At 62.7% G+C, this 55311-nt stretch carries 57 protein-coding genes and 2 pseudogenes (1 of these 59 only partly in view); 33 read left to right on the top strand and 26 right to left on the bottom strand.

Features of this window, described 5'->3' with window-relative positions; genetic code table 11:
- The 4 genes and pseudogenes from WA904_RS07725 to WA904_RS07710 all read left to right on the top strand — a co-directional run.
- On the top strand, window positions 1–25 hold the 3' portion of the coding sequence (locus WA904_RS07725; RefSeq protein WP_425196544.1) for a hypothetical protein. Its footprint begins 677 nt before the window's first position; only the last 25 of its 702 coding nucleotides appear in the window; its start codon lies off the left edge, out of view; the stop codon is at window positions 23–25.
- A 130-nt stretch (window positions 26–155) separates the two neighbouring features.
- Window positions 156–356, top strand: a pseudogene (locus WA904_RS07720) (SDR family oxidoreductase); the annotation flags it as partial.
- Window positions 357–531: 175 nt separating this feature from the next.
- On the top strand, window positions 532–2235 hold the full coding sequence (ybaL, locus tag WA904_RS07715; protein ID WP_425196543.1) for a YbaL family putative K(+) efflux transporter: 1704 nt from the start codon (window positions 532–534) through the stop codon (window positions 2233–2235).
- A 57-nt stretch (window positions 2236–2292) separates the two neighbouring features.
- A complete protein-coding gene (locus WA904_RS07710; protein ID WP_425196542.1) occupies window positions 2293–2754 on the top strand; it encodes a ribonuclease HI family protein in 462 nt (153 codons plus the stop codon).
- Here WA904_RS07710 and WA904_RS07705 read toward each other — a convergent pair.
- From WA904_RS07705 to WA904_RS07690, 4 genes are all read right to left on the bottom strand, one after another.
- A complete protein-coding gene (locus WA904_RS07705; RefSeq protein WP_425196541.1) occupies window positions 2751–3251 on the bottom strand; it encodes a nucleoside deaminase in 501 nt (166 codons plus the stop codon). The two genes, WA904_RS07710 and WA904_RS07705, sit on opposite strands and share 4 nt — an antisense overlap.
- A 31-nt stretch (window positions 3252–3282) precedes the next feature.
- Window positions 3283–4977 carry a PhoH family protein gene (locus tag WA904_RS07700; RefSeq protein WP_425196540.1) on the bottom strand — a complete coding sequence of 565 codons (1695 nt, stop codon included), beginning with the start codon at window positions 4975–4977 and terminating at the stop codon, window positions 3283–3285.
- A gap of 310 nt (window positions 4978–5287) precedes the next feature.
- A complete protein-coding gene (locus WA904_RS07695; protein WP_348066995.1) occupies window positions 5288–5764 on the bottom strand; it encodes a peroxiredoxin in 477 nt (158 codons plus the stop codon).
- Between the two features lie 245 nt (window positions 5765–6009).
- The gene (locus tag WA904_RS07690) at window positions 6010–6411 is read right to left on the bottom strand and encodes an Mth938-like domain-containing protein (protein WP_425196539.1); all 402 of its coding nucleotides are present in this window, start codon (window positions 6409–6411) and stop codon (window positions 6010–6012) included.
- 151 nt (window positions 6412–6562) lie between these two features.
- On the opposite strand from WA904_RS07690, the gene WA904_RS07685 reads away from it, so the two are divergent.
- The 6 genes from WA904_RS07685 (at window position 6563) to moaD (ending at window position 12727) form a co-directional block, all read left to right on the top strand.
- Window positions 6563–7834, top strand: coding sequence for a pyridoxal phosphate-dependent aminotransferase (locus tag WA904_RS07685; RefSeq protein WP_425196538.1), 1272 nt, complete (start codon window positions 6563–6565; stop codon window positions 7832–7834).
- 26 nt (window positions 7835–7860) lie between these two features.
- Window positions 7861–9183, top strand: a complete 1323-nt coding sequence (locus tag WA904_RS07680; protein ID WP_425196568.1) for a homoserine dehydrogenase — start codon at window positions 7861–7863, stop codon at window positions 9181–9183.
- Window positions 9183–10613: a threonine synthase gene (gene thrC / locus WA904_RS07675; RefSeq protein ID WP_425196537.1), complete on the top strand. Its 1431-nt coding sequence runs from the start codon at window positions 9183–9185 to the stop codon at window positions 10611–10613. The genes WA904_RS07680 and thrC overlap by 1 nt, the downstream gene beginning before the upstream one ends.
- A gap of 76 nt (window positions 10614–10689) precedes the next feature.
- The gene (gene mobB / locus WA904_RS07670; RefSeq protein WP_425196536.1) at window positions 10690–11223 is read left to right on the top strand and encodes a molybdopterin-guanine dinucleotide biosynthesis protein B; all 534 of its coding nucleotides are present in this window, start codon (window positions 10690–10692) and stop codon (window positions 11221–11223) included.
- A complete protein-coding gene (glp, locus tag WA904_RS07665) occupies window positions 11220–12479 on the top strand; it encodes a gephyrin-like molybdotransferase Glp (protein ID WP_425196535.1) in 1260 nt (419 codons plus the stop codon). The genes mobB and glp overlap by 4 nt, the downstream gene beginning before the upstream one ends.
- Window positions 12476–12727: a molybdopterin converting factor subunit 1 gene (gene moaD, locus WA904_RS07660; protein ID WP_425196534.1), complete on the top strand. Its 252-nt coding sequence runs from the start codon at window positions 12476–12478 to the stop codon at window positions 12725–12727. The genes glp and moaD overlap by 4 nt, the downstream gene beginning before the upstream one ends.
- A 161-nt stretch (window positions 12728–12888) precedes the next feature.
- Here moaD and dapA read toward each other — a convergent pair whose 3' ends face one another.
- Window positions 12889–13776, bottom strand: coding sequence for a 4-hydroxy-tetrahydrodipicolinate synthase (gene dapA, locus WA904_RS07655; RefSeq protein ID WP_425196533.1), 888 nt, complete (start codon window positions 13774–13776; stop codon window positions 12889–12891).
- 286 nt (window positions 13777–14062) lie between these two features.
- On the opposite strand from dapA, the gene moaE reads away from it, so the two are divergent.
- Window positions 14063–14551: a molybdopterin synthase catalytic subunit MoaE gene (gene moaE / locus WA904_RS07650; protein WP_425196532.1), complete on the top strand. Its 489-nt coding sequence runs from the start codon at window positions 14063–14065 to the stop codon at window positions 14549–14551.
- A gap of 117 nt (window positions 14552–14668) precedes the next feature.
- On the opposite strand, the gene WA904_RS07645 is transcribed toward moaE, so the two are convergent.
- The gene (locus WA904_RS07645) at window positions 14669–15163 is read right to left on the bottom strand and encodes a MarR family winged helix-turn-helix transcriptional regulator (RefSeq protein WP_425196531.1); all 495 of its coding nucleotides are present in this window, start codon (window positions 15161–15163) and stop codon (window positions 14669–14671) included.
- Between the two features lie 107 nt (window positions 15164–15270).
- On the opposite strand from WA904_RS07645, the gene WA904_RS07640 reads away from it, so the two are divergent.
- Together WA904_RS07640 and WA904_RS07635 are read left to right on the top strand one after the other, a co-directional pair.
- The gene (locus WA904_RS07640; protein WP_425196530.1) at window positions 15271–16275 is read left to right on the top strand and encodes a tripartite tricarboxylate transporter substrate binding protein; all 1005 of its coding nucleotides are present in this window, start codon (window positions 15271–15273) and stop codon (window positions 16273–16275) included.
- Between the two features lie 91 nt (window positions 16276–16366).
- Entirely contained in the window at window positions 16367–17680 is a 1314-nt protein-coding gene (locus WA904_RS07635) for a flavin-dependent oxidoreductase (protein WP_425196529.1), read from the top strand.
- Between the two features lie 83 nt (window positions 17681–17763).
- Here the strand turns inward: WA904_RS07635 and WA904_RS07630 are convergent, their stop codons facing one another.
- Window positions 17764–18384, bottom strand: a complete 621-nt coding sequence (locus tag WA904_RS07630) for a hypothetical protein (RefSeq protein WP_425196528.1) — start codon at window positions 18382–18384, stop codon at window positions 17764–17766.
- Window positions 18385–18575: 191 nt separating this feature from the next.
- On the opposite strand from WA904_RS07630, the gene clpB reads away from it, so the two are divergent.
- Window positions 18576–21176 (top strand): ATP-dependent chaperone ClpB, encoded by a 2601-nt coding sequence (gene clpB / locus WA904_RS07625; RefSeq protein WP_425196527.1) that lies wholly within the window; start codon window positions 18576–18578, stop codon window positions 21174–21176.
- A gap of 220 nt (window positions 21177–21396) precedes the next feature.
- On the top strand, window positions 21397–21882 hold the full coding sequence (locus WA904_RS07620) for an N-acetyltransferase family protein (protein WP_425196526.1): 486 nt from the start codon (window positions 21397–21399) through the stop codon (window positions 21880–21882).
- A gap of 194 nt (window positions 21883–22076) precedes the next feature.
- Here the strand turns inward: WA904_RS07620 and WA904_RS07615 are convergent, their stop codons facing one another.
- The 5 genes and pseudogenes from WA904_RS07615 to WA904_RS07595 form a co-directional block, all read right to left on the bottom strand.
- Window positions 22077–23054, bottom strand: a complete 978-nt coding sequence (locus tag WA904_RS07615; RefSeq protein WP_425196525.1) for an MBL fold metallo-hydrolase — start codon at window positions 23052–23054, stop codon at window positions 22077–22079.
- A gap of 62 nt (window positions 23055–23116) precedes the next feature.
- On the bottom strand, window positions 23117–23326 hold the full coding sequence (locus WA904_RS07610; RefSeq protein WP_425196524.1) for an FAD-linked oxidase C-terminal domain-containing protein: 210 nt from the start codon (window positions 23324–23326) through the stop codon (window positions 23117–23119).
- Window positions 23327–23404: 78 nt separating this feature from the next.
- Window positions 23405–23920 (bottom strand): MarR family winged helix-turn-helix transcriptional regulator, encoded by a 516-nt coding sequence (locus WA904_RS07605; protein ID WP_425196523.1) that lies wholly within the window; start codon window positions 23918–23920, stop codon window positions 23405–23407.
- A gap of 330 nt (window positions 23921–24250) precedes the next feature.
- Window positions 24251–24528, bottom strand: a pseudogene (locus WA904_RS07600) (twin-arginine translocation pathway signal protein); the annotation flags it as partial.
- A gap of 78 nt (window positions 24529–24606) precedes the next feature.
- Window positions 24607–24804, bottom strand: coding sequence for a helix-turn-helix domain-containing protein (locus WA904_RS07595; RefSeq protein ID WP_425196522.1), 198 nt, complete (start codon window positions 24802–24804; stop codon window positions 24607–24609).
- A gap of 60 nt (window positions 24805–24864) precedes the next feature.
- Between WA904_RS07595 and WA904_RS07590 the strand changes: the two genes are divergently transcribed.
- The 6 genes from WA904_RS07590 (at window position 24865) to WA904_RS07565 (ending at window position 30095) form a co-directional block, all read left to right on the top strand.
- Window positions 24865–25470: a class I SAM-dependent methyltransferase gene (locus tag WA904_RS07590; protein WP_425196521.1), complete on the top strand. Its 606-nt coding sequence runs from the start codon at window positions 24865–24867 to the stop codon at window positions 25468–25470.
- 417 nt (window positions 25471–25887) lie between these two features.
- Entirely contained in the window at window positions 25888–27639 is a 1752-nt protein-coding gene (locus WA904_RS07585) for a DUF4403 family protein (protein WP_425196520.1), read from the top strand.
- A gap of 144 nt (window positions 27640–27783) precedes the next feature.
- Window positions 27784–28239: a VOC family protein gene (locus WA904_RS07580; protein ID WP_425196519.1), complete on the top strand. Its 456-nt coding sequence runs from the start codon at window positions 27784–27786 to the stop codon at window positions 28237–28239.
- Window positions 28239–29156 carry a hypothetical protein gene (locus WA904_RS07575; protein WP_425196518.1) on the top strand — a complete coding sequence of 306 codons (918 nt, stop codon included), beginning with the start codon at window positions 28239–28241 and terminating at the stop codon, window positions 29154–29156. The genes WA904_RS07580 and WA904_RS07575 overlap by 1 nt, the downstream gene beginning before the upstream one ends.
- A 62-nt stretch (window positions 29157–29218) precedes the next feature.
- Complete coding sequence (locus tag WA904_RS07570; protein WP_425196517.1) at window positions 29219–29524, top strand: hypothetical protein; 306 nt, start codon at window positions 29219–29221, stop codon at window positions 29522–29524.
- Between the two features lie 70 nt (window positions 29525–29594).
- A complete protein-coding gene (locus tag WA904_RS07565; protein ID WP_425196516.1) occupies window positions 29595–30095 on the top strand; it encodes a DUF1772 domain-containing protein in 501 nt (166 codons plus the stop codon).
- Between the two features lie 44 nt (window positions 30096–30139).
- Here the strand turns inward: WA904_RS07565 and WA904_RS07560 are convergent, their stop codons facing one another.
- On the bottom strand, window positions 30140–31234 hold the full coding sequence (locus WA904_RS07560) for a helix-turn-helix transcriptional regulator (RefSeq protein WP_425196515.1): 1095 nt from the start codon (window positions 31232–31234) through the stop codon (window positions 30140–30142).
- 158 nt (window positions 31235–31392) lie between these two features.
- Here WA904_RS07560 and WA904_RS07555 point away from each other — a divergent pair, with 158 nt between their 5' ends.
- From WA904_RS07555 to WA904_RS07540, 4 genes are all read left to right on the top strand, one after another.
- Window positions 31393–32301: a sterol desaturase family protein gene (locus WA904_RS07555; protein ID WP_425196514.1), complete on the top strand. Its 909-nt coding sequence runs from the start codon at window positions 31393–31395 to the stop codon at window positions 32299–32301.
- On the top strand, window positions 32298–32759 hold the full coding sequence (locus WA904_RS07550; RefSeq protein ID WP_425196513.1) for a methyltransferase family protein: 462 nt from the start codon (window positions 32298–32300) through the stop codon (window positions 32757–32759). Before WA904_RS07555 ends, WA904_RS07550 begins: the two co-directional genes overlap by 4 nt.
- A gap of 176 nt (window positions 32760–32935) precedes the next feature.
- The gene (locus tag WA904_RS07545; protein WP_425196512.1) at window positions 32936–33595 is read left to right on the top strand and encodes an ArsR/SmtB family transcription factor; all 660 of its coding nucleotides are present in this window, start codon (window positions 32936–32938) and stop codon (window positions 33593–33595) included.
- Between the two features lie 183 nt (window positions 33596–33778).
- On the top strand, window positions 33779–34744 hold the full coding sequence (locus tag WA904_RS07540) for an MFS transporter (RefSeq protein ID WP_425196511.1): 966 nt from the start codon (window positions 33779–33781) through the stop codon (window positions 34742–34744).
- Window positions 34745–34881: 137 nt separating this feature from the next.
- Here the strand turns inward: WA904_RS07540 and WA904_RS07535 are convergent, their stop codons facing one another.
- The 3 genes from WA904_RS07535 to WA904_RS07525 all read right to left on the bottom strand — a co-directional run bounded on the left by WA904_RS07535 (window position 34882) and on the right by WA904_RS07525 (window position 36408).
- A complete protein-coding gene (locus WA904_RS07535; RefSeq protein ID WP_425196510.1) occupies window positions 34882–35586 on the bottom strand; it encodes a glutathione S-transferase N-terminal domain-containing protein in 705 nt (234 codons plus the stop codon).
- A gap of 112 nt (window positions 35587–35698) precedes the next feature.
- Window positions 35699–36076 (bottom strand): DnaJ domain-containing protein, encoded by a 378-nt coding sequence (locus WA904_RS07530; RefSeq protein ID WP_425196509.1) that lies wholly within the window; start codon window positions 36074–36076, stop codon window positions 35699–35701.
- Window positions 36077–36198: 122 nt separating this feature from the next.
- Complete coding sequence (locus WA904_RS07525) at window positions 36199–36408, bottom strand: hypothetical protein (protein ID WP_425196508.1); 210 nt, start codon at window positions 36406–36408, stop codon at window positions 36199–36201.
- A gap of 218 nt (window positions 36409–36626) precedes the next feature.
- Between WA904_RS07525 and WA904_RS07520 the strand changes: the two genes are divergently transcribed.
- Window positions 36627–37256, top strand: a complete 630-nt coding sequence (locus WA904_RS07520; protein WP_425196507.1) for a pyridoxamine 5'-phosphate oxidase family protein — start codon at window positions 36627–36629, stop codon at window positions 37254–37256.
- Between the two features lie 114 nt (window positions 37257–37370).
- Here the strand turns inward: WA904_RS07520 and WA904_RS07515 are convergent, their stop codons facing one another.
- From WA904_RS07515 to hutU, 5 genes are all read right to left on the bottom strand, one after another.
- Window positions 37371–38162, bottom strand: a complete 792-nt coding sequence (locus WA904_RS07515) for an ABC transporter ATP-binding protein (RefSeq protein WP_425196506.1) — start codon at window positions 38160–38162, stop codon at window positions 37371–37373.
- Window positions 38163–38168: 6 nt separating this feature from the next.
- Window positions 38169–38942: an ABC transporter permease gene (locus WA904_RS07510; protein ID WP_425196505.1), complete on the bottom strand. Its 774-nt coding sequence runs from the start codon at window positions 38940–38942 to the stop codon at window positions 38169–38171.
- Window positions 38943–39096: 154 nt separating this feature from the next.
- Window positions 39097–40041: an ABC transporter substrate-binding protein gene (locus tag WA904_RS07505; protein WP_425196504.1), complete on the bottom strand. Its 945-nt coding sequence runs from the start codon at window positions 40039–40041 to the stop codon at window positions 39097–39099.
- Between the two features lie 169 nt (window positions 40042–40210).
- The gene (hutH, locus tag WA904_RS07500; protein ID WP_425196503.1) at window positions 40211–41764 is read right to left on the bottom strand and encodes a histidine ammonia-lyase; all 1554 of its coding nucleotides are present in this window, start codon (window positions 41762–41764) and stop codon (window positions 40211–40213) included.
- A gap of 97 nt (window positions 41765–41861) precedes the next feature.
- Entirely contained in the window at window positions 41862–43565 is a 1704-nt protein-coding gene (gene hutU, locus WA904_RS07495; protein WP_425196502.1) for a urocanate hydratase, read from the bottom strand.
- A gap of 96 nt (window positions 43566–43661) precedes the next feature.
- On the opposite strand from hutU, the gene hutC reads away from it, so the two are divergent.
- From hutC to WA904_RS07470, 5 genes are read left to right on the top strand one after another with little or no spacing between them, the layout of a single operon-like run.
- Complete coding sequence (gene hutC, locus WA904_RS07490; protein ID WP_425196501.1) at window positions 43662–44372, top strand: histidine utilization repressor; 711 nt, start codon at window positions 43662–43664, stop codon at window positions 44370–44372.
- A gap of 46 nt (window positions 44373–44418) precedes the next feature.
- Complete coding sequence (locus WA904_RS07485) at window positions 44419–44979, top strand: HutD family protein (protein WP_425196500.1); 561 nt, start codon at window positions 44419–44421, stop codon at window positions 44977–44979.
- Complete coding sequence (gene hutI, locus WA904_RS07480; RefSeq protein WP_425196499.1) at window positions 44976–46190, top strand: imidazolonepropionase; 1215 nt, start codon at window positions 44976–44978, stop codon at window positions 46188–46190. The genes WA904_RS07485 and hutI overlap by 4 nt, the downstream gene beginning before the upstream one ends.
- Window positions 46187–46987 carry an N-formylglutamate deformylase gene (hutG, locus tag WA904_RS07475; protein ID WP_425196498.1) on the top strand — a complete coding sequence of 267 codons (801 nt, stop codon included), beginning with the start codon at window positions 46187–46189 and terminating at the stop codon, window positions 46985–46987. The genes hutI and hutG overlap by 4 nt, the downstream gene beginning before the upstream one ends.
- A complete protein-coding gene (locus WA904_RS07470; protein WP_425196497.1) occupies window positions 46977–48362 on the top strand; it encodes a formimidoylglutamate deiminase in 1386 nt (461 codons plus the stop codon). Before hutG ends, WA904_RS07470 begins: the two co-directional genes overlap by 11 nt.
- A gap of 16 nt (window positions 48363–48378) precedes the next feature.
- On the opposite strand, the gene WA904_RS07465 is transcribed toward WA904_RS07470, so the two are convergent.
- The 3 genes from WA904_RS07465 to WA904_RS07455 all read right to left on the bottom strand — a co-directional run bounded on the left by WA904_RS07465 (window position 48379) and on the right by WA904_RS07455 (window position 51072).
- Window positions 48379–49335 (bottom strand): NAD(P)-dependent oxidoreductase, encoded by a 957-nt coding sequence (locus WA904_RS07465; RefSeq protein ID WP_425196496.1) that lies wholly within the window; start codon window positions 49333–49335, stop codon window positions 48379–48381.
- Window positions 49332–50015 (bottom strand): RraA family protein, encoded by a 684-nt coding sequence (locus tag WA904_RS07460; RefSeq protein ID WP_425196495.1) that lies wholly within the window; start codon window positions 50013–50015, stop codon window positions 49332–49334. The genes WA904_RS07465 and WA904_RS07460 overlap by 4 nt, the downstream gene beginning before the upstream one ends.
- 91 nt (window positions 50016–50106) lie before the next feature.
- Complete coding sequence (locus WA904_RS07455; protein WP_425196494.1) at window positions 50107–51072, bottom strand: Bug family tripartite tricarboxylate transporter substrate binding protein; 966 nt, start codon at window positions 51070–51072, stop codon at window positions 50107–50109.
- 97 nt (window positions 51073–51169) lie between these two features.
- On the opposite strand from WA904_RS07455, the gene WA904_RS07450 reads away from it, so the two are divergent.
- Entirely contained in the window at window positions 51170–52048 is an 879-nt protein-coding gene (locus tag WA904_RS07450; protein ID WP_425196493.1) for a LysR family transcriptional regulator, read from the top strand.
- 181 nt (window positions 52049–52229) lie between these two features.
- Here the strand turns inward: WA904_RS07450 and bla are convergent, their stop codons facing one another.
- Window positions 52230–53117, bottom strand: a complete 888-nt coding sequence (gene bla / locus WA904_RS07445) for a class A beta-lactamase (RefSeq protein WP_425196567.1) — start codon at window positions 53115–53117, stop codon at window positions 52230–52232.
- Between the two features lie 104 nt (window positions 53118–53221).
- Here bla and WA904_RS07440 point away from each other — a divergent pair, with 104 nt between their 5' ends.
- Window positions 53222–54109 (top strand): LysR substrate-binding domain-containing protein, encoded by an 888-nt coding sequence (locus WA904_RS07440; protein ID WP_425196566.1) that lies wholly within the window; start codon window positions 53222–53224, stop codon window positions 54107–54109.
- A gap of 39 nt (window positions 54110–54148) precedes the next feature.
- Here the strand turns inward: WA904_RS07440 and WA904_RS07435 are convergent.
- The coding region (locus WA904_RS07435) for an amidase (protein WP_425196492.1) at window positions 54149–55311 on the bottom strand (1163 nt) is incomplete at its 5' end.

Here is a 55311-nt window from a genome sequence, read left to right as displayed (position 1 = left end):
AGTAAAACCACCGGTCGGCTATTGAGCATTTTAATTTCCCAATGTGGGTGTCAGGTCTTGCATTGCAACATTGCGTGCGGTGAAACACGTACTCGGAAGTCGCTACGGCAAAGGTTATGTTTGAACAACCTTCGGGTGAGCGAGGTGGCCAGTAAATCAACACTGTGAGCCCCTGCTCCACCTTCACCAACATGGTTAGCCCCGACATGCTCGAGAGAATTGTTGCTGGCATTTCCGCCGAACGCCTTGGCACCCCGGAAGAAATCGCCTCCATCATTTCGTGGATTGCCTCCGACGAAGGCGGTTATGCGACGGGAGCCGACTTCTCGCTCAATGGTGGGTTGCACATGGGGTGAGGCGCGGGCTTCAACTTCCCAAAGACCCGCTTCGGCGGGTTGTTGCTTTCTCTTTTTATAATGAATTCGGGCTGGAAAGCCTTCGCCCCCAATTGGTTCTGCGGCAGTTGCCTGTCATTGGCAAGTGCTCACGCAAGGTCCCTCCACCGTCTCTCCTTGAAGGAACCCCTAACGCATGCCGCACAGCGTCTCCCTCATCAGCACCATCGCCGCCGGTCTTGGGCTGGCCCTGATCTTCGGCTTTCTGGCCGCACGCCTGAAATTGCCGTCGCTGGTGGGCTACCTGTTTGCCGGTGTGTTGATCGGCCCGTTCACCCCTGGCTTCGTGGCCGATGCCGCGATTGCGAGCCAGCTTGCCGAGATCGGTGTGATGCTGCTGATGTTTGGTGTAGGCCTACACTTCTCCCTCGACGACCTGCTGGCGGTGCGCAAGATTGCCGTGCCGGGCGCCGTGGTGCAAATGACGGTGGCTATCGCACTAGGCATGGGTCTGGCGCACTGGTGGGGCTGGAACCTGGGCGGCGCGCTGGTGTTTGGGCTGTCGCTGTCGGTGGCCAGTACCGTCGTGCTGCTGCGCGCGCTGGAAAGCCGTGGTGTGCTTGATTCGGCCAATGGCCGCATCGCCGTCGGCTGGCTGGTGGTGGAGGACCTGGCCATGGTGCTGGTGCTGGTTTTGCTGCCGCCGCTGGGCAGCTGGTTGTCGGGCAAGGCTGGGGTCGATGTCAACATGCTCTGGAAAACGCTGGGCATCACGCTGCTGCAGGTCGGCGGTTTTGTTGCGTTGATGCTGGTGGTCGGGCGCCGCTTTTTCCCGTGGGTGCTCTGGCAGGTGCAGCGCACCGGTTCGCGCGAGCTTTTCACCCTGTGCGTGGTGGCCGCTGCAGTGGGCATTGCCTATGGTGCCACCGCACTCTTTGGCGTGTCGTTTGCACTTGGTGCATTCTTTGCAGGCATGGTCATGCGCGAGTCGGAGTTCAGCCACCGTGCCGCCGAAGAGTCATTGCCGCTGCGCGACGCCTTCGCCGTGCTTTTCTTCGTTTCGGTAGGCATGCTGTTCGACCCCTGGGTCATCGTCGAGCGGCCTCTCCAGGTGCTGGCGGTGGTGGCCATCATCGTGGTCGGAAAATCATTGGCCGCTGCGGCGCTGGTCCTTGCGTTTCGCTACCCGCTGAACACCGCACTCACGGTGTCGGCCAGCCTGGCGCAGATTGGCGAGTTCTCTTTCATCCTTGTGGCGATGGGTGCGTCGCTCGGTTTGCTTCCTCCCGAGGGCCAGAGTCTGGTGCTGGCCGGCGCGCTGATCTCGATTGCGTTGAACCAGCTGGTGTTCAAGTCGGTCGAGCCGCTGCAGCGCTGGATACTCGCCAGGTCGCCGCTGGCCCGCAAGCTCGAGGCGCGTGATGATCCGACAGCCGAGTTGCCCGCCAGCACTGAGGAAAGATACCTGTCGCGCCAGGTGGTACTGGTGGGTTATGGCCGGGTGGGGCGGCGCATCGCCGATGCATTGGCGGCCCAGCACCTGCCGTTTGTGGTGGTCGAGCAGAACCGCGAAGTTGTCGAAAGACTGCGCACCCAGGGCCTGATGGCCGTCTCGGGCGACGCGGCAGAACCGGTGGTGCTGGCGCAGGCCCATATCGCCAATGCGCGCATGCTGGTGGTTGCCACGCCCGATACCCTGAACGTGCGGCAGATGATCAACACGGCGCGCACGCTGAATCCCGAGATTGAAATCGTGGTCCGCACCCACAACGAGGCTGAAGCGAAACTGCTGGAAAGCGAAAACGCAGGAAAGATATTCCTGGGCGAGGAAGAACTTGCGCAATCGATGACGCGGCATGTCCTGGAGCGGTCGGCAGTGGCGCCGCATATTGTCCCGTAAGGTGGCCGGGCGGATATCGTCGTCAGAGATGAATCGACAATTGGGTTAGCCTCTGGTATGGCCGAAGCTGCCCCGTTGCCCCCTGAAACCTGGACCATTCATTGCGATGGCAGCGCGGTGCCCAACCCTGGCCGGATGGGTCTGGGGGCGGTATTGGTCGAGCCCAACGGCACGCGTCACCTGCTTTCCGCTGCGACGGATACGCGTGGCTGCAACAACGAGGCAGAGGCGAGGGCGCTGATGGCTGCGCTTCGCGAGTTGCAGGTTCGGGGTGCGACTACGCTGCAGATCTATTGCGACAGCAGTCTTCTCGTGGAGCAACTGGGTTCTGCGCTTGTGCCACCCGTGGCCCGGCTGGCTCCCCTTTATGCAGAGGCCAGGGCCCTGCTCGAGACATTCGCCCGTGCATCCGTGCATTGGATACCGCGCCATCACAATGGCGAAGCTGATACGCTGGCCCGCGCTGCTTTGAGCCTGCCGCCCAAGAGGCTGGTGAAGTTGACCAGGCGGCGCCGCTAGCCTTGATCGCCGGTGTTCCAGAAGCCCTGGTGCGGCTGGGCGGCTTCGTCTTCGAGCAACGGGCCCAGCACCTCGACGGTCCGCTGTCCGCTTGCAAAGACCTGCCGGCAGGGCAGGGACAGGGTCGGGTTCTCCGGGTGTGCGCCTGTCAACTCCAGCAGCCTCTGCTCCGACAGGCCATAAACGACGCGGCCGATGTTGCACCAGTAGATCGCGCCGGCACACATGCAGCAAGGCTCGGCGCTGCTGTACAGGGTGCACCGGGCCAGGCGCTCCGGCGGCAGCGCGCGGGCAGCCAGCGCGGCGGCTGCCAGTTCGGCATGCTGGGTCGGGTCGCCTTGCGGCGGCATGGAGTTGTTTCCTGCAACGGCAATGACTTCGCCATTTTCATCGGCCACCAGCGCGGCGAAGGGGTGGCGCCCTTTGTGGCGGGACTCGGCTGACAGCGCAATCGCCTGGCGCAACAGGGCCAGGTCGAGCGGGGAGGGCAACTGCATGGCCGGACCCTGCGCCTGTGCTCTCAACGCGTCACAGCACCTCGCTGGCGAAGTCGGCCAGGCGGGAGCGCTCGCCGCGTGCCAGCGTGATGTGGCCGCCGTGCGGCCAGCCCTTGAAGCGGTCCACGGCATAGGTCATGCCGGACGAACCTTCGGTGAGGTAGGGCGTGTCGATCTGCGCGAGGTTGCCCATGCAGATGATCTTGGTGCCCGGGCCGGCGCGGGTGATCAGGGTCTTCATCTGCTTGGGCGTCAGGTTTTGCGCCTCGTCGATGATCACGTACTTGTTCAGGAAGGTGCGGCCGCGCATGAAGTTCATGCTCTTGACCTTGATACGCGAGCGGATCAGCTCGTTGGTGGCCGCGCGGCCCCATTCGCCTGAGCCGCTGTCGTTCTTGCCCAGCACTTCGAGGTTGTCGTCGAGTGCGCCCATCCAGGGGCCCATTTTTTCCTCTTCGGTGCCGGGCAGAAAGCCGATGTCTTCCCCAACGCTGACGGTGGCGCGGGTCATGATGATCTCGGTGTAGCGGCGGTCGTCCAGCACCTGGGTCAGGCCGCTGGCCAGGGCCATCAGCGTCTTGCCGGTGCCGGCCGTTCCGGCCAGCGTGACGAAGTCCACCTCGGGGTCCATCAGCAGGTTCATCGCGAAGTTCTGTTCGCGGTTGCGGGTGGTGATGCCCCACACGGCATTTTTCAGGTGCGTATAGTCCTTCAGCGTTTTCAGCACGGCAGTCTTGGCGCGGATTTCGGTGACCCGGGCGTACAGCGGCGGTTCGCCCGGCGCTTCAAAAAACACGAACTGGTTGATCAGCAGGCTGCCGACAATCGGGCCGGTGATGCGGTAGAAGGTGTGGCTTCCCTGCTGCCAGCTTTCAATGGTCTTGCTCTGGCGTGTCCAGAAGTCGGTCGGCAGGGGCAGCGAACCGGCGTACAGCATGTCGCCGTCTTCGAGCGTCTTGTCGTTCTGGTAGTCGTCGGTGGCCAGGCCCAGCGCGCGCGCCTTGACCCGCATGTTGATGTCTTTGGACACCAGCACCACGTCGCGCGGTGCATATTCCTTGCGCAGCGCTTCAACCACGCCGAGGATCTGGTTGTCGGCCTTGCCCTGCGGCAGGCTCATCGGCAGCGAGTAGTCCAGCGGTTTGGTCTGGAAAAAGAGGCAGCCGCCGGCTTCCCGGTGACCGGTGGTGTCGAGCTTGAGGCCTTTGGCAATGTCGGCGCCGCTGGTGCCGGCCAGGGCGTCGAGCGTGCGGCTGGTTTGCCGGGCATTGCGCGCCACTTCCGTCATGCCTTTCTTGTGGCCGTCGAGCTCTTCCAGCACGATCATGGGCAGGAAGATGTCATGTTCCTCGAAGCGGAACAGGCACATCGGGTCGTGCATCAGGACATTGGTGTCGAGCACAAACAGCTTGGCTGGTCCGGTGTGTTTCGGCTTTTTGACCTTGGCCGCGGGCTCGGGCCGGGCCGGTGCGGGCGCCCCCTGTTTCAGGTGACTTTTCGCGCCGGTTGTACCGGCATGCCCCTGCTCTCTGGGCAGGTAGGCTGCGGGGTGCTCCGCCTCGCCGCCGGCCGAACGGTTGTCAAACAGCTCCAGTGCCGCCGGTTGGTGGGCTGGTCCGGCCTGATCCGTTTTTCGCGTCGCTTTGGCGTGTGAGCGGGCCGGCGCGTCGAGAGCGTCGGCAGAAAGCAAAGCGGCACGTTTGGTCGGGGCGGGTGGCAAGGGCATAGTGCTTAAAGCTCACTGGATAAAGGAAACCTCTATAAATCCGATTCTCGGACGCATGGCAGCGTTGCGCGGTGCTCGGAATCCTCATGCACCCAAGTGCATTCCGGTTCCTGCGCTCCGTGCGCCTCGCCCTGCATCCCGACAATCGAATTTTAAGTGGCTCCCTAAGGTTCAAGAAGCGAAAAAGCCGCCTGGAGGCCAGGGCGGCTTTTTCGGTGGGCGCAGTCGCTAAGGTCAACAGCATGAAGTCATTATGCACGACTCTTGTGACATGTCTGAGGGCCTTTGACGATGGTGTGCCAAGGGTTTTTCAGGCCGCTTTTTTGAGTGCCTTGACAGCCTTGAGAACGTCGTCCACATGGCCTGGCACTTTCAGGCCGCGCCACTCTTCCTTGAGCGTGCCGTCGGCACCCACGAGGAAGGTGCTGCGCTCAATGCCCTTGACCTTTTTGCCGTACATGATCTTGTTCTTGACCACACCGAACATGTGGCACATCTTTTCTTCGGTGTCGGCAATCAGCTCGAAGGGCAACTCGAGCTTGGCCTTGAACTCGTCGTGCGACTTCATGTTGTCGCGCGAGACGCCGAACACGGTGGCGCCGGCCTTGACGAAATCCTTGTAGCGGTCACGGAATTGCATGGCTTCGGTGGTGCAGCCGGGGGTGTTGTCCTTGGGGTAGAAATACAGGACCATCACGTGGCCGAGGTGGGTTTGGTTGGAAACCTTGACGCCGCTGGTGGCGTTGGCTTCAAATTCGGGGAGTGGTTTATTGACGACGACTGCCATACTGCTTGGACCCTGACAAAAGTAGTTGTAATTAGCCGTTGGCTTTGACAGCAACATTTGGGCCAAAACCCCTACGCTGCGCCAGATGCAACCCTAGATTTTACCCTGAAAGCTCCAGAGGCGTTCCAAGGCGCGGGAAGTGGCGGCCGCAAGGCATTGGCAGCGCGCCTCTGGCCCATTTTTCAGGATTGCTTCTGTTCGATACGCCGGGCTTGCAGAATGCGGGCGCGGGTGCCAAAAACTGCTTAAACGCCTTGAGGGTCTGGCGGCTCGATCAGCAGCGCGGTGACCACGTTGCGGCCCTCGCCGGCCAGGATGTTGTAGGTGCGGCAGGCTGCCAGCGTGTCCATGGTTTCCACGCCGATGCGGGCTGCCATCAGGCTGCGCAAAAAGGCCGGCGGTGGAAAACGCAGGCGGCTCCCGCTGCCGAAAATCACCAGCTCCGGCCGGGTTTCGGCCAGGCGGTCGAAGTGCGCGGCGGTGAGGTCTTCAAAGCAGGTGCAATCCCAGGCGAATTTTTCACCGCGCGAGCCGATCACGATGCTGTGCCCGATCTTTTCCGCCACCCCCTGGTTGCCCAGGCCGATCCAGCCCGGCCCGTAGCCCAGGATAGATGGAGCGTCGAGGTGGTCAGGCTGTAATTTCATGCGGTGTTCTGTCGGGGGTGATGGGGTGTGCCTGCCAGTGAAATCGCGGTTTTATGTGGTCAAATTATAGATTCCGCCCCAATTTCCGCTTGCCAGCGTGCCTATTTGCGTCCCTGCAGACCCTGCGTGAGCTGAAGAACGAGAACCGACCATGAAATTGATCACCAAATCGGCCAAGCTGGCCAATGTGCTTTATGACATCCGCGGCCCGATCATGGATGCCGCCAAGCAGATGGAGGAAGAGGGGCAAAAGCTCATCAAGCTCAACCTCGGCAACCTTGCGGTGTTCGGTTTCGATGCGCCGGAAGAAGTCCAGCAGGACATGATCCGCAACCTGCCGTCCTCGGCCGGTTATTCGGACAGCAAGGGTATTTTTGCGGCGCGCAAGGCGGTCATGCACGAAACCCAGCGGCAGGGCATCAAGGGAGTGACGCTGGACGACATCTACCTCGGCAATGGCGCGAGTGAGCTGATCTCCATGGCCACCAATGCCTTGCTGGACAATGGCGACGAGTTGCTGCTGCCTTCACCCGACTACCCTCTGTGGACAGCTTCCACCAGCCTGTCGGGCGGCACGCCGGTGCATTACCTGTGCGACGAGGGCAATGGCTGGATGCCTGACCTGGCCGATATCCGCGCAAAAATCACGCCCAAAACCAAGGGCATCGTGGTCATCAACCCGAACAACCCGACGGGCGCGCTGTATTCCGACGACCTGCTCAAGGGCATCGTCGCGATTGCGCGCGAGCACGGCCTGGTGATCCTGGCCGACGAGGTGTATGACAAGGTGCTGTACGACGGCGTCAAGCACACGGCGATTGCCAGCCTGTCCACCGATGTGCTGACGCTGACCTTCAACTCGCTGTCCAAGAGCTACCGCTCCTGTGGCTACCGCGCCGGCTGGATGGTGGTGTCGGGCCCGAAGAAGGAGGCGCAGGACTACATCGAGGGCCTGAACATGCTGGCCAACATGAAGCTGTGCTCCAACGTGCCTGGCCAGTGGGCCATCCAGACGGCGCTGGGCGGCTACCAGAGCATCAACGACCTGACCTGCGAAGGCGGGCGCCTGCGGCGCCAGCGTGACCTGGCGTATGAACTGATCACCGCCATTCCTGGCGTGAGCTGTGTCAAGCCGAGTGCGGCGCTCTACATGTTCCCACGGCTCGACCCCAAGGTCTATCCGATCACCGACGACCGCCAGTTCTTCCTGGAACTGCTCAAGGAAACCAAGGTGATGCTGGTGCAGGGCACCGGTTTCAACTGGGCGGCGCCGGACCACTTCCGCATTGTTTTCCTGCCGCATGAGGAAGACCTGCGGGAAGCGATTGGGCGCATCGCCAAATTCCTCGAAAGCCGCAGACAAAGCGGGCAGCCGGCCCGCGCCAAACCAGCCGACAAATCGGCCGAACTGCTTCTCAAATAATCCGAACAAAAATGACATCGACTCCTCTGAAACCGATCAAGATAGGCCTTCTGGGCATGGGCACCGTGGGCAGCGGTGTGTTCACCGTCCTGAAGCGCAACCAGGAAGAAATTTTTCGTCGCGCCGGCCGCAGCATCGAGATTGCCATGGTTGCCGACCTCGACACCGCCCGTGCGCAGGCCGCCGCCGGTGCGGGTGTGGAAGTGGTGGCCGATGCGCGCAGGGTCATTGCCAACCCCGAGATCGACATCGTGATCGAGCTGATCGGTGGCTACGGCATCGCCCGGGCACTCGTGATGGAAGCGATTGAAGCGGGCAAACACGTGGTCACGGCCAACAAGGCCCTGCTCGCGGTGCATGGCACCGAAATTTTTGCCGCGGCCCACCGAAAGGGCGTGATGGTTGCTTTCGAAGCGGCGGTTGCCGGCGGCATTCCCATCATCAAGGCGTTGCGCGAAGGCCTCACGGCCAATCGCATCGAGTGGATCGCCGGCATCATCAACGGCACGACCAACTTCATCCTGAGCGAAATGCGCGACAAGGGCCTGGACTTCGACGTGGTGCTCAAGGAAGCGCAGCGCCTGGGTTACGCCGAAGCCGACCCGACCTTCGACATCGAAGGCGTGGACGCCGCGCACAAGGCCACGCTGATGTCGGCGATTGCCTTTGGCATCCCGGTGCAGTTCGACAAGGCCTATGTCGAGGGCATCACCAAGCTGGGCGCGCAGGACATCAAATACGCCGAGCAGCTGGGCTACCGCATCAAGCTGCTGGGCATCACCAAGCGCACGGCCAAAGGCATCGAGCTGCGCGTGCACCCCAGCCTGGTGCCGGCCAAGCGGCTGATCGCCAATGTCGAGGGCGCGATGAACGCGGTGGTGGTGCAGGGCGATGCCGTGGGCACCACGCTGTATTACGGCAAGGGCGCAGGCAGCGAGCCGACCGCCAGCGCGGTGATTGCCGATCTGGTCGACATCGCGCGCCTGCACGGCGCCGACGCTGCGCAGCGCGTGCCGCACCTGGCTTTCCAGCCGCAGTCCATGAGCGACATGCCCGTGCTGCCCATGGGTGAAGTGGTCACCAGTTATTACCTGCGCCTGAATGTGGCCGACAAAGCCGGCGTGCTGGCCAGCGTGACAGGCATCCTCGCCGAAGCCGGCATCAGCATCGACGCCGTGTTGCAGCGCGAAGCCGATGAGGTGGGTGGTGAGGGCTCCACCCACACCGACCTCATCATCCTGACGCACGACTGCGTGGAAGCGAAGATGAATGGCGCCCTGGCCCAGATGCAGGCGCTGCCCACTGTGCTCTCGCCCATCACACGTATCCGCAAGGAAGAGCTGGCCTGATGAAATACCTGTCGACCCGCGGCCACGCGGACCGCAAGCGCTTCTGCGAAATCCTGCTCGAAGGCCTGGCACCCGATGGCGGGCTTTATCTGCCCGAGACTTATCCGCAGGTCAATGCGGCCCTGCTCGACAGCTGGCGCGCGATTTACCGCGAATCGGGTTATGCCGCGCTGGCATTCGAGGTGCTGTCGCTCTACATCGACGACATTCCGGCTGCTGACCTGAAAGCCATTTGTAGCAAGACCTACACCGAAGAAGTTTTCGGCACGCCGGAGATTGTTCCGCTGCGCAAGCTGGAGGACGGCCTCTACCTCGAAGCCCTGTCCAACGGCCCGACGCTGGCCTTCAAGGACATGGCGATGCAACTGCTGGGCAACCTGTTCGAATATGAACTGGCGCGCCGTGGCGAAGAGCTCAACATCCTGGGCGCCACCAGCGGCGACACAGGCAGTGCCGCCGAATACGCGATGCGCGGCAAGAAGGGCGTGCGTGTATTCATGACCTCGCCGCAAGGCCGCATGAGCCCCTTCCAGCAGGCGCAGATGTTCAGCCTGCAGGACGCGAACATCCACAACATCGCCATCGAAGGCGTGTTCGACGACTGCCAGGACATTGTCAAGGCTGTGTCCAATGATCTGGCCTTCAAGCGCAAGTACAAGATCGGCACGGTCAATTCGATCAACTGGGCGCGGTTGCTGGCGCAGGTCGTGTATTACTTTGCCGGTTACTTCCAGACGACTGCCACAACAGACGGTGGCAAGGTCAGCTTCACCGTGCCCTCGGGCAATTTCGGCAACGTCTGTGCCGGCCACGTGGCTCGCATGATGGGCCTGCCCATTGCGCAACTGGTGGTGGCCACCAACGAAAACGACGTGCTCGACGAGTTCTTCCGCACAGGCGTGTACCGTGTACGCGCCAGCGCCGACACGCACGAAACCTCCAGCCCGTCCATGGACATTTCCAAGGCCTCGAACTTCGAGCGTTTTGTGTTCGACCTGCTGGGCCGCGACGCAGCGCGTGTAGCCGACCTGTTCGGCGCGCAGTTGTCAAAGCAAGGGCGCTTTGACCTGAGCGGCGACACCACCTTCCAGTCGGCCGCGCAGCACTACGGCTTCATCAGCGGCAAAAGCACGCATGCCGACCGGCTGCAAACCATTCGCGACACCTTTGCGCGTTTCGGCACCATGATCGACACGCACACGGCTGACGGCCTGAAAGTGGCGCGCCAGAACCTGCAGCCCGGCGTGCCCATGATCGTGCTGGAGACCGCCTTGCCGATCAAATTTGCCGAGACCATTGAAGAAGCGCTCGGCCAGTTGCCGCCGCGGCCGGCCAAATTTGAAGGCATCGAAGCACTGCCCAAACGCGTGCAGCGCATGCCGGCCGACGTGGCACAGGTGAAAGCCTACATCGCTGCACATACAAGCTAAATCGGCCTCCAGCCCTTTAAGCGCGGGTGCCACCAGCTATTGAATCAGTAGCAAAACCAGGATCGGTGAACTTGATATGAACGTTGTTGCATTTGCCGGTTATTCCGGCTCAGGGAAAACAACGCTGGTGGAGAGCCTGATTCCCGCGCTCAAGCAGCGCGGGCTTCGGGTCTCGGTGGTCAAACACGCGCACCACAAATTCGACATCGACCACCCCGGCAAGGACACCTGGCGGCACCGCCAGGCCGGCGCCCTCGAGGTGGTGGTGGCATCGGACAACAGGCTGGCGCTGATCCGTGAGTTCGAAAAACCCACGGTGCTGTCGGTGCACCACCTGATTGCCGAACTGTACGAAGGCGTGGACTGGGTGCTGGTGGAAGGCTTCAAGAGCAGCGACCTGCTCAAGGTGGAAGTCTGGCGCGCCGACTCCGGCCAGCCCGTGCGTTACCCGGATGACGATTTTGTAGTCGCCATTGCCACCGACTCGCCCGCCCAGCTGCCGCAAGCTACCCTCAGGCCAGTGCTGGATTTGAACGATGTCAACGCCGTTGCAGACTGGCTGGTCGACAATCAGGAACGATTTGTCTACCGTTCCGAGTCGTATGCATGAACACCTCTGCCGCTTCACCTGCTTCCGTAGCCCGTCCGCCGCTCAAGGCGCTTGACGACGCGCTGGCCGAACTGCTGGCCTGTGCCAAGCCGCTGGCGGGCCAGGAGACTGTTTCCACTTTTGATGCCGACGGCCGCGTGCTGGCCCAGGACGTGGTCTCGGCGCTGCAGGTGCCACCCGAAGACAACAGCGCCATGGACGGTTATGCCGTGCGCAGCACCGAGCTGGCCGACGAAGGTGTGGTGCTGAAGGTCTCGCAGCGCATTCCAGCCGGCAGCACCGGCAGCACGCTCGAGCCCGGTACCGTCGCCCGCATCTTCACCGGGGCGCCGATACCCGAAGGCGCCGATGCCGTGGTGATGCAGGAAGACTGCCAGCCGCTACCCGACCGCGAAGGTTTTGTCCGCATCCAGCAGCTTCCCCGCCCCGGCCAGTGGATACGCCGCGCCGGTGAAGATGTCAGGCGCGGCGCCACGGTGCTCTCAAAAGGTGAGCGGCTCACGCCCGCCGCACTTGGGCTGGCGGCCAGTATCGGCATGGATGTGCTGCAGGTGGCCGCGCGGCCGCGGGTGGCGCTGTTTTCCACCGGCGACGAGCTGGTCATGCCCGGCGAAGTGGCGCCCGTACAGATGCGGCCCGGCGCCATCTACAACTCCAACCGCTTCTTCCTGCGTGCCTTGCTGCTGCGCCTGGGCTGCGAGGTGAGCGACCTGGGCATCGTGCCCGACCAGCGCGAGGCCACGCTCGCCGCGCTGCGCAATGCCAGCCAGAACCACGACCTGATCCTGACCAGCGGCGGCGTGTCTGTCGGCGAAGAAGACCACATCAAGCCGGCCGTGCAGCAGCTTGGCTCGCTCGACCTCTGGCAGATCGCCATGAAGCCCGGCAAACCTTTTGCCTATGGCCGGGTCGGCAGCGCCCACTTCATGGGTCTACCGGGCAACCCGGTGTCCAGCTTCCTGACCTTTCTGCTGCTGGTGCAGCCTTTCCTGCTCAGGCTGCAGGGCGTGGTCGATGTTGCACCCAGGTCCATCGCTGTTCCAGCCCATTTCACCTTGGCAAAAGGTGACAGGCGCCGCGAGTTCCTGCGCGTGCGGCGCAACGCCGCGGGTGGCCTGGAGCTGTTTGCCAACCAGAGCTCCGGCGTGCTCACCTCGGCCGTGTGGGGTGACGGCGTGGTGGACAACCCGGCCGGGCAGACCATTGCACACGGCGACATTGTGCGTTTTATTGCATTTTCGGAATGGCTGGCATGAAAATCACCGTCAAATACTTTGCGTCCGTGCGCGAAGCCATCGGGCAGGGCAGTGAGCAGGTCGACACCGGCGCAACCAGCCTGTCCGACCTGCGTGATGAGCTGATCACGCGCGGCCCCGCCTATGCGCAGGCCCTGGCGCGCGGCAAGTCGGTGCGCATGGCGCTCAATCAGGTCATGAGTGACGAATCTGCGGCCTTGAGCGAAGGCTGCGAGGTCGCCTTTTTCCCGCCGGTGACGGGCGGTTAGGAGTCTGCACGGCAGAAGGCGTTGAAGCGAAAAGTGGCCCCGGCGAACACAGTTTTTGCCGGGTTTGCAGCGCCATAGCCGTAGCTATGGGGCAAAAAGCCGGTGAAAAATGGGCCGTCGCGGCCGCTTTGCAGCCGACGCACCTTTTGCCATGCAGACTCCTAAGCTCCGACTTCCTCGTCCAGGCGCTGCAGCCGTTCGGCCAGCGCAGCAGAAGCCCGGGTCATCGGGCTGCGAAGCCCGTCGCGAAGCAAACCCTGCTGAGCCATCAGCGCCTTGAGCGGGCCCGGGTTGGGTTCCGAAAACAGGCCATCGATCAGCGGCAGCAGTGGCGCCCACAAAGCACTGGCTTGCGCAACTTCGCCCGCTTTCAATAGCGCCAGGACCTGGACAAACCGCTGCGTATGCACATGCGCGGCAGCGGCAATGGCCCCATGGCCGCCCTGCGACACGGTGGAGAAAATATTCATGTCCTCGCCGGCCAGCACCTGCAGTCGCCCGTCGGCAATCAGGGCCCGCGTCTTGCCCGGGTCGCCGCCGCAGTCCTTGATGGCGCAAATGCGCGGATGGCCGGCCAGCGTGAGTAGGGTGGCCAGGTCCAGCGTGCTGCCGGTGCGGTAGGGAATGTCATAAAGAATCAACGGAACGGCGCTGGCGTCCGCCAGCGCGGTAAACCATTCAATCAGGCCGGCCTGGGACGGACGGATATAGCTGGGCGCCGGCAACAGGATGCCGCTGATGCCCAGCGCTCCCAGCGTCTTGATGCGTTCAGCCGTTTTACCCAGGTGGTAGCCCGACAGGCCCATCACCACCGGCAGGCCCGGTGCTCCGGCCATCACCGCTTGCAGCACGTCGATTTGTTCTTCATCGCTCAGCGCTGCGGCTTCGCCGGTGGAGCCGCACACCACCAGCCCGGCGATGCCGCTCGCCCGGTAATGCGCCACCAGGCCCTTCAGGGCAGCGTGGTCAATGTTGTCACCGTTGAACGGGGTAACGAGTGGAATCCAGAGGCCCGAAAAATCCGGGGCTGGTGAGTCTGTGGTTTGCATGAATACCTCCTGAAAAACGACCGGCTTGAAGGCCGCCATCAAAACAAGAGGTGGTACGCGCAGAAAGACCTGGGGAAGGGGACTGTTGCAGGTTCCATCGCTCATTCGACGACGGAACCGCAGCCCCGGTCAAATGAGCAACGGTTTTTTCGATTTGCCGGCGCACGCGTCCTGGCCCGGGGCGCCGGAGGGCGTCCAGGTGGTCAGGCGGTTTGTGCGTTCGGTCATGCGTTAAATCTTACCTGCATGTATCACCTTCAGGTAGGTGAGTGGCAAAATTGCAACCATGGAACCTCACCACGTATCTCCCCGCGTACTGATCACGACCGAAGACTTCAACCTTGCCGACGAGGTGGCAGCATTGCGCGTGGGCGACAAACGGGTCGGTGCCGTCTGCACTTTTACAGGCACTGTTCGCGACCGAAATGATGGCCTGAACGTCAGCAGCATGGAGCTTGAGCACTACCCCGGCATGACCGAAAAAGCCATCGAGGCCATGATCGACGAGGCGATGGCGCGTTTCGATATTTTCGGCGTCCGGGTGATCCACCGTGTCGGCCTGCTGCAGCCGCTGGACCAGGTGGTTTTGGTGGCGGTGACCTCGGCGCACCGTGGCGAGAGTTTCCAGGCCTGCGAGTTTTTGATGGACTACCTCAAGACGCAGGCGCCGTTCTGGAAGAAAGAGCAGACGGCGGAGGGTGCGCGCTGGGTCGATGCGCGGGTCAGCGACGACGCGGCGCTGGCCAAGTGGGGCATCCAGGCCAGCAACGCCTGATTCCATTTCTAATCATCCGTGCACTTTGTCGGCTTCGCTAGCCGTACGTTTGTACTGTCGTCGCTTCGCCTTCGCGTTCACGAATGATTTAGAAACGGAATGATGCCCTGGCGCGGCTCAGTCCGCGCTGCCGCTTTCCTGCTCAGGCGGCACAAAAGCCGCTCGCGCTTCGTTTTCCAGCCCCGTGGTCAGCACCTGCAGTAGTTCCACCAGCTGGGTGCGCTGCGTCTTGGTCAGCGGGGCCATCAGCCGGTCATAGGCCCGGTCGGCCGGTTCCTGCGCCTGCTTGAGCAGGGCCAGGCCTTCGGCAGACAGCGAAATCGCCAGGTTGCGCCGGCTGGCCGGCGCGGGTGCCCGTGCGATCAGGCCCCGTGTTTCCAGGCCGCGCAGCACGCGCAGCACCGTCACCTTGTCAAAACCCAGGGCACGTGCCAGGCTGGACTGGTCCAGCCCCGGGCTGGCACGCAGCACGCTGAGCACACCGAACTGCGCCGGCGTCAGCCCGACGCTGCGGCATTCGTTTTCGAAGACGGCGGCGGAGATCTGGTGGGCACGGCGCAGCAAAAAGCCGGGACGGGCATAAAGTTGGGTAAGGTTGAGAAAGGCGGGCACGGTAATAAAAAGTCTCTCGTCAAACTCTGACACTAAGGGAATTCATGGATTGTGCCTTGTAGAATTTCTTGAAAAATAGTTAGCATGCAAACCAAAAGAGCGTATTGATGCAGATCACTCATTGTCAACATCGCTGGCTGGCTCTCAAGCTGGGCCTTCTGCTGGCTGTGGCCGGCGCCGGAGGCAGTGTGCTGGCCCAGACGGTCCAGGCGCCGGCCCTGCCGCAGGCCCCGATCCGGCTGATCGTACCCTTCACCCCCGGCACCGGCATCGACCTGATCGCCCGCACCGTTGGCCCGAAATTGTCCGAGCGCCTGGGCCGCCCCGTGGTGGTGGACAACCGTGCCGGCGCCTCGGGCAACATTGGCACCGAAGCCGTGGTGCGCGCCGCGCCCAACGGCAGCACGCTGCTGGTGACGGTCAATACGCTGGTGATGAATGCGGGCCTGTATCCGCAGCTGCCTTTCGACCCGGTAAAAGACCTGACACCAGTGACCCTGACCAGCTGGGGCCAGCTGATCCTGGTCGCCTACCCCAAAACCGGCTTCAAAACCGCGACAGACCTGGTGGCGGCCGCACGCAGGTCGCCCGGCCGCCTCAACTACGGCTCGCCCGGCGTCGGCACGCCGCACCACCTGTCCATGGAGCTGTTCAAGGCGACGGCCGGGGTGTTTGTCACGCACATTCCCTACCGCGGCACCGGCCCGGCCCTGACCGACCTGCTCGGCGGCCAGATCGACACCATGTTTTTGCCCATCCATGTGGCCTTGCCGCATGTGAAGGCGGGCCGGTTGCTGGCACTGGGCATCGGCAGCGAGAAACGCCACCCGCTGCTGCCGGAGCTGCCGACGCTGGCCGAGGCCAAAGCCGGCAAGGTGAACGTGGACATGTGGTACGGCATCTTTGCGCCGCCCGGCACGTCGCCCGAGCTGGTGGCTTTGTACAACCGCGAAATCAGGGAGATCCTGCAGACCGAGGAAGTCAAAAAAGCTTTCCAGACCCAGGGCATGGACCCGAGCGGCAGCAGCGCTGCCGAATTCCAGCGCCTGGTCGAATCCGACGCCAGGCGATGGGCCCAGCTGATCAAAACCCAGGGCATCACCGCCAACTGATCTGCTACGTAATTGATAGCTGGTGGCGCACACCCGCAAAGGGCTTGCGGCCAGTTTGAGCACATACAACGGGGCAACCCACGAGAACACCATGAAGATAACAATCGTCGGCGGCGGCATAGGCGGCCTGAGCCTGGCGCTTGCGCTGAACCAGCGCGGCCTGGCCTGCGAGGTTTTTGAAACCGTTCCTGAAGTGCGTGAGCTGGGCGTCGGCATCACGCTGCTGCCGCACGCCATGCGCGAGCTGGCCGCGCTGGGCCTGCAGGCCCAGCTGGAAGCGGTCGGCATCGAGAACGAGGAAAGCGTGTTTTTCAACCGCTTCGGCCAGTTCATCTACCGCGAGCCGCGCGGCCGCCATGCCGGCTACGCGCTGCCCGAACTGGGCATTCCGCGCGGCAAGCTGCACCGCCTGCTGTACGAGGCGGCCCTGGCCCGCCTGGGCGCAGGGGCCATCCACACCGACCACCGCTGCACCGGCGTGGAGCAGGACGAGCGCGGCGCCACCGTGCACTTCACGCGCACCTCCAGCGGCGCGGCCCTGCCTTCGGTGCAGGCCGACGTGGTGATTGCCTGCGACGGCGTCAATTCAACGGTGCGCCGCCAGTTCTACCCCGACGAAAAAGTTGCCTTTGCCGGCATCAACACCTGGCGCGGCGTCACGCGGCACAAGCCCATCCTCACCGGCAAAAGTTATATGCGCGTGGGCTCCATCGACACCGGCAAGATGGTGATCTATCCCATCGTCGACAAGCTGGACGACGCGGGCAACCAGCTGGTCAACTGGGTTGCCGAGATCCAGCGTGACAACGCAGCCATGAACGACTGGAACCGCGAAGGCGACCGCAAGGATTTTCTCGGCATCTTCAAGGACTGGCGTTTCCCCTGGCTCGACGTGCCGGCACTGATCGCCAATGCCGAGCAGATCCTCGAATACCCCATGGTCGACAAGGACCCGGTGGCGCAGTGGACCTTTGGCCGCGTGACCTTGCTGGGCGACGCTGCGCACCCGATGTACCCGCGCGGCTCCAACGGCTCGGCGCAGGCCCTGATCGACGGCCGCGTGCTGGCCGAGCAACTGGCCAGCCATGGCGGCGACGGGCGCGCCGCCTTGCTGGCGTATGAAAAACTGCGCCTGGCTCCGACGGCCAACATCGTGCTCACCAACCGCTCGGTGCCGCCCGACTTCATCAACATCAAGGTCGATGAACTCAGCGGCGGCAAGCCGTTTGCGAACATTGACGAGCTGATCAGCCAGCAGGAGCTGCGCGAGATTTCGGAGAACTACAAGAAGGTGGCCGGCTTCTCTCTGGAAGCGGCGGGACGCCAGGGAAGCGCTGAACAAGTCCTTGCGGAGGTGCGGCAGTCGGATCGGGATGGGATGCAAGACGGATTTCGCAGCCAATAGCCAGCTATTGGCAAGAAATTCAACGCAGCAGACCGCCCGAGGCCGGCTGATCGCGCGCCGCAGGGGGCTTGTTCGGCGCTTCCTTAGTTCAGGTATTTGGGCTTGGCCAGGTCTGCGGCCAGCTCGGCAGGCTCTGTGTCTGCGGCTTCAGCCGGTGGCAGCGCCACGTTTTCGGGCGGCGTCAGCATCGCTGCCGGCACGTCCAGCCACTGCGACATCTTGATGCTCTGGTGCAAGAGGTGCAACAGGCCGTTGCTGAGCGGCGCGTCCATCATCACCTGGAAATGGCGCACGGCTTCCTGGCCCGGCAGCTTTTCAAACAGCTGCATGCGCAGCTGGCCGTTGCCCATGGGCGTGACCTTCACTTCGGTCAGCAGCAGCGGCTCGGGGCCCAGCGGCAGGTCGGCCGGCAGGCCGGGCTGGTCGCGGTAAGGTGTCTTGAAATCGCCGCTGCGCAGCGACGCTTCTTTTTCGAAAGCCGTCAGCAACTGCCCGCGCTGCTCGTCCAGGCTGGTGGGCGCCTCCGCGGGGGTGGCGATTTTCTTGATCTGCTCGGCCGCGGTCCGGTTGAGCACAGGCATCAGCGCCAGTGCCAGGCGCCGCGTCAGCCAGGCGCGCAGCTCGCCACCGTCCTTGCCGTTGATGCGGAGCATCATGCGGTCCTGCTCCTGAACGTAGCTGATCGAAACCTGGTGGATATTCATGGATTGATTTTAGACCTCTGCCTTTTCAAGGGCAGGCAGGCGGCCGTTTCCCGGGGGCTTGATTTCCGTCAACCCCGGCTCCGGGGAAGCTGTGCATAAACAGACAGGTAAACCCGGTTATGGGCAAGGGCTATTGAAAAGGCAAGTCTTCAGCCCCAGATCTTCAGCAATCCATTTTTTCAAGGGACGCCATGCGCCAGGACAAACTCACCACCAAATTTCAGGAAGCGCTCAGCGACGCGCAGTCGCTGGCGCTGGGCAACGACAATGCCTACATCGAGCCGGTTCACCTGCTGGCAGCCATGCTGGCCCAGGAAGACGGCCCGAAAGCGCTGCTGCAGCGCGCCGGCGTCAACGTCGCCGCCCTGCAGTCGGCCACCGATGCCGCCATCAAGAAGCTGCCCTCCGTGTCGGGCCAGGAGCAGATCCAGGTCGGCCCCGAGCTCGGCCGGCTGCTTCAGGCCACTGAAAAGGAATCCATCAAGCGCGGCGACCAGTTCATTGCTGGCGAGCTGTTTTTGCTGGCGGTGGCCGACAGCAAGGCCGAGGTCGGCAAGCTGGCCAAGGAAGCCGGCTTGACGCGCAAGGCGCTGGAAGCCGCCATCGATGCCGTGCGCGGCGGGCAGGGCGTGGACAGCCCCGAAGCCGAAGGCCAGCGCGAAGCGCTGAAGAAATACACCATGGACCTGACCGAGCGCGCCCGCCTGGGCAAGCTCGACCCGGTGATTGGCCGCGACGACGAGATCCGCCGCGCCATCCAGGTGCTGCAGCGCCGCACCAAGAACAACCCGGTGCTGATCGGCGAGCCCGGCGTCGGCAAGACCGCCATCGTCGAAGGCCTGGCCCAGCGTATCGTCGCCGGCGAGGTGCCGGATTCGCTGAAAGGCAAACGTGTGCTGAGCCTGGACATGGCCGCGCTGCTGGCCGGTGCCAAGTTCCGCGGCGAATTTGAAGAGCGCCTGAAAACCGTGCTGAAAGAGCTCGCCAAGGACGAAGGCCAGACCATCGTCTTCATCGACGAGCTGCACACCATGGTGGGTGCCGGCAAGGCCGAAGGCGCGATGGACGCCGGCAACATGCTGAAACCCGCGCTGGCACGCGGCGAGCTGCATTGCGTGGGCGCCACCACACTCGACGAATACCGCAAGTTCATCGAAAAAGACGCTGCGCTCGAGCGCCGCTTCCAGAAAATCCTGGTGGGCGAGCCGACCGTGGAAGCCACCATTGCCATCCTGCGCGGCCTGCAGGAAAAATACGAGGTGCACCATGGCGTGCAGATCACCGACCCGGCCATCGTCGCCGCGGCCGAGCTCAGCCACCGCTACATCACCGACCGCTTCCTGCCCGACAAGGCGATTGACCTGATCGACGAGGCTGCGGCCAAGATCAAGATCGAGATGGACTCCAAGCCCGAGGTCATGGACCGGCTGGACCGCCGCCTGATCCAGCTGCAGATCGAGCGCGAAGCTGTGCGCCGCGAAAAAGACGAGTCTTCGCAAAAACGCTTTGGCCTGATCGAAGAGGAAATTGCCAAGCTGCAAAAGGAAATCTCCGACCTCGACGAAATCTGGCAGGCTGAAAAAGCCCAGGCGCTCGGCTCCAAGGACGTCATGGAAGAGATCGACCGCATCCGCTTCCAGATCGAAGAGTTCACACGCAAGGGTGACTTCAACAAGGTCGCCGAGCTGCAATACGGCCAGCTGCCGGCGCTTGAGAAGCGCCTGAAGGAAGCGCAGGACAGCGAAGCCAGCAAGGGCAAGTCGAACGCGCCCACGCTGCTGCGCACCCAGGTCGGCGCGGAAGAAATCGCTGAGGTTGTGGCGCGCGCCACCGGCATTCCGGTCAGCAAACTGATGCAGGGCGAGCGCGACAAGCTGTTGCTCATGGAAGGCAAGCTGCACGAACGGGTGGTGGGCCAGGACGAAGCCATTGGCGCGGTGGCCAACGCCATCCGCCGCTCACGCTCCGGCCTGAGCGATCCGAACCGCCCGACAGGCTCCTTCCTGTTCCTCGGCCCCACCGGTGTCGGCAAGACCGAGCTTTGCAAGGCCCTGGCCGGCTTCCTGTTCGACAGCGAAGACCACCTGATTCGCGTTGACATGAGCGAGTTCATGGAAAAGCACTCGGTCGCCCGCCTGATCGGTGCGCCTCCGGGTTATGTGGGTTACGAGGAGGGCGGCTACCTGACCGAAGCCGTGCGCCGCAAGCCCTACAGCGTGCTGTTGCTCGACGAGGTGGAAAAAGCCCACCCCGATGTGTTCAACGTGCTGCTGCAGGTGCTCGACGACGGCCGACTGACCGACGGCCAGGGCCGCACCGTGGACTTCAAGAACACCGTGATCGTGATGACCAGCAACATCGGCTCGCCCATCATCCAGTCCATGGTGGGCCAGCCTTACGAGGACATCAAGGAAGCGGTGGAGGGCGAGCTGAAGAACTACTTCCGCCCCGAGTTCTTGAACCGCATCGACGAGACCGTGGTCTTCCATTCGCTCGACGCGAAAAACATCGAGTCCATCGCGCGCATCCAGCTCAAGGTGCTGATGGAGCGCCTGCAGAAGATGGACCTCACGATGGAAGTCTCGGAAGCGGCGATTGCCGAACTCGCCAAGGTCGGCTTCGACCCGGTGTTCGGCGCGCGGCCGCTCAAGCGTGCGATCCAGCAGCGGATTGAAAACCCGCTGTCCAAGCTGCTGCTCGAAGGGCGCTTCCTGCCCAAGAGCACGATCCCGGTCGATGTGGATCCGGTGCGCGAACCCGGCGTGTTCAAGTTCGACCGCACCACGCACTGAGCCCTCGCTGCGTCCCGGAGGCGGCGCAGCTTGCTATTGAATCAGTAGCTGCTTGCGCCCGTTGTATAAGGGATAGAGGCCTGTTTGATGCATGAAAACCCGCTCTTGCGAACGCAAAAGCGGGTTTTCTTTTGGTGGCGATGCTCACAGAATGAGCGCCCGGTTCGATTCTACAGATCGGCGTTAAGCTCTTGGCTTTTCCCACGGGAAGGTGAGTGCGATGTTGTCGATACGGAAAGCGGTCTCAGCAGATGAAGACGGTCTCTGGCAAATCCTTGAGCCCATCATCCGCGCGGGCGAAACCTACGACTTTCCGCGGGAGACAAGCCGGCAGGATGCCCTTCTGGCCTGGCTGGCGCCAGACAACCAGTGCTTCGTCGCCTGCGAGGGCGACAGGCTTCTGGGCACGTATGTGCTGCACCCCAACCGCAAGGGCGGTGGGGCGCATGTGGCGAACTGCGGCTACATGACTGCGAGCGATGCCAACGGCAAAGGAGTGGCACGCACCATGTGTGCGCACTCGCTCGAGGTTGCCCGAGCAGGAGGATTCCGCGCCATGCAGTTCAACTTCGTGATCGCAAGCAACCACCGGGCCGTCAAGCTCTGGACGGGAATGGGTTTCGAAACCGTAGGCCGGGTGCCGGAAGCATTTCTTCACCCAGTACACGGGTACACCGACGCGCTGGTGATGTATCAGCGCCTGTAAAGCCACGACGTGCGAGAACCCTTCCCCGAAGTGGCGCGGGAGCTGGGGGTCATCGTCGCCAGCCTGTCGATTCACTATTTTTCCTGAGCCGAGACGCAACCCCTGGTGGCGCGCATCCGTTCAACCTTGCGACCCGGCGGCATCTTGCTTTGTCGCCTCAACTCGGACCAGGGTGTTACTCGTCTGCCTGGAAATTAGCGGCCGGCCTTGCGCTCAATCGCGAGCCGCTCCTCGGCGCGTGATCGCAATTGCTCAAGCTGCCTGCGAAGCCCTTCTGGATCGACCAGCGGATGAGGATCGCCGACCTTGCGCGTTTTCAGGAGTTCCTTGGCCTCGGTCAGCCCGTTGCTGAATGGGTGTGTCGTCAGATGAACCTCGATCGGATCGGTTGACGATGCCATCAATTGTTCAATGCGGCGAACGCTCGCAATATAGGATTCGACCTGTCTCGATCCTTCGACCGCATTCAGACCCAACCCTCCCACGGTGATGGCGCGATGCTTCTTGGACCCATCCTTTACGCCGAAGGAGAACGAAGCCGTGCCATACGTGTGACCGGGAGTTTCGTAGATACGGATGACTTGATCGCCGAGCGAAATCACGTCGCCGTCCTTGACCACGCGATCCGCGGCAATCATGCGCCATGCACGCGGAGTGCTTTCGGACTCCTTGGAAGACCTGATGCCCTCGTCCCAACCAGTCTGCGTCATGACGAATTGCGCGTTCGTGAGGGATTTCAACTTGTAGGCGCCGCCGACATGGTCAAAGTGACCGTGTGTCATGAGCACGTACTTGATGTCCTTTGGTTCCACTCCAACACGCTTGATGTTCTCGATCAATTGATCCACGAAAGGCTCATGCAGCGTGTCGATGAGGATGGCCCCATCGCTCGTCTTGATGATCCACGAGGACACCCAACAGACACCCACGTAGTAGACGTTGTCGAAAGCCTTGTACGGCTCCATGATCTGGGCCTTCGGATCGACAAGCCATCGACCCAGGTCCGGCAGCATCCTTCCGGTCCTTCCGAACTCCTCGAATCTTGCCAGGATCTCCTTCGACGGACAACCGTCCAGCAATTGTGCGTTCGCGAAGGTGCCGCACAGAACGCCGAACGCAAAGAGCGCGGCAGTTGCGATGCTCTTCCGGGAATGGGTGAGATCGAATTTCATTGGCTGGTCCTTGATTGTTGGCTCGTCATCCGGTTCGCAAATCGCGTTCGCGCGCGAAGCGCTCAAAATACACGCCCCGCGTTCAGGATGTGCGCAGGGTCGAGCAAGTTTTTCAGGCTGCGCATCAGTTCAATTTCCGCGTAAATTGGATAGTGCAAATCTAGCGAAGAAGCTTTCGATTGTTTGAAACAACCATTGGTATGAAAAACCCTTGGAGATTGCGAGGCGCGGGAATCCTGGCAGCGGCTGATATCCGCCGGTGTGCGGCCCATCTGTCCGGTCCATGAGCCTGCCGCGTTGCCTACCGGCCATGCCTTTGTAAGGCTGGCTCATGCAGTTGCGCGCGACACTCAGCTTTGGTCGTCTGCGGAGTCCGTGCTTTCTGCACGCCAGCCGGCGCGCGCGCGCATTCCCCGCCAACGATCGGCATGAACATCGGCGGCCCCCTCGCGCTTGACGACATCCGCGTTGGTCTTGAGCAACCTCAGCAGCGCGTCCAACTGAGCCAATTGAGCGTCGTCAAGGCCTTTCACGAGGCGCGCGTTGATGGACGAAATCTCCTCGAACGCACGCCTTTGCAGCTTTCGTCCGAAGGATGTCAACTCGACGGTTGCCCTGCGCTGATCGGACGGCATCGACGATTTCTTGACCAGACCCTTGCCGGAAAGCGTAGCGATGGCCCGGGAGACGCGGGGCCGATCCAGATGGCAGCTCTCTGCCAGGGCAGAAGGTGACTGCGGGCCAAGCGCGTCCAGCAGGCCGAGGAGGTGCCACTCCCGCCTTGAGACGCCGTACCGGCCTTCGCACAAACGTATGACTGCCGCACCACTGGTGGCTACGAGCGCGGCCAGCCTGTAGTTCAGCAACTCCGTGAGGTCCCTTGGATTGCACAGGGAGCACGGATTGGCGGGCGATTCGTCAGAGGGTTTATTCCTGCTTGGCGCGCGCGCGACCCGGCCTTCCGACTTTCCCTCAGTGCTTGTCGGAACATCACTCTGATGCTTAGTTAGGCCTGCCTTCGCAATTCTCGCCATAGTCCTTCCGTGGTTGCGCGCGTCGCAGTATTGCATCGTGCTCACAAGCTGCGCACAGAGGTGCATGCAGCGCTAGTCTAGACCAGGCGGCAGGTGACGCGGTTCCGCAAGGAAGGGATTTCACCCCGGCGAAGTTGTTTGGGACCAACATCGGCGGCCGTCGAGCTCGGCGGGCACCGAGGCGTCGTTCCGCGTTTCCCAAGGCCAGTGAGGGGCTGTGTAGTGCCCCGCTCAGGGAAAACGGGGGAGCCCTCCCGGCCCCTTCGCTTCACGTACTCAACCGCGCGCCGGGACAATAGATCGGTCAGATTGCCTTCCGCGCGCGTTTCTTCATCTCCGAGAAAGAGGTCGTGCACACCGCTATTGCTGCAATGGGTGAAGTAGTCGACACCGCTCGACATCGGGCCGAAGAACTCCTCGTAGCCGGATTTCAGCGGCCCGTCATCAGCGCGAAGCGCGTCGGTGAGCACACGCGGAGCGGCAGCGCGGTCAGTTCCTGGGGAACAAGCGATGCCCAGCTAATAGGTAGGGTCGAAGAGGTTCGCGAGGTCGATGATGCGAATGCTGCCGCGCTCGAGCTTGACCCGGCCTTTCAGCTCCAGGCGTTTCAACTCTTGGGACAGCTTGGGCCTACTCACCCCGCTGCATGCGGATAGCTCTTCGTGGGTGGTCGTGATATACAAGGCCCCGTCAGGTGCCGACGCCTGTAAAGTCACGTCATGTTTCGCGGTGTCAGTCCGCACTTTTCATCGGATATATCGAAGGCGTCTGAAAAAATGTTCACCGATCCCTGGCTCAACCGATGGCTTCCCCTTGTGCTTGAGCGGGCAGGCTCGGGCCCCGTGCTTGAGATCGGATGTGGCCACGGAGACGATACGGCTGTCCTCGCCGGCGCCGGGTTGAAGGTCCTCGCCTTCGACCTTTCCAGCGTTTCAGCCGGCATCACGAAGCTTCGTGTGCCCGCGGCGGTGGTGGAGTGCCGGGACGTGCGGGAACCTTTTCCCGAAGTGGCACATGAACTGGGGGTCATCGTCGCCAGCCTGTCGATTCACTATTTCCCCTGGTCCGAAACGCAAGCCCTGGTAGCGCGCATCCGCTCAGCCTTGCGCCCCGGCGGCGTCTTTCTTTGTCGCCTCAACTCCGACCAGGATCACCACTTCGGCGCCAGCGGGCATCCTGAAATCGAGCCTAACTTCTTCATGGTCAAGGGTGAACCCAAACGCTTCTTCGATGAAGCCGCGATCAATTCACTTTTTGCAGAAGGCTGGAACAGGCTTTCGCTGGAGCACTTTGTCACCAAAAAGTACGTCAGGTCCAAAGCCCTTTGGGAAGTGGTTCTTGAGCGCGCGGATGTTCGCTTGTGGCCGGCAGCGTCAGCCTAGCAGCCCCACGGGGCCAAAGCGGTCATCAAGCGTTCTTACGTTGTGCTCGACTATCCCGAATGGCGCGAATGTCTTTGCGTATCGATCTGTGGGTCGCTGCAACAGCTATGACATAGGGCACCCTGGAGTTCGGCCAGCGCTTGATTCTCAGAAACACGCTCATCATCGCCTCCCATGAATGACGCCGGCTCGATTGTGGCTTGACGGTCGCCGTCGATCAAGTGGCCTCAGATGCTTTCTGAGGACAACAGGCGTTCGAGCATCCGGAGGGAATTCCGGAGACTGATCTCCCATGTTTATGGGAACGCGACCAACTTTCAGTCTTCGCGGTAACCCAGTACCTGTACACCGCCGTGCAAGGATGCTACAAAACTCCTCCACATATCAAAGCTGTAAGGGGGATGTATGAAAAAGAAAATGACATGTTCGTCTGGATGGGCCATTGCATTTGCAGTCGTCTTTTTTCTGACGGGGTGCAAATTTGATCTGCCGGCACCACCACGCCAGCAGCCTGGCGCCCCTCCGGTTGCACCGGTACGATCCACGCTGGCCATTCCCGTTACGGTCAATGTTGAAGCGCTGAAAGCTCAGCTCGAAGAAACGCTCAAGGCCAAGCCGCTTTTCGAAGGACGCTCTCCGGAGTTAAGCGTCAAGCTTCTGGCGGAAGAGAAGTCGATTTTTCAAGAACCCAGGAAGATCATTGACGTGCCATTCAAGGCCGCTGTCTGCCAGGTCGAGAAGATTCCCGAAACTGTCACGACAACCATCAAGACAGGGACAAGAGTCTTTAAATGCCTCCTCAGGCCCTGGAAATGGGGAGATTGCGCCGAGGATGTTTTCGAAACTGTCACCAAGACCATCTGGAAAGAGGTCACCAAGTGCGTTCCGGCACAGGTGGAAGTTGCCCGCACGGTCTACACCGCCGTCGAACGTGTGACGCCCAAAATTTTTGAAACCTCGGCGTGGCTGAACTACAGTGCCAGGCTCGATTCCATGGCCTTGTCAGTGAACGGCAATGTGATTGCCACGAGCGTCAAATTGTCCATACCAATATCTGCCGACGTGAAGGCAGGTACCCTGGTGGGCAGTGTCACCGTGAAAGGCGCGTTGGCCTGTACGTCGAATGTCGAGGCAGAGGCCAATGCGACCATCCAGCTTGTGCAGGAAGCTGGAGGCGTGGCAGCCAAAGCCGAGGTGACCGACTTCAACCTGGACGTGAAGAAGTTGTGTGTACCAGGGGCTGTTGAGCTGTTGCAGGCGTGGAGTTTCTCCGACGTGGAGGCTGCTGTGGTTTCGCGTGTGGTTGCCGCAGCTCTGGAGAAGCAGATCCAGAAGGCCGTGAACGACGCCGTCGTCAAGGCGGGTTCCGATCTTCCCATCAACAAGGAAGTGGGCACCGCCGTGGCAAAGCTGCAGGGTGCCTACGGCTTGGGCAAGGATGTCTGGCTCAAGGTGGAGCCCAAGCAGGTGTATCTATCACAGCTGAGCGGTGCAACAACGGGTGGCCTGCAGACGCTTTCGATGACTGCCGGCCTCGACACCGACTTGACGGTCATCTACGGGTTGAAGCCGGAGGTGGCACCGCTCGCGGCAGTTCCGGTGTCGCTGGGGGCCAGCACCAACCGTTTTCGCCTGGCACCGCGCGGCACGATCGCCGTGTCAAAGATGAGCGAAGTGCTTTTCGCCGAATTGAACAAGCTTGCTGGCCAGCAACTGAAGGAGGCCGGGTTTGCTTTGCAAAAGGTGGATGTCTACCAGAGCGGAAACCTCCTGGTATTCGGGCTCGACATCAAGGGAAAAAAATTCCTGCGCCCGTCCGGCACCTTGTACCTTAGCGGCAAGCCGGTCTATGACGCGTCCAGGCGAGTCATCCGGTTTGATGACTTCAATTTCACACTGGAGAGCCAGAACTGGCTGGTCGAACACGCTGCAGCCGTGGTTCAGTCGAAGGTGGCAGAGCTTGCCGGAAAGCAGATGGTGTTCAAGGTGGGGGATGAGCTCGACAAGCTGCTGACCAGGTTTACCAACTTCAACATTCCCCTCAGTGGCGGAGAGATCAGCGGCGTGGTTACTTCCGTCCAGCTGGGTTCCGTCTGGATGCAGGGCGATGCCCTGAACTTCGACTTGCTCCTGGAAGGTACGTCCCGGCTGGACATGGTCCTGAAATAGATTTAACTGATTCGGCCAGTTCGGCTGAATGCCAACTGCCTTGGCTAGGGCCGAGTTCAACGCATCGCGAGGATGCGTAACACTTGCAGCACGGAATGAGCTGGAGGATACTCGCGGGCAGTAAAAACGCACCAGGAGTCAGGCATGACCTCCGCGCCGACACGCAATTTCACCGTCCAGCACATCGACCACATCGTGCTTCGCGTCGCGAGCCTTGAACGCGCCATCGCTTTTTACTGCAATGTCCTTGGCTGCAAAGTCGCCAGAAGGCGCGATGACCTTGGCCTCATCCATCTGTCAGCCGGCAGCTCCATGATTGACCTGGTCGCGCTCGACGGCAAGCTCGGGCTGCGAGGCGGTGCTGGCCCGGCGAAGGAGGGCCGCAATGTTGACCATCTGTGTCTTCGGGTCGAGCCTTTTGATGAAGCGGCGCTGACGGCACACCTGGACGTGCACAACATACCCCTCCACGGCGCGGCTGCCGTGAACTTCGGCGCCGAGGGGGAAGGCTTGTCGCTCTACATCTCTGACCCGGACGGCAATACGGTTGAGTTGAAAGGTCCCGCAACCACGAGCTTGAAAGAAAAGGAGGCAAAGTGATGAATCCCATGATTGGCAAGGCAAGACGGTTCTGGCTGTTGTTCGTGCTTCTTCTGGCCGGCTGCGTGGCGCAGCCAGTCATCGACTCTAAGGGTTTTGCGCCGCCGAAGAGCGCCGTTGTCGTTGACGTTCCGCCGATGAACGTGGCGGCTGTGGTAGGTGTCATTGTTCCCTGGGCGCCGGGGTTTCCGTGGTTCCATTTTTCGGAGAAGGCGGACTACTACTACGCCGCCGGTTCGCCCCAGGGGCCGACGCTTCCGGACCACCAGCAGGCGGTGTCCGCGCAGGCCCAGGCATACGTTGCCAACATGCAGAATCCGCCCAGCCCTGTGGTGGGTGGCGTGGCCGCCGGAGCGGGTGCGCTTGTCGGTGTGTTCATCCAGCGCAGTGCGGAAGAAACGTTCAAGAAGTCCCAAAATTTTGGTGCCGAGGTGCTCAAGCGCCATCCGGGTTTCGACCTGCGCGCTGATTTCATGGCGGCCCTGAGTTCGGAGCTGAAGGCGCGCGGTGTGGCTGTCACCGTCTCAAGCGAAGGAGCGGGCAGTGCACCGCGCCTGCGCTGGCCGGCTGTCGACGAAAGCAAGAACAAATACCCCTCCGGGTCCGCCGACAGCTTTCCGGCAGTGGATACCGATGTCCTTCTGCAGGTGAGCCCGCTCGCCTTCTACAACGCACCCGGTCCCTTGAATGCCTACAAGCGCAATGTCAGCGTCGGGGTGGCGATGTACAACGGACGCACCAAGCAGTTCCTGGGCCGGCAGACGGTGTGGTTCTCCGCGCCTGATGTGCGCTTCGAATATTCGCGCTACGACGACCTGGTGGCAGACCTGCCGGCCGCCGCACCCGCCTTGCGGCAGGCCCTGGTGTCACTGGCCCCCAAGGTGGCCGACATTGTGAGTGGCAAGCCGGTGCGGTAGAAGGGCAGCAGGGCGTATGCGTTTGGCCCATCAATGACTTCAAAATTTATAAGGCGCTGACCATGACATTTCGAGAGGTTCTTGGCCTGGTGCTGATAACAGCGGCGCTGGTACTGATACCCGTGGCCTGGACGTTGAGCCGCATGTTGTGGCTCGCGGCATTTGCCATGTTCGTGGTTGGGATTGCGCTCTTCCTTACCGACCGTGTCAGTCGCCGCATGTCGAAAGCAGAAACAGGTGGTTCAAGTGGCAGCGGCTCTTCTGGCCACGCCATGCCGACGGACATACACAATTACACGGGCTGGCGTTCTGGTGGACGCTCCGAAACGATGGACAACTCGTCGCATGCGGGCGACGGCGGCGATTAATAAGACTGGCACAGGCTCCCCAATGAGCCAGCCGCAAATTAATGGCATTTCAACGTTAAGCTCCCGTTCCATGCGTTATCAAATCACCCTGGCCGTCGAAGTTCTTGCTACTTGCCTGCTGGGCATCATGGCGGGCTTCTTTTTTGCCTTTGCCGTTGATGTTGCGCCCGCCATGGCCAACCTCGACGCTTCCGGCTACATCACCACACAGCAGTGGATCAACCGCGTGGTTCGTAACGCCACTTTTGGCGGAATCTACTTTGGCTCGGTGTTGCTGCCGTTTGCGGCGGCTGCAGTGGTTTTCTGGTGTGGCCGGCGCAAAGCCGGCGTCGTCTGGCTGCTCATTGCGTTCACTTATTTCGTCGCGGTATTCTGGGTAACGCGCACGGTGAACGTGCCCATCAACAATGAGCTGGCCTCCTGGCAACCCGCGTTACCGCCGGGCAACTGGCAGGCAGCGCGAGACACATGGAACCAGAGCAACTTCGCTCGCACGGTGGCTTCCCTGGCATGTTTTGTTGCTTCGGTGGTGCTGGTAACGGTGTCGCGACAGCCTCCGCCCAAGGCCTGATCTTTCTAAGCGATTGAGCGTCAGCGCCGCCGCGAGCCTTGATTTCATCCTGGAGACGGCATGGGCAAGTTCGCCGAGGCTGCCATGCACCGTTCACGAAACTCGGAAGGCGTCATGCCATGGCGCTCCCGGAAGAACCGGTTGAAAGGCCCGATGGATCCGAACCCGGCCTCCAGTGCCAGGGTCAGGATGGGCCGGCGATTCAGCGCCGGGTCCGCCATGCGTGCGGTCACCTCTTGCAGACGGTAGTCGTTGACGAAGGTTGCGAAGTGGCGGTGACCCAGACGTGCAAGGATCAGCCGTCGCAGCACGTATTCCGGCACCTCCAGGGCCAATGCAAGACTCTTTACCGAAAGTTCCGGGTCGCGGTAGAGGTGCTGGTCGCGCATCAAGATGGCAAGGCGGTCGATCAGCACCGCGTCTGCGTCCACCGCCGCTGGCAGTGGCTGGGCTTCGGGTGTCTTGCCGGAGACCGCCGCCGGTTTGAAAAGCGCTTCCTGGGCCTGGGGCCTCATGTCCAGCAGGAGCACCGCGTTTACCAGCAAGGTCAGGTCGATCAGTGAGATGTTCAACAGATCCAGCCACGGGGGAGGGGCCGCGCGCTGGAGGTAGATTTCGACCATGATCACGGCGAGGCTGTAGAAACCGAGCGCGCCAACCACAACCCAGCGCAGACGACGGCGTGCGTCGATCAGATCGCCCTCGCGGCTGCACCAGGCCCTGACGCCGGCCGAACCCAGAAAACCAATCGCCACCACCTTGTTCAGGCCGCTGAACACCGGCCGCCAGTGTTGCGGGACGGGCAGGTAGTCCAACCCGGCCAGCAGGCCGCAGGTGACCATCACCGCGGCACCCGTCCAGGCCAGCCAGGGAATATGCCGGTCGTCCTCCAGCACCACGGAGGCCAGCCGCCAAAACACGAAGGGAAATGCCAGCGCCGCCAGCACCAGGGGCAGTGCGCCGGGTTCGGTGCCGCACAGCCGGGCGGGAGAAGAGCAGGCCAGATAGGCGGCCACGCAAGTCAGCATCAGCAGCAAATCGGCGCGCAGGCGCCAGCCTCCACGCGCCGCGATCACAAGGAACAGCAGGGCCACCATGGCGATACCTGCGCCGCGCAGCAAAGGTTCAATCAGGTTCATGAGAGCCCCGAGGATGTCACAAGGGAGAGTGGCTGATCTCGCCAAAACCTGCAATTGCTGGCCTTTTCGATGAAACGGCCAGCATTCACCGGAATCGGGCAGACACCCTGCCGCATTTTTCCTAAATTCAGCCTCCTTTTAGCACCAAGGAGACCTCCATGACCAACTTCCAGACGTACTGGGCCTCCGCAGCCGTGGCCTGGCCAACCATCTGGCTGGCAGACCTTATGCGTTACCTGATTGTTGCGGGCGCCTTCACCGCCATACTGGCCTGGGCGCCCACAGCCTGGCGGGTTCGCCGCACGGTTCGTATCCGCCAGATCGCCAGCGGGCAGCGATTGCGCGAGTTCGGCCATTCCATGCTGACCGTTGTCATTTTTTCCCTGGTCGGTGCCAGCGTGTTCCTGGGGTACCGGGCGGGATGCCTGAAGATTTATGCCTCTGCAGGCGAATACGGCTGGCTCTGGCTGGTTTCCAGTTTCTTCGTCATGGTGGTGGCGCAGGATGCCTGGTTTTACTGGACGCACCGGCTCATGCATCACCGCAGGGTGTTCCGGTGGGCGCACCGCACGCACCACCAGTCGCTCGCACCCACCCCCTGGACGGCCTACTCGTTCGCGCCCGCTGAAGCCCTGGTGCAGGCGATTTTTCTTCCACTGTTTCTGCTGGTCTTGCCGGTGCATCCGACGGTGGCGTTCCTCTGGGTGACACACATGGTCGTGCGCAATGTGGCCGGCCACGCCGGTGTCGAGTTGATCCCGAGGGCCTGGTTGGAGGGGTGGTGGGGGCGCTGGCTGACCACCACGCTGCATCACGAAATGCACCACGCCTACGCGAATTCCAACTATGGCCTGTATTTTGTCTGGTGGGACCGCTGGTGTGGCACCGAGCACCCCGGCTACCAGGACGGGCTTTGGGCACTGACCGGCAGGCTGCACCAAGCTCGTGCCGGCGTTGTGGCGGCACAGCCGGTGCCAGAAGCGCGAAGCAAGACTTCAGCGGTACGGGTGGCCCCGGTTGCATTGGCTTCAAGCGTGCCGGGTGAACGGGCACCCTCCCTGTCATGAACACACTCGAGCTCAGAATTCCCCCACCGGTGGTGGCGTTGACCCTTGCACTTTTGATGTGGCTGACGTCCTTGCTTTTCGAGCCATGGTCAATGCCGTTCGGGTTTCGGCTGGGCGCAGCGCTGACGCTTGTCGCCATCGGTCAGGGCATCAGCATCTCCGGCATCGTTCTGTTTCGGCGAGCGAGGACAACCGTCAATCCGTTCAAGCCTGGCTCGACGTCGTCGCTGGTCACGGCAGGTATCTATCGTCTCACACGCAACCCCATGTATATCGGCCTGCTGCTGACGCTTTTGGGGTGGGCAGCTTTCCTGTCGAGCCCGCCGGCCTTTTTCTTCCTGGCTGTTTTCGTGCTGTACATGAACCGCTTCCAGATCGAACCCGAGGAACGCGTGCTTTCATCGCTCTTCGGCGCCGACTATGCCGCCTACCAAGCGCGGGTGCGCCGGTGGCTCTGAGATTGTCATCTCCTGATCATTGAAGGAATTTCTCCCTATTGATGATTCCTTAATTCATGACACCTCTCCCGTTCGTCCTGAGCTTGTCGAAGGGCTTCGACAGGCTCAGCCCGAACGGGTGATTCATGAAAGTTTCATTTGTTGACAAACAATCTAACAAACGTTAGATTAATGGCATGAGACAAATCAAAGACCATTTGTACGAGCAGGTTGCCCGCATCGGCAAGGCCGTGGCCAGCCCCAAGCGCCTGGAGCTGATCGAGCTGCTCTGCCAGGGCGAGAAAACCGTCGAGGTGCTCGCAGCGCAGTCTGAAATCAGCGTCAAGCTTGCGAGTGCCCACCTGAAGCAGCTGCGTCTGGCGCGACTTGCCGAGACGCGCAAGGAGGGCAAATACGTCCTGTACCGCCTGGCCAGCAACAGCGTGGCCGACCTCTGGGTGAACCTGCGGTCGGAGGCGGAGGAGAGGCTCGTCGAGCTGCAGATGGCGCTGGCCTCCATCGTCGATCACGGCGATGAACTGGAGGGCATCGACCGCGCTGCCATCCTGAAGAAAGCCAAGGCCGGTGAGGTCCTGGTTCTGGACGTGCGGCCGGAAGAGGAATTCGCCACCGCCCATTTGCCGCATGCCCGCTCATTGCCCATGGACGAACTCCGCAAGCGGCTGAAGGAGCTTCCGAAAGACGTGCCCGTCGTCGCCTACTGCCGCGGTCCCTTCTGCCTGATGGCCAGGGACGCGGTCGAGCTGCTGCGCAAGAAGGGTTACAGCGCCTTTCACCTGACCGACGGCGTGGCGGAATGGCGCGCCAGCGGCCTGCCCATTGAACAGTCAAGCTGAGGCTCCCCATGAAGACGCTGCTCATTCTGAACGACGCACCCTACGGCAGCGAGCGTACCTACAACGGGGCACGCCTGGCCGGTGCACTGGCCAGGCAGCCGGGCAACGAGGTTCGGGTCTTTCTGATTGGTGGCGCTGCCCATTCCGGGGATCGTTTACTTCGCAACCTCCTGGAGCTGGATCGTGCTGGCAACCATCCTGCTGGGTATCAACCAGGGCCTGACCTGGTCCATGACGCAGACGGCCAAGCTCGACATCACCCGCGCCGACCAGCGCGGGCTGGTCATCGGGCTCAATGAGTTCGCCGGTTATGTGGGTGTTGCCATTGCCGGTGTGGTCACGGGTTACGCGGCTTCGCTGCTGGGCCCGCGCGAGGGTTTGCTGTGGTTTGGTGTGGCCGTCATCGGCCTGGCCACGCTGCTGGCCTGGCTGGGTGTGAAGGAGACGCTGCCTTGGGCTCATGCTGAAGTTAAAAGCCACGCGGCAGCACCTTCGGCGCAAGCTTTTCAGCCGCGTTATCCGATGGGCGTCAGTGCGCGGCCATCTACCCGGGAAATCTTTGTCCTCATGAGCTGGCGAGACCGCCGCATGGCAGCGCTTTGCCAGGCGGGAATGGTCGAGAAGTTTGTCGATGCGCTGGTCTGGGCGTTCTGGCCGCTCTATCTGCACCAGCAGGGCGTCAGCTTGCCCGGCATCGGCTGGATCGTCGGTGTTTACGGTTTCACCTGGGGCGGCGCCCAGCTTGTCACCGGCAGGTTGTCTGACCGTGTGGGCCGGCATCACCTGAACGCCTGGGGCATGTGGCTGTGTGGCGCCGGTGTTGCACTGCTGCCGCTGGGCCACGGTTCGGCATGGTGGAGTGCCTCAGCTGCAATTGCCGGCCTGGGCATGGCCATGCTGTACCCCAACCTCAGCGCGGCGGTGGCCGACATTGCCCACCCCAACTGGCGTGCTTCTGCGATTGGCATTTACCGCTTCTGGCGCGACCTGGGTTACGGCATTGGTGCCCTGGGCCTTGGGGCCGCCGCCGCCCTGGGTGGTCGTATCGAAAGCGCTTTCTGGTTTGTTGCCGTGGCGATGTTGCTGTCCGGTGCCGTGCTTTACCACTGGGGCGAAGAGACCCATCCCCGGCTCAACCCTGCGCATTGATTCGCTCTTCTTTCACGCGAACAAGGGGCATTCCCTCAACGGCCGTTGCCGGGAAATTGCTATATATTTGGTAGCTGCTTGCGCCCGTCCGAAAAGGGCCAGGAGCTATTTTTCTTATGAAATCGGGCCAGCAGCGATCAAGCCCGCTTGGGTATGCCCAGGCCTTTGACAACCGCCGGCCGTGCAACAAAACTTTCCAGCACACGATTGACGTTGCTGAAGTCCTTGGCGCCTACCAGCTCGCCGGCTTCGTAAAACCCGATCAGGTTGCGCACCCAGCCGAAGGTGGCGATGTCGGCGATGGTGTAGCTGTCGCCCATGATCCAGCGGCGGCCTTCGAGCCGCTGATCCAGCACGGCGAGCAGGCGTTTCGATTCGGCGACGTAACGGTCGCGCGGGCGTTTGTCTTCGTACTCCTTGCCGGCGAACTTGTGGAAGAAGCCGAGCTGGCCGAACATGGGGCCGATGCCGCCCATCTGGAACATCAGCCACTGGATGGTTTCGTAGCGGGCAGCTGGGTCTGCCGGCATGAACTGCCCGGTTTTCTCGGCGAGGTAGATCAGGATGGCGCCGGACTCGAACAGGGCCAGCGGTTTGCCGCCGGGGCCGTTCGGGTCCAGGATGGCCGGGATCTTGTTGTTGGGGTTGAGCGAAAGAAATGCCGGCGACATCTGGTCGTTGGTTGCGAAGTCAACCAGATGCGGCTCGTAGGGCAGGCCGGTCTCTTCCAGCATGATCGACACCTTGACACCATTGGGTGTGGGCAGCGAATAGAGCTGGATGCGGTCAGGGTGCTGTGCGGGCCATTTCCGGGTAATGGGGAAGGTGGAGAGATCGTTCATGGTGGGCGGATTGTCTTGTCAAGGGACGGGGCACTGCTGCAGCGCTTCACGGAAGCCCAACGGGGGATGGGGGTATTTGCGCCGGCTCCTGCACATTGACCGAAGGTGCTGTTCAGCGCGGTGCCGGCACGGTGACGCGTAGCGCCGCCCAGGCCATCTCCCAGGCGGCCACCCATGGCGTGACCCAGAGGTTCAGGAGGTCCGCGGGTTCAGGGCGCTGCCCATGGGTATGGGTGCGCCATTCATGCGCTGGACGGAAATCCCGATCTGCGGCCCCCAAGGTGTCGTGCCTGTCGTAGGCAGCACGCTGCTCCGGTGACCGCAGCACTTCATAGGCCTGCGCAACTGCCTTGAAGTACGCCTCGGCGTTTTTCTCCTCGCTGACGTCCGGGTGGTATTTCCGCGCAAGCCTGCGATAGGCGTGCTTGATGTCGTCTGGCGTCGCGTTGCGCGCCACACCCATCACCGTGTAGTGGTCCTTGAATTTCATGAAAGGCTTTCAGGCGCGGGAGCACCTCGCCATTGACCTTAACGGAAAACGCCTGGCCTTGCTTGAAGGCGCCGCACCGCTGTGCCTCAGGCGCTGCAGAAGGCCGTGCTGTAAGCGACGTGTCAGAAACAGCCGCGTGCGCGGGCATCCTGGAGCTCAACCATGAGCGAGTCCACATCGTCCAGGCTGGCAATGGGGCGCGCCAGCTGGGCCAGCAGTGGCACGGGCAGCAGCACCTCTTCCTTTTCGGCCACCGGGTTGCGTGAACGCAGGGGCAGGGTGTCGAGGTAACGTTGATAAGTGGTGCTGTCGGGTGTGAAAGTGCTTGACATGATGGAAGTCCCTTGGATAACGATGGATCCATCGTGCGAGTGTTTGCGGGGCCATCGGGTAGGTGCACTCGCATTTCCCTGTCATCCATGACGTGCGGGCACTGTGGCCTGAACTTGCAGGGCGAGCCGGTGCTCTCCTACACGCGGGTTAAGGCGCTGTTGGCAGATCGACCGCATCCTTCGCGGATAATTTCGGGACATCTTCCGGAAGCACCGCCATGAACACCCCTGCAAACCCCCACGCCATCACCACACCGGAACAGCTCGCGGCAATATTTGGCGAGGTGGGCGAGGCCTCCAGCAGGAAGGAAGTGTCTTTTGTTCACCCGCACTATCGTGCGCTGATAGAGGCGTCGCCGTTTGCCGTGCTGGCCACGGCGGGGCCGGATGGGCTGGACGCTTCGCCGCGCGGCGATGCACCGGGTTTTGTGCAGGTTGACAACGACACCACGCTGCTGCTGCCCGAGCGCCGGGGCAACAACCGCGTGGACAGCCTGCGCAACATCCTCACCGACCCGCGGGTGGCCCTGATCTTCCTGATTCCCGGCGTGGGCGAGACACTGCGCGTCAATGGCCGGGCCAGCATCAGCACCGAGCCGCAGTTGCTGGCGCGTTTCGCGGTGCAGGGCCAGTTGCCCAAATGCGTGATTGCCATCCAGGTGGACACGGTGTTTTTCCAGTGCGCACGAGCCATCCAGCGTTCGGGCCTGTGGCAGGCACCGGCACCGGATGCACGCGCCAGGGTGCCCAGCCCCGGCACCATTCTTCAGGCGCTTACCGATGCGTCCGTGAATGGCGAGGCTTACGACCGCGAGCTGCCGGCGCGGCAGCGCGCCACGCTTTATTGAGCTTGCTGGAGTTTTCCTGACGGGTGCCCCAGATCCCTGATCCGCTATTGAAATAGTAGCTGCTTGCGCCCGACCGCAAAGGGCTGGATTCGTATTCTGCTTGAAACCTGCGACTCAGGCGGCTTCGGGAATGAGGCCGGCGGCGCGTTGCACTTCAATGCGGATTTCCTCGGTCAGCCGTGCTTTCAGCTCCACGAAGGCCGGTGTGGTCTTGACCGAGTAATGCCGCGGATGGGCAATGGGCACCGGCAAGTCGCACTTGATGCGGCCAGGGCGCGCGCTCATGACCACCACGCGGTTGCCCATGAAGATGGCTTCGTCGATGTCGTGGGTGACGAAGAGCACTGTTTTGCGCTCAGCCTCCCAGATGCCCTGCAGCAATTCCTGCATCAGCTCGCGGGTCTGGTGGTCCAGCGCGCCGAAGGGCTCGTCCATCAGCAACATGCGCGGGTTGTTTGCCAGCGCGCGGGCCAGTGCGGTGCGCTGCTGCATGCCGCCCGAGAGCTGCTTGGGGAAGTGGTTCTCAAAACCCTGGAGCCCCACCTTGGCGATGAAGGGCCGCGCAATTGCGTGCTGCTCGGCCAGCGGCAGGCCTTTTTCGCGCAGGCCGAAGCAGACGTTTTCAAGAATGCTGAGCCAGGGAAACAGCGTGTAGCTCTGGAACACCATGCCGCGGTCGGCGCCAGGGCCGCTGATGGGCCGGCTGTCCAGCGTGATGCTGCCTGTTGTTGGCGTATCCAGGCCCGCCACCATGCGCAGCAACGTGCTTTTGCCGCAACCCGAGGGGCCGAGAATGGTGATGAAGTCGTTCTCAGCCACGCTGAGGTCGGTGGCCTGCAGCGCGACCGTGCCACCGTTGGCGCCGGCGAAGGTCTTGGAGACCTGGGAAATTTCGAGGATGTTCATTGCGGTTTACAACCTTGCCCAGGGAAACAGTTTGCGGTTCAGGGCTTTAAATGCAAAGTCGGTGACCAACCCAATCACGCCGATCACAATGATGCCGAAGATGATCTGGTCGGTCGCCAGCAGCGCCTGGCTGTCGGTGATCATGTGGCCGATGCCGCTGGATGCACCAATCAGCTCGGCGACGATCACATAGGTCCAGGCCCAGCCCACCACCATGCGCAGCGTTTCGGCAATCTCGGGTGCGCTGCTGGGCAGCAGCACACGCGTGACGATGCCGCGGTCGCCCGCACCTAGTGTGTAGGCAGCCTCAACCAGATCGCGCCGCGTATTGCCCACGCTGACCGCCATCATCAGCACCAGCTGGAAAAACGAGCCGATAAAAATCACCGCAAGCTTTTGTGCTTCGCCGATGCCGGCCCAGAGGATCAGCAGCGGGATGAAGGCTGAGGCCGGCAGGTAGCGCGCAAAACTCACGAAGGGTTCAAAAAAAGCCTCGATGGGCTTGTAAGCACCCATCAGCACGCCCAGCGGCACGGCCAGCACCGCGGCGATCAGGAAGCCGCCAAGCACGCGCCACACCGTCATGCCGATGTCCTTGATGAAGCCCTGGTTGACCAGCAGGTCGTAACCCGAGCGCACCATGGTCACCGGGTCGGCCAGGAAGGTTTTGGACACATAGCCGCCGAAGGTGGCGAAAGCCCACACGGCAAAGAACAGGACGAAGAAACTGATCCCCAGCACGACACGCGTGCCGGGCGCCACGGGTTGCAGAGGTTTCATGCAAGGCCCTCAAGAGTCATTGCTTTGCGGTAGACGTGGCGCCCTGTCTTAAGCCAAGCAGGGGCCGCGGATCTGGCTTTGCCAGTCCGCAGGCGCAGCGGCCCCCTCGGGGGGCAGGGCGCTACACGCAGTGAGCAACCGTGGGGGCTCAGGCTCATTTCAGAAAACGCGTGTCGGCCAGCTTACTCATGTCGGGCAGGGCCTTGATCACACCGGCTTCGAGCAGCAGCTCGGCAGCTTCCTTGCTGAAAGCGGCATGTTCGCCGGCAAAGAATTTCTGGTTGGCGGCACGGTCCTGCCAGCGCAGGTATTTCTGGCTGGCCTCGAACTTGTCGGCCGGCTGCTTGACGTCGGCGCCCATGATTTCAAAACTCTTTTGCGGGTCTTTCTTGATCATGTCCAGCGCTTCGAAATAGCTGTCGGCCAGGGCCTTGGCGGCTTTCGGGTTGTCGGCCAGGAACTTGGGCGTGCAACCCACGGTGTCCATGATCATCGGGTAGTCCAGCGTGGTGGCGATGATCTTGCCGGCTTCGGGCTTGGCGCGCACGGCGCCGAGGTAAGGCTCGTAAGTCATGGCGGCGTCGATGCCGTCGGTGCCGGCAATCATCGCGTTGGCAGCAGCCTGCGGCTCGAGGTTGACGATCTTCACGTCTTTCGGGCTCAGGCCGTTCTTCTTGAGCATCCACGCTAGCGTGAACCAGGGTGCGGTGCCGGGTGCGCTGGCAGCCACGGTTTTACCTTTCAGGTCACTGATCTTGGCGATGTTGGGTTTGACCACCATGCCGTCGGCGCCGTAGCTCTTGTCGAGCTGGAAGATCTGTGTGGTTGCGACGCCGTTGGCATTCCAGACGATCCAGGTTTCCACCGTGGTGGCGGCGCACTGCACGTCACCGGAGGCAATCGCGAGGTGGCGGTCTTTCTGCGGGATCTTCTTGATCGTCACGTCGAGGCCGTTCTTCTTGAAGATGCCGGCTTCCTTGGCCAGGGTCAGCGGCGCAAAGCCGGTCCAGCCCGACATGCCCAGCGTGATTTTGGTTTCCTGGGCTTGCGCAGACAGGCAGGCGAGGGCGACGAGGGACAGGGTGAGCAGCTTCTTCATGGGAACTCCTTGGGTTGACTTGCGAAGGGAAGGGTGACGGAACTGTATGCAGTGTTCATGCCAGGGTCATGCAGCTGGCAGAGGGCCGCCGCGCCGGGCCGCCCCAAGCAAGGCCAGCCCCCTCGGGGGGGCAGAGAGCTACGCGAAGCGAGTGAACGTGGGGGCATTTTCATACCAGACGCAAGGCGTGCAATTCCGGCATTTCGGCGTCAAGGGCACGCGCAATGTCGCCGCTTGCCACCAGATGGTGCACGGCCTCCATGTCGCGGGCCAGGCTGCGGTCTTCCATCATGGCCGGCGAGATGATGCGTATCAGGCGCAACACACGCTCCAGCGGCGCCGAGCTTTTGAGCGGCCGCAGGAATTCAATGCCCTGTGCCGCGGCCAGCAGCTCGATGCCGACGATGTGCGCGGTGTTGCGCAGCATGGGCTGCAGGCGCCGCGCGGCGAAGGTGGCCATGCTCACATGGTCTTCCTGGTTGGCCGAGGTGGGCAGGCTGTCCACGCTGGCCGGGTGCGCCAGCGACTTGTTTTCCGAGGCCAGTGCTGCGGCCGTGACGTGCACGATCATGAAGCCCGAGTTGAGCCCGGCATCGGGCGTGAGGAAAGGTGGCAGGCGCGAAACCACCGTATCGACCAGCATGGCGATGCGGCGTTCGGTGATGGCACCGATTTCGGCAATCGCCACGGCCAGTGCGTCGCAGGCCAGCGCGACAGGTTCGGCGTGGAAGTTGCCCCCGGAGAGCAGGCTGCCTTCATCGGCAAACACGAGCGGGTTGTCGGTGACGGCGTTGGCTTCGATGGCCAGCACCTGGGCGGCATACCGCATCTGGTCGAGGCAGGCGCCCATCACCTGCGGCTGGCAGCGCAGGCAATACGGGTCCTGCACACGGTCGTCGTTGTCAAGATGCGAGCGGCGGATGTCGCTGCCGACCATGAGCGCGCGGTAAGCGGCCGCGCAGGCGATCTGCCCCGGCTGGCCGCGCACGACATGGATGCGCGGATCAAACGGGCCGTCGCTGCCGCGCGCGGCGTCCAGCGTCAGAGCGCCGGAGATCACGGCCGCTTCAAACAGGCGCTCGGTGGCAAACAGTGCGTCGAGCGCCAGCGCGGTCGAGACCTGTGTGCCGTTGATCAGCGCGAGGCCTTCCTTGGCTGAAAGCTGCAGTGGCTTCAAGCCGGCTTGGGACAGTGCTTTTGCAGCCGGCAGGCGCTGCTCCTTGTAGAACACTTCGCCTTCGCCAATCAGGGGCAGGCACAAATGGGCCAGCGGCGCCAGGTCGCCCGAGGCGCCCACCGAGCCCTGGCAGGGAATGACCGGGCAGATGCCGTGATTGTGCAGGTCCAGCAGCGCGTCGATGACTTCTTCACGCACGCCCGAGTAGCCGCGCGCCAGGCTGGCTGCCTTGAGCAGCAGGATCAGGTGCACCACGCGGGGCGACAGGGGTTCGCCCACGCCGACCGCATGCGAGCGCAGCAGCTTGAGTTGCAGGATGGCCAGGTCTTCTTTGGCGATGCGTGTGTTGGCTAGCTTGCCGAATCCGGTGTTCACGCCATAAACCGCGGCGCCACCACTGGCCGCCTGGTGCACCAGCGCCGCGCTGGCGCGTACGCTTGCGCGGCAGGCGGCGTCCAGCCGGACGGGCAGGGTCACCGGCCCGCAAAGACGGCGCAACTGCGCCATGGACAGCTGTCCGGGGATGAGGAGTTCTTTGTCGGACATTTGCTTTTTATTTGCCCGTTCGCCCTGATTTTGTCGAAGGGGAGCCTTGCAATTTCAAGGCAGGCTTCGACGGGCTCAGCCCGAACGGAATATGGGTTCAGCCGATCATGGGCAGGTTCAAGCCGTTTTCTTTCGCACTGGCTTTGGCAATCTCGTAACCGGCATCGGCATGGCGCATCACGCCGGTGGCCGGGTCGTTGAACAGCACACGCTCAATGCGCTCGGCCGCGTCAGGCGTGCCGTCGCAAACAATGACCACGCCAGCATGCTGCGAGTAACCCATGCCGACGCCGCCACCGTGGTGCAGGCTGACCCAGGTGGCGCCGCTGGCGGTGTTGAGCAGGGCGTTGAGCAGCGGCCAGTCGCTCACCGCGTCGCTGCCGTCTTTCATGGCTTCGGTCTCACGGTTGGGCGAGGCGACCGATCCGCTGTCGAGGTGGTCGCGGCCAATCACGATGGGCGCCTTGAGCTCGCCGGACTTCACCATCTCGTTGAAAGCCAGGCCCGCCAGGTGTCTTTCGCCCAGGCCTATCCAGCAGATACGTGCCGGCAGGCCCTGGTAGCTGATGCGTTCTTCGGCCATGTCCAGCCAGCGATGCAAATGCTTGTTGTTGGGGAAAAGCTCTTTCATCTTCGCGTCGGTCTTGCGGATGTCTTCCGGGTCGCCGGAAAGCGCCACCCAGCGGAAGGGGCCGACGCCGCGGCAGAACAGCGGCCGAATGTAGGCCGGCACAAAGCCCGGGTAGTCGAACGCATTGGCCACGCCGAAGTCCTTGGCGACCTGGCGCAGGTTGTTGCCGTAGTCCACCGTGGGAATGCCCATGGCGTGGAATTCGAGCATCGCCTTGACGTGGATGGCGCAGGATTCGCCGGCGGCCCTTGTGAGCGCCGCGTGTTGTGCCGGGTCTTTCTGTGCGGCCTGCCACTGCGCCACGCTCCAGCCGGCAGGCAGGTAACCGTTGATGATGTCGTGCGCCGAGGTCTGGTCGGTCACCAGGTCGGGGCGCATGCCGCCTGCCGCGGCACGCCGCGCCAGCTCGGGCACGATCTCGGCCGCGTTGCCGCACAGGGCAATCGATACGGCCTCCTTGCGGCTGGTGTGGTGCTTGATCATTTCCAATGCCTCGTCGAGGTCTTTGGCCTGCTTGTCCACGTATTTGGTGCGCAGGCGGAAGTCGATGCGGGACTGCTGGCATTCGATGTTGAGCGAACAGGCGCCCGCAAAGGTGGCGGCCAGCGGCTGCGCGCCGCCCATGCCGCCCAGGCCGGCGGTCAGCACCCAGCGGCCCGCCAGGTCTCCGTTGAAATGCTGGCGGCCGGCTTCGACGAATGTTTCGTAGGTGCCCTGGACGATGCCTTGTGTGCCAATGTAAATCCAGCTACCAGCTGTCATCTGGCCGTACATCATCAGGCCGGCGCGATCCAGCTCGTTGAAGTGTTCCCAGGTCGCCCACTTGGGCACCAGGTTGGAGTTGGCAATCAGCACGCGCGGTGCGCCGGCGTGGGTGCGGAACACGCCGACCGGTTTGCCCGACTGCACCAGCAGGGTTTCGTCGGCCTTGAGCTTGCGCAGCGAATCGAGGATGGCGTCGAAGGCCGGCCAGTTGCGCGCTGCCTTGCCGATGCCGCCGTACACCACGAGTTCATCGGGGTTTTCCGCGACTTCTGGGTCCAGGTTGTTCTGGATCATGCGGTAGGCCGCTTCGATCTGCCAGTTGGCGCAGGTGAGGGTGTTGCCGCGCGGTGCGCGCACCGGCCTGGCCTTGCTGTGGAGGAAAGGGGTTTGCGAAAGGTCTGACATGGCACAACTCCGGCGATGGTGAAACATCGGAAATAATTTATTCCGGCAAATCGTAGTTGTCTATACAACTTGTGTCAACTGGGTTAATCTACGGCGATGGCAAAAGTTTTATTGCCTGCCTACGAGCAGGTCAAGGCCTTTATCAAGTCGCGCATCAGCGCCGGCACCTGGAAGCCGGGCGACCCGGTGCCCAGCGAGGCGGCGCTGATGGCGCAGTTCGGCATCAGCCGCATGACGGTCAACCGCGCGCTGCGTGAGCTGTCCGCCGAGGGCATGGTGACGCGGGTGCAGGGCTCCGGCACGCGGGTGGCCGAGCTGCACCGCATTTCGTCCCGGCTGACGATTCGCGACATTCATGAAGAAGTGGCCGAGCGCGGCCATGTGCACACCACGCGCGTCGTGAAGGTGGAGGCCGAAAAAGCCAGCGCCGACCTGGCGAAAACACTGGGCCTGCGTACCGGGGCCCGGGTTTTTCACACCTTGTTGGTGCATCTGGAAAACGGCATACCCATCCAGTACGAAGACCGCTACGTCAATCCGGCGGCGGCGCCCGATTTCCTGGAAACCGACTTCACCCGGACCACGCCCACCCATCACCTGCTGCTGCACGCGCCGCTGACAGAGGCCAGCTATTCGATCGAAGCCTGCCTGCCCACGGCGCAAGAGGCCAAACAGCTGGGCATCAAGCGTGCCGAGCCCTGCCTGGCGATGATGCGGCGCACCGTCAGCGGCGCCCATGTGGCCAGCGTGGCCCGGCTGATTTATCCTGGCACGCGTTACAGCTTTGCAGGACAATTTCAGGCATGAGCGGACACCCATCCCGGACGCGAATCCCTCAAGCGGAGATCACCCCATGAGCTGGCAAACCATCCCCCTGGAAGAAGTCTCCCCCACGCCCTGGCGCAATGGCGGTGGCATCACACGCGAACTGCTCGCCTGGCCCACCCCGCAGGACTGGGACTGGCGGATTTCAGTGGCCGAAGTCGAGAAAAACGGGCCGTTTTCGCGCTATGAGGGCGTGGACCGCTGGTTTGCGGTGCTGGGCGGCGCGGGTGTGCGTCTGACGCTGGACGGAAAAACCCACGAACTCACCGCGCAAAGCGCGCCGCTGCATTTTGACGGTGCCAAGGCCTGCGGCTGCGAGCTGATCGACGGCCCCACCGAGGACTTCAACCTGATGCTCAAGCACGGCCATGCCCGAGCGCGCCTGGTTCGCGTTCTGGGTGCACTGGATGTGGAGGTCAAGCCCGGCACGCGTGTAGCCGTGTACGCCTGGGACGAGCCGGTGACCGTGCAGGTCAACAAAAAGTTTTTCACGCTGGCGCCACACACCCTGGCCTGGCGCGCGCTCGCCGATGGCACTTCGGTGCGCATTGAGGCAACAACCGCGCTCTGGATGGAAATGGCGCGATGACGGTGCAACTCTGGCGGAATTGCCGCGTGGCCACCCTGCAGCCCTCGCATCCCGCGCCTTACGGCCTGATCGAGGATGCGGCCCTGGTTGTCGAAGGCGGGCATATTGCCTGGGCCGGCCCACGCAGCGAGCTGCCGGCGGACCTGGCGTCACGCTGCACGCGCGAACACGATGCCGGTGGCGCACTCATCACGCCGGGTCTGATCGACTGCCACACCCACCTGGTGTATGCCGGCGACCGTGCCCATGAGTTCGAGCTGCGGCTGCAGGGCGCGAGTTATGAAGACGTGGCACGCGCCGGCGGCGGCATCACCTCGACGGTCAAGGCCACACGCGCCGCCTCTGAAGACGAGCTGCAGGCGCAGAGCCTCAGGCGCCTGCAGGCGTTGATCGCCGAAGGTGTGACTACGCTGGAGATCAAGTCCGGCTACGGCCTGGCACTCGAGCACGAACGCAAGGCCTTGCGTGTGGCCCGCGCGCTGGGCCGCTCGCAACCGGTCGATGTGCGCACCACCTTTCTTGGCGCCCATGCGGTGCCGACCGAGTTTGCCGGCCGTGCCGATGACTATGTGGACGAGGTGATACGCATGCTGCCTATGTTGCATGCTGAAGGACTGGTTGATGCGGTGGACGCGTTTTGCGAACGCATTGCGTTCAGTACGGCGCAGACCGAACGCGTGTTTGAGGCTGCACATGCGCTGGGCCTGCCGGTCAAACTGCATGCCGAGCAGCTCAGCGACAGCGGTGGCGCGCAGCTTGCCGCGCGTTATGGCGCGATCAGCTGCGACCACCTGGAGTGGTTGAGTGAAGAAGGTGCAGCCGCCATGGCGGCTGCCGGCAGTGTGGCCGTGCTCCTGCCCGGGGCTTTTTATTTCCTGCGCGAAACAAAGCTGCCGCCGGTGGCCCTGCTGCGCGAGCGCGGCGTGCCCATGGCCATTTCCACCGATTGCAACCCCGGCAGCTCGCCTTGCACCTCGCTGCTGCTGATGCTGAACATGGCCTGCACCTTGTTCCGCCTCACGCCGGAGGAAGCCCTGGCGGGGGTGACGCGCAACGCGGCGCGCGCGCTGGGGCTGTCCGACCGCGGCGTCATCGCTGCCGGCCTGCGCGCTGATTTTGTGGTGTGGGATGTGGCTCATCCCGCGCAGCTGGCCTATACCATGGGCGCCAATCCGCGCCTGCAAACGTTTTTTGAAGGTGAACGGGTATGAGTTTCAGTCTGCAACGCGGCAGTGTTCCCCTGCTGGTCAGCATGCCGCACACCGGCACCGACATTCCGCCAGAGCTGCAGGGCGATTACGCCGAACGTGCGCTGGGCCTGGAAGACACCGACTGGCATCTGCAGCGCCTGTACGATTTTTTGCCCGCCATGGGTGCCAGCCTCATCATGCCGCGGTATTCGCGTTATGTGATCGACCTGAACCGGCCGCCCGACGACGCGCCCATGTACCCCGGCGCTTCCAACACCGAGCTGTGCCCCACGCATTTTTTTACGGGTGACGCGCTCTACAGGGAGGGCCGCGCGCCATCGCCGGCCGAACGCCTGCGCCGGCTGGAGGCTTACTGGCAGCCCTACCACACGGCACTGGCGCATGAGCTGGCGCGGCTCAAGGCGCAGCACGGTTTTGCGCTGCTGTGGGACGCGCACAGCATCCGTTCGCGGATCCCGTGGCTGTTCGAAGGGCGCCTGCCCGACCTGAACATCGGCACGGCCAGCGGTGCGGCTGCCGATGCGGCCATCACCGATGCCGCTGCGGCGGCCTGCGCCGGCGTGCCGGGTGTGAGCAGCGTGGTCAATGGCCGCTTCAAGGGGGGCTACATCACGCGGCAGTATGGCCGGCCGGCCGACCACGTGCATGCGGTCCAGCTCGAAAAATGCCAGAGCCTGTACATGCAGGAAGTGGCGCCTTTTGCCTATGACGAAGTGCTGGCGAAAAAAATCCAGCCAATGCTCAGGAACATGGTGGCAGGCAGCCTGGCTGCTGCCCGGAAGCTGTATGCACGGTGAAGTGACACGTTATTTCGCACCCCAGGCTTGGGTGGACGGCGCCTGGACGCAGGACGTGCTGCTGGCGGTGGCCGCCGACGGCCACTGGGCCAGCATCGAGCCCAACGCGGTGGAAGAAGCGCAGCGCGGCGCGGTGCGGCTCCATGGGCCGGTGCTGCCCGGCCTGGTCAACGCGCACAGCCATGCTTTCCAGCGCGCCATTGCCGGGCTGACCGAGCGTTCCGAAGGCAGCAGCGACGATTTCTGGAGCTGGCGCGACCGCATGTACAGCGCTGCGCTGCGCATCACGCCGGAGCAGCTCGAGGCCGTGGCGGCGCTGCTCTACGCCGAACTGCTGCAGGCCGGCTACACGCAGGTTTGCGAGTTCCATTACCTGCACAACAACACCGATGGCCAGCCCTACGCCGACCCGCTGGCCATGTCGCTGGCGCTGGTGCGTGCAGCGCAGCGTGTGGGCATGGGCCTGACCCTGTTGCCTACGCTTTACATGCGCTCGGGTTTTGCGGCCACCGACCTGCGTGACGACCAGCGGCGTTTTGCCTCCACCCCCGCTTCCGTGCTGCACCTGGCCGAAGGTGTGCTTGCGCAGGGCGGCAGCCACGTCAATGCCGGCCTGGCCATTCATTCGCTGCGTGCGGTGGACGGGGCGGCGCTGCATGAAATGGCTGCAGCCGCCAGAGCCCAGGGCATGGCCGTCCACATCCATATTGCCGAGCAGGTGCAGGAAGTGCAGGACTGCGTGGGTGCGCATGGTGAACGCCCGATCGAATGGCTGCTGTCGCACGCGGCGGTGGATGCGCACTGGAACCTGGTGCACGCCACCCAGTCCACCCCGGCCGAGCTGCAGGCTGTACAGAGGCGCGGGGCGGCGATTGTGATTTGCCCCAGCACCGAGGCCAACCTGGGCGACGGTGTGTTTGACCTGCCGGCCTATGCGGCGGCGGGCGGCCACTGGTCCATAGGCTCGGACAGCCATGTCACGCGCAGCTGGCAGGAAGAGTTGCGGTTGCTTGAATATTCGCAGCGCCTGAACTTGCGCCGGCGCAACATTGCGGCGCATATGCCAGCCAGCTCAAGCACGGCGGACAACCTGTTCAATACCGCGCTGGCCGGCGGGCATGCGGCCACCTCGCTGCCGCTGGGCGGCATCGCGCCCGGCCAGCGCGCGGATTTTGTTGTCGTCGATACCGCGTCGACGGCCCTGCTGGGCATCCCCGCCGATCACCTGCTGGACGCCATGGTGTTCTCCAGCCCGGACGCGCGTTTCAGCGAGGTGTTTGTGGCGGGCCGGCGCGTGGTCAACGGCGGGCAGGTGGACGGGTGGCCGCGCCTGGCGGAAGACTTTGTGGGCGCCATGCGGACCTTGTGGGGCTGATGCGGTTCCCGGCGCGTCAGACCCCTGCAGTGGCGGCAATGCCAGAGCGGGCGAGAACCGTCAGCGTGTTGTTAGCCGCAGCGGTCCCCATTTTCACGTAGGCGTCGCTGGTCACACCTCCAATGTGCGGGCTCAGAACGAAGCCCGGCTCGTTTTGGAAGATGTGCGGTACAGCCATCGGTTCGGTGGCGAAACTGTCCAGGCCAGCCATGGCCACCTGACCTGATCGAACAGCTTTCAGCAGGGCTTGCTCGTCCACCAGCCCGCCGCGCGCCGTATTCACAAGGATCATTCCCTTCTTGCATTGCGCCAGGGTAGCGGCGTTGATCAGGTTGCGGTTTTCTGGTGTGAGCGGGCAATGCAGGGAGATCGCATCTGAATGCTTCCAGATGGTTTCCAGTTCGGACGGCAGGACATACGTCGGCAGGTTCCTGCCGTACGGATCGAACCCGAGCACGCGCATGCCCAGGGCATCTGCCATCCTGGCGAAGCGAAGCCCGATCGCGCCGAGCCCGATCACGCCGATGGTTCGGCCGTCCAGCTCAAGACTCTTGTGCGTCGCCTTGTCCCAATGGCCGGCATGCATGCGCCTGTCAAGTTGTACAACGGATTTCGCGCAAGCAAGCAACAGGGCCAGCGCGTGTTCTGCCACAGCGGCAGCATTTGCCCCGACAGCCGCAGTCACTTCTACGCCGCGTGCGGCGGCAGCTGCTTTGTCAATGGTGTCGGTGCCGCTGCCGTGCTTGGAAATCACGCGCAGCGCCGGCGCTGCGTCCATGACGTCAGCTGTCACCGCACCATAACGGACGATGATGGCAACCGGGTTGTGCCGCCTGGCCAGCGCCGCAATGTCGTCGGCCTGCGGCGCTTTGCCAGCGAAGATCACCTCGTACTCGCCGAGCAGTTCCAGTGCTTGCGGGGCCAGGTCGGCACCCGTGACCAGAATGACCGGCTTGTGCTGGCTGGCAGTCACAGGCTTTCCCCGACCTTGAGAACGCCAGCAGCCCGCAATGCGGCGTCCAGCCATTTGGCGGCCGTATCACCCCGCTGGATGGCGGCAATCCGGTCGGTTTCGTCCTGAACTTTTTTTGCGGCCAGCGGCAAAAGCGACTCGATCTTCTCCCGCTCGACCACCACCACGCCGTCCGCATCGCCCAGGATGAAATCGCCGGGGTTGACCGTCACGCCGCCTACCGTGACGGGATGGCCGATGCGGCCCGGCACCAGCTTGGTCGGGCCATTCGGATTGGTGCCGACGCTGAAGACGGGGAACTTCATCTCATCGATTTCCAGCGCATCCCTCACCGAGCCGTCAATCACGACACCGGCGATGCCCAGCTTCTGGCACGCGGTCATCATGATGGTGCCCATCAGGGCCGCGGTCTGATCGCCTTTCCCGTCGATCACCAGCACGTCCCCTGGCCTGGCCAGGGACATGGCGGCATGAATCATGAGGTTGTCGCCGGGGCGAACGTCCACGGTGAAGGCTGTCCCCACGACCTTCATGTCGGGACGCAATGCGCGAATACGCCCATGCATCGCACCGCGGCGGCCAGCGACATCGGCAAGGATGGCGGCTTGGTATTTGGAAGCTTGTTGGACGATCGCCGCCGGGACCCGGTCGAACGTGCGGATGATGTCAGGCGAGGTCATGTCTGTTACTTGTAAAGAAGGTGGAATGGCAAAGCTCGGGCTTCTCGCGTGGGGAGAGATCTCCGTGGAGAACGACGGACCGGCAGTCGAGTCAGTCGATCGTGGCGCCCGATTCCTTGACGACCTTGCCCCACCTGGACATTTCGTCACGGATCAATTTTGCGAAGTGATCAGGCGTGCTGCCGGCGACGTCAGCGCCCTGGTCGCTCAGCTTTTTCTGCAGTTCGGTGTTCTGGAGCGCCTTGTTGATCTCGGTATTCAACGCGACCACCATTTCCTTTGGCAGTTTGGCCGGGCCGAGAATGCCGAACCACGTCACGGCTTCAAAGTTTTTGTAACCCGATTCTGCGATCGTGGGCGTCTGCGGCAGGTCGTCGACACGCTTGAGGGACGTCACGGCCAGCGCCCGCAGCTTTCCGTTCTTGATGTGCCCGATCAAGGTGGGGACGGACGAAACGTAGATCTGCACCTGGCCGCCAATCACATCATTGATGCCCATGGTGGCGCCCTTGTAAGGGATGTGCACCATCTTGATCCCGGCTTGTTTCTGAAACAGCTCCGTCGCCAGATGAGCAACCGTTCCATTTCCGGAGGTCGCGAAATTGATGGTGCCGGGCTTTGCCTTGGCGGCAGACACCACGTCGGCGAGGGACTTGTAGGGCGAATCAGTCGCCACGACCAGGGCCATGGGGGAGCTCGCCACCATGGAGATGGGCGTCAGGTCCTTGACCGGGTCGTAAGGCAGTTTTTTGTACAGACTCGGATTGATGGCCAGGTTGCTGGTCTGTCCCAGAACGAGGTTGTACCCGTCGGCTGGCGACTTGGCGACGTTGTCCAGGCCGATGGCGCCGCCGGAACCAGGCTTGTTATCGACGATGAAGGACCATTTGGTGGCCTCAGTGATCTTCTGGGTCACCTCGCGTCCAATGATGTCGGTTCCCCCGCCTGCGGGAAAGGGCACGACGAGTCGGAGAGGCTTGGACGGCCATGCCTGGCCAAACGATAGGGTGCAAGCGGTGCAGGCGACTAACGCCAGCAGGAAGCGGGGAATGTTCATCGGGTTTGTCTCCTAAATTTTGTATCCGCAGTATCAACAGGTGCTAATCTACAGTCCAATTGATAATTTCTTCATTTTCATAAATAAGACTTTTGCAATGGATTTTCGTGACTTGCGCTACTTCGAAACAATCGCCGAGCTGCAGCATGTCGGACGTGCAGCCGAGAAACTGCATCGCACGCAGCCCGCGCTGACCAGCGCCATCCGACGGCTGGAGGAGGACTGCGGCTTTCCTGTTTTCGAGCGTGCCGGGCGCGGAATCCGGTTGACCGCGGCAGGCCAGGTGCTGCTCAAGTGGGCTCAGCGCGTGCGCTTCGACATGGAGGATGCGAAGCTTGAGATTGCTGCCATCGGATGCGGCCTTGCCGGGCATATACGTATTGGCATTGTTCCGACAGCTGCCCAGTTTCTTCTGCCTGCCGCAGCACGGCAACTGTTGCAGGAGGGGCCTGACATCACGCTGCGCACGGTCGTTGGCCTGGTTGACAAGCTGAAGCCGTTGCTGGACCAGGGGGAGCTGGACATGGTGGTGGGTACCGAAACCCACACTGAACCCGGAATGGTCTCCAGGCGCCTGGCGGAGGATGCCATCGTGGTCGCCGCGAGCGCCAAACACGAACTTTTTCGAGGCAAGCCGACGCTGAAAGATTTGACGAAGTATCGGTGGGCGCTGCAGCCTCCCGGCGCCCCCTCGCGCGATTGGCTCGACCACACATTCGACAGGTGCCGGTTGCCGCGGCCCGATGTGCAGGTTGAGAGCACGATGCTCATCATGCTTCCTACGCTGATTGCAGAAACGGGTCTGCTGAGCTTTATCTCCCGTCACCATCTCGGTGTCAAAGGCTCGGGGTCAGGGCTTAAAGAGATCCCGTTGAAGGAAACAACCATGCTGCGACGGCTTGTGGTGACCTACCGCGAGAAGGGATACCTTTCAGCCGCCGCGCTGCGACTCATCGACTTGCTGGCGCAGGGTTGAACGAGCGCGCTGGCGCTCATGACGAGAGGGTTTCTGCTTCCCCAAGTGCAGGGGGCTGATGCCTCATGCACAACGGCAGAGAGCGGGTCCTGTGGCCGTGAAGGCCTTGATGAATTGACACCTTGAATTCGAAGCAGGAATTCGCCACTGGAACTCCCGCTTTCTGGTGTCAACGGGTGGCTCAGATTTTCCCCGAGGCCAGCAACTGCCCCACCTGGGCATGCGCTGCATTGCGATGCTCCATGGGGCGGCTTGTTTCCGTCAGGTAGACGGCCACCACGAAGGGCGCACGCCCTGGCGGCCAGATCACGCCGATGTCGTTGGCCGTTCCATGGGCGGCCGTGCCCGTTTTGTCGCCGACACGCCAGCCGGCGGGCAGCAGCGCGCGAAGGCGGGTGTCACCGGTCTTGTTGTCGAGCAGCCATTGGCGTAGCTGGTTCCTGGAGGGCTCGCTCAGGGCGGAGCCGAACACCAGCTTGTGCATGGTGGCCACCATGGCGGCCGGTGTGGTGGTGTCGCGCACATCTCCGGGCGTGGCTTCGTTCAGCGTCGGCTCTGTGCGGTCCAGCCGGCTCATGTTGTCGCCCAGCGAACGGGCGTAGGCCGTGAGTGCGGCCGGCCCGCCAAAACTTGCCAGCATCAGATTGGCGGCCGCGTTGTCGCTCAGGGTCACGGCCGCTGCGCACAGCTCTGCCATCGACATGGGCGCACCGCCGGCGCGCGGCTGGGTGACCGGCGAATAATCAACGAGGTCGGATGCTTTGATGGCAATGGTCCTGTCGAGTTTTTCCTGGCCGGTATCCACCCGGTGCAGGACGAAGGCGGCGGCCAGGAACTTGAACGTGCTGGCCATGGGAAAACGTTCACCGGCCCGATGGCCGTAAAACATGCCGTTGCCGGTATCGAGAATGGCCACCCCGAGCCGGCCACCGCTCCGGCGTTCAATGGCTTTGAGTTCGTCATCGGCCAGGGTAGTGGTTTTGCCCAAGAAATTCTGGGCACAACCGGTAAGGGCTGTCGCTGAAAGGGCGGCACCCAAAAGGCCGGAGAATTGTCTTCTGTGCATGATTTTCCTGTGTGGTTGAAAGAAGGAGAGGCGACGATAACAAGATCAATCACGCTCCACAATTCACGATAATTGAGGTGACCCATCAGAAAAACCTGGTCTCGAACATGCAGCTTCCCCTGAATGCCCTGAGGGCTTTTGAAGTGTCCGCGCGCCACCTGAGCTTTACCCGCGCCGCCCTTGAGTTGAATGTCACGCAGACGGCGATCAGCCAGCACGTGAAGAACCTGGAGGACCGGATGGGCGTGCTGCTTTTCCGGCGCCTGCCGCGCGGCCTGGCCCTGACGGATGAGGGTCTGGCCTTGCTGCCTGCCCTGGCCGAATCGTTTGGCCGCATCGGCCTGCTGCTGGAGCAGTTTCGCGATGGCCGCTTTCGCGAGGTGCTGACAGTCGGCAGCGTGGGTACCTTCGCGGTGGGCTGGCTCATTCCGCGCATTGCGGCGTTCCAGCAGGCGCACCCCTTTGTGGACCTTCGGCTGCTCACCAACAACAACCGGGTGGACATTGCGGGGGAAGGGCTGGACTACGCGATCCGTTTTGGCGATGGCGCCTGGCACGGGGTGGATGCCGGGCCGCTGTTTGGTTCACCGTTGTCGCCTGTCTGTACGTCCGCCATGGCGGCGCGTTTGCGGGAACCGGCTGACCTGGCGGGGGAGTCGCTGCTGCGCTCCTACCGCTCCGACGAGTGGGTGAACTGGTTTGCCGCTGCCGGTGTGGCAAGCCCCGTGGTGAAAGGCATGGTCTTCGATTCCTCCCTGACCATGGCCGAGGCCGCAGCGCAGGGCGCGGGTGTGGCGCTGCTGCCGGTCAACCTGTTTGTGCGCGAACTGGAAGGGGGCCGCCTGGTGCGCCCGTTTGCGCTGGAAATTGAAAACGGCGGCTACTGGCTGGCGCGCCTCAAATCCAGGCCAGTCACCCGGGCCATGAGTGTTTTCAGGGACTGGATGCAGGAAACGGTGGAGAGCGATCAAGGGCTGGCACCTGTAGGCAGGTGACGCCGGCCTGACTGGCCCTGCGGGTGGCGGGCTGGCGAATCAGGGACTGTCCAGCAAGCGCTCGACCGCCGCGCCCAGCGCCAGCAGTTCCCGGTCCTGCCCGCGGCGGCCGACCAGCATCAGCCCGACCGCCAGCCCGCCGCCACGCGGCAGCGGCAAGGACAAGGCCGGCAGGTCAAAGAAGTTGAAGACCGAGGGGTTGCGCAGCAGCAGGGCGTTGATGCGCAGGAACGCTTCTTCGGAGCGCACCGCTTCGATGGGCGGCGCCAGCACCGGCACGGTGGGCAACACCAGCGCGTCAAAGGCTGCCATGCGTGCATCGAGCGCCGGCAGCAGTGCGGTGCGTGCCTGCTGGATGCCGACATAGGTGGCGGCGTCCAGCGTCTGGCCGCGGCGGATGCGCCCGAGCACGATGGGGTCGTAGTCGTCGGGCCGGCTGTCGATCCAGTCGCGGTGAATCCACGCCGCTTCGGCGGCCACCAGGGTGCCGCGTTTTTGCAGGTGGAAGGGCTCGCCGAGCAAGTCGTCCAGGTCTTCATCGCTGACCTGCGCACCGGCGCCGGCCAGTTGTGTCAGCGCACTTTCCACGGCTGCCAGCACTTCGCCGTCGGCTTCGCGGAACAGCAGGCCGCGCGGCACGCCCAGGCGCAGGCCGCTCACCTCGCGCTGCGGCAGGGGTTCCTCGGCAATGCCGGCCAGCACGCTGTCGGTGGCGGCGGCATCGCGCACGCTGCGGCACAGCGGGCCGATCGTGTCCAGCGTGAACGAAAGCGGAAAAGCGCCTTCGCGCGGGACCCGTGCCTGCGTTGGCTTGAAGCCGACCAGGCCGTTGAGCGCGGAGGGAATGCGCACCGAGCCGCCGGTGTCCGATCCGATGGCGATCTCGGCCATGCCGCGTGCGACCGACAGGGCGGCACCCGAAGACGAGCCGCCGGGAACGCGGGTGATGTCCAGCGCATTGCCAGGGGTGCCGTAATGCGGGTTGATGCCGACGCCCGAAAAGGCGAACTCGGACATGTTGGTCTTGCCGATGATGATGGCGCCCGCCGCGCGCAGGCGGCTGACCACCGCGGCATCATGTTCTGCCGGCGCGGCTTCACGCAGCAGGGCCGAGCCGGCGGTGGTGGCTTCCCCGGCCACGTCGAACAGGTCCTTGATCGAGACAATGCGGCCGTCGAGCGGGCCCAGCGGCTGGCCGCTGG

The sequence above is a fragment of the Polaromonas sp. genome (assembly GCF_049790275.1).
Lineage (GTDB): Bacteria > Pseudomonadota > Gammaproteobacteria > Burkholderiales > Burkholderiaceae_C > Polaromonas.
This window is presented reverse-complemented; position numbering and strand designations above follow the sequence as displayed.

Excerpts from the sequence above, each read along its gene's own strand:
- ybaL (WP_425196543.1), top strand. The coding sequence starts at position 532 with ATGCCGCACAGCGTCTCCCTCATCAGCACCATCGCCGCCGGTCTTGGG.
- WA904_RS07710 (WP_425196542.1), top strand. The coding sequence starts at position 2,293 with ATGGCCGAAGCTGCCCCGTTGCCCCCTGAAACCTGGACCATTCATTGC.
- WA904_RS07705 (WP_425196541.1), bottom strand. The coding sequence starts at position 3,251 with ATGCAGTTGCCCTCCCCGCTCGACCTGGCCCTGTTGCGCCAGGCGATT.
- WA904_RS07700 (WP_425196540.1), bottom strand. The coding sequence starts at position 4,977 with ATGCCCTTGCCACCCGCCCCGACCAAACGTGCCGCTTTGCTTTCTGCC.
- WA904_RS07695 (WP_348066995.1), bottom strand. The coding sequence starts at position 5,764 with ATGGCAGTCGTCGTCAATAAACCACTCCCCGAATTTGAAGCCAACGCC.
- WA904_RS07690 (WP_425196539.1), bottom strand. The coding sequence starts at position 6,411 with ATGAAATTACAGCCTGACCACCTCGACGCTCCATCTATCCTGGGCTAC.
- WA904_RS07685 (WP_425196538.1), top strand. The coding sequence starts at position 6,563 with ATGAAATTGATCACCAAATCGGCCAAGCTGGCCAATGTGCTTTATGAC.
- thrC (WP_425196537.1), top strand. The coding sequence starts at position 9,183 with ATGAAATACCTGTCGACCCGCGGCCACGCGGACCGCAAGCGCTTCTGC.
- mobB (WP_425196536.1), top strand. The coding sequence starts at position 10,690 with ATGAACGTTGTTGCATTTGCCGGTTATTCCGGCTCAGGGAAAACAACG.
- glp (WP_425196535.1), top strand. The coding sequence starts at position 11,220 with ATGAACACCTCTGCCGCTTCACCTGCTTCCGTAGCCCGTCCGCCGCTC.
- moaD (WP_425196534.1), top strand. The coding sequence starts at position 12,476 with ATGAAAATCACCGTCAAATACTTTGCGTCCGTGCGCGAAGCCATCGGG.
- dapA (WP_425196533.1), bottom strand. The coding sequence starts at position 13,776 with ATGCAAACCACAGACTCACCAGCCCCGGATTTTTCGGGCCTCTGGATT.
- moaE (WP_425196532.1), top strand. The coding sequence starts at position 14,063 with ATGGAACCTCACCACGTATCTCCCCGCGTACTGATCACGACCGAAGAC.
- WA904_RS07640 (WP_425196530.1), top strand. The coding sequence starts at position 15,271 with ATGCAGATCACTCATTGTCAACATCGCTGGCTGGCTCTCAAGCTGGGC.
- WA904_RS07635 (WP_425196529.1), top strand. The coding sequence starts at position 16,367 with ATGAAGATAACAATCGTCGGCGGCGGCATAGGCGGCCTGAGCCTGGCG.
- WA904_RS07630 (WP_425196528.1), bottom strand. The coding sequence starts at position 18,384 with ATGAATATCCACCAGGTTTCGATCAGCTACGTTCAGGAGCAGGACCGC.
- clpB (WP_425196527.1), top strand. The coding sequence starts at position 18,576 with ATGCGCCAGGACAAACTCACCACCAAATTTCAGGAAGCGCTCAGCGAC.
- WA904_RS07620 (WP_425196526.1), top strand. The coding sequence starts at position 21,397 with ATGTTGTCGATACGGAAAGCGGTCTCAGCAGATGAAGACGGTCTCTGG.
- WA904_RS07615 (WP_425196525.1), bottom strand. The coding sequence starts at position 23,054 with ATGAAATTCGATCTCACCCATTCCCGGAAGAGCATCGCAACTGCCGCG.
- WA904_RS07610 (WP_425196524.1), bottom strand. The coding sequence starts at position 23,326 with ATGGGCCGCACACCGGCGGATATCAGCCGCTGCCAGGATTCCCGCGCC.
- WA904_RS07590 (WP_425196521.1), top strand. The coding sequence starts at position 24,865 with ATGTTCACCGATCCCTGGCTCAACCGATGGCTTCCCCTTGTGCTTGAG.
- WA904_RS07585 (WP_425196520.1), top strand. The coding sequence starts at position 25,888 with ATGACATGTTCGTCTGGATGGGCCATTGCATTTGCAGTCGTCTTTTTT.
- WA904_RS07580 (WP_425196519.1), top strand. The coding sequence starts at position 27,784 with ATGACCTCCGCGCCGACACGCAATTTCACCGTCCAGCACATCGACCAC.
- WA904_RS07575 (WP_425196518.1), top strand. The coding sequence starts at position 28,239 with ATGAATCCCATGATTGGCAAGGCAAGACGGTTCTGGCTGTTGTTCGTG.
- WA904_RS07570 (WP_425196517.1), top strand. The coding sequence starts at position 29,219 with ATGACATTTCGAGAGGTTCTTGGCCTGGTGCTGATAACAGCGGCGCTG.
- WA904_RS07565 (WP_425196516.1), top strand. The coding sequence starts at position 29,595 with ATGCGTTATCAAATCACCCTGGCCGTCGAAGTTCTTGCTACTTGCCTG.
- WA904_RS07560 (WP_425196515.1), bottom strand. The coding sequence starts at position 31,234 with ATGAACCTGATTGAACCTTTGCTGCGCGGCGCAGGTATCGCCATGGTG.
- WA904_RS07555 (WP_425196514.1), top strand. The coding sequence starts at position 31,393 with ATGACCAACTTCCAGACGTACTGGGCCTCCGCAGCCGTGGCCTGGCCA.
- WA904_RS07550 (WP_425196513.1), top strand. The coding sequence starts at position 32,298 with ATGAACACACTCGAGCTCAGAATTCCCCCACCGGTGGTGGCGTTGACC.
- WA904_RS07545 (WP_425196512.1), top strand. The coding sequence starts at position 32,936 with ATGAGACAAATCAAAGACCATTTGTACGAGCAGGTTGCCCGCATCGGC.
- WA904_RS07535 (WP_425196510.1), bottom strand. The coding sequence starts at position 35,586 with ATGAACGATCTCTCCACCTTCCCCATTACCCGGAAATGGCCCGCACAG.
- WA904_RS07530 (WP_425196509.1), bottom strand. The coding sequence starts at position 36,076 with ATGAAATTCAAGGACCACTACACGGTGATGGGTGTGGCGCGCAACGCG.
- WA904_RS07525 (WP_425196508.1), bottom strand. The coding sequence starts at position 36,408 with ATGTCAAGCACTTTCACACCCGACAGCACCACTTATCAACGTTACCTC.
- WA904_RS07520 (WP_425196507.1), top strand. The coding sequence starts at position 36,627 with ATGAACACCCCTGCAAACCCCCACGCCATCACCACACCGGAACAGCTC.
- WA904_RS07515 (WP_425196506.1), bottom strand. The coding sequence starts at position 38,162 with ATGAACATCCTCGAAATTTCCCAGGTCTCCAAGACCTTCGCCGGCGCC.
- WA904_RS07510 (WP_425196505.1), bottom strand. The coding sequence starts at position 38,942 with ATGAAACCTCTGCAACCCGTGGCGCCCGGCACGCGTGTCGTGCTGGGG.
- WA904_RS07505 (WP_425196504.1), bottom strand. The coding sequence starts at position 40,041 with ATGAAGAAGCTGCTCACCCTGTCCCTCGTCGCCCTCGCCTGCCTGTCT.
- hutH (WP_425196503.1), bottom strand. The coding sequence starts at position 41,764 with ATGTCCGACAAAGAACTCCTCATCCCCGGACAGCTGTCCATGGCGCAG.
- hutU (WP_425196502.1), bottom strand. The coding sequence starts at position 43,565 with ATGTCAGACCTTTCGCAAACCCCTTTCCTCCACAGCAAGGCCAGGCCG.
- hutC (WP_425196501.1), top strand. The coding sequence starts at position 43,662 with ATGGCAAAAGTTTTATTGCCTGCCTACGAGCAGGTCAAGGCCTTTATC.
- WA904_RS07485 (WP_425196500.1), top strand. The coding sequence starts at position 44,419 with ATGAGCTGGCAAACCATCCCCCTGGAAGAAGTCTCCCCCACGCCCTGG.
- hutI (WP_425196499.1), top strand. The coding sequence starts at position 44,976 with ATGACGGTGCAACTCTGGCGGAATTGCCGCGTGGCCACCCTGCAGCCC.
- hutG (WP_425196498.1), top strand. The coding sequence starts at position 46,187 with ATGAGTTTCAGTCTGCAACGCGGCAGTGTTCCCCTGCTGGTCAGCATG.
- WA904_RS07470 (WP_425196497.1), top strand. The coding sequence starts at position 46,977 with ATGCACGGTGAAGTGACACGTTATTTCGCACCCCAGGCTTGGGTGGAC.
- WA904_RS07460 (WP_425196495.1), bottom strand. The coding sequence starts at position 50,015 with ATGACCTCGCCTGACATCATCCGCACGTTCGACCGGGTCCCGGCGGCG.
- WA904_RS07455 (WP_425196494.1), bottom strand. The coding sequence starts at position 51,072 with ATGAACATTCCCCGCTTCCTGCTGGCGTTAGTCGCCTGCACCGCTTGC.
- WA904_RS07450 (WP_425196493.1), top strand. The coding sequence starts at position 51,170 with ATGGATTTTCGTGACTTGCGCTACTTCGAAACAATCGCCGAGCTGCAG.
- WA904_RS07440 (WP_425196566.1), top strand. The coding sequence starts at position 53,222 with ATGCAGCTTCCCCTGAATGCCCTGAGGGCTTTTGAAGTGTCCGCGCGC.